Origin of the sequence: Methylocystis sp. L43 (genome assembly GCF_015709525.1) — a bacterium.
Classification (GTDB): domain Bacteria; phylum Pseudomonadota; class Alphaproteobacteria; order Rhizobiales; family Beijerinckiaceae; genus Methylocystis.
The window spans coordinates 225,501-280,590 of the sequence record NZ_JADNRA010000035.1; the positions used below are offsets into that span (position 1 = coordinate 225,501).

Genomic DNA, 55,090 nt, shown 5'->3' on the forward strand with positions numbered 1-55,090 from the left:
TGCCGATCGACGCCACGGTCGCGCAAAAATTCGAGGCGCATGCGCCGTCGCATATCGTCTCGGTCGATCATGTCGGCGAAAACGACATGATCCTCGACGTCGGGCCGAAATCGATCGCCCATGTCGAATCGCTGCTCGCCAAGTGCAAGACGCTGGTGTGGAACGGCCCGTTCGGAGCGTTCGAACTTCCGCCCTTCGACGAAGGCACCAACGCCGTCGCGCAGACGGCGGCGCGGCTTACCGTCGAGGGCAAGCTGCTGTCGATCGCCGGCGGCGGCGACACCGTGGCGGCGCTCAACCAGGCGCATGTCGCGCAGGAATTTTCGTATGTGTCGACGGCCGGCGGCGCCTTTCTCGAATGGCTCGAAGGAAAGACGCTGCCGGGCGTCGCGGCGCTGACGCAATCTTCACAGCGCTAGAACGGCGACCGCTTGGTCCGCGTTTCTTAAGAGGGAACGCCTAGAGATGGGCGAGCGTGGCTTCGGCCGTCGAGACCGTCGCTTCGCTCGAATTCTCCTCGACATTGATCCATTTGACGACGCCGTCGTCGACGAGCGCCGAATAGCGCTTGCCGCGCACGCCAAGCCCCGCGTCGGTCAGATCTAGTTCGACGCCGAGCGCTTTGGCGAAAGTCGCCGAACCGTCGGCGAGCGCGTCGATCTTGTCGCCGCCGCCCGACTCCTTCACCCAGGCGTCGAGCGCGAAAATGTCATTGACCGCCGTGACCGCCACGGCGTCCACGCCCTTGGATTTGATTTCATCCGCCTTGGCGATGAAGCCCGGCAGATGCTTCTTGTGGCAGGTCGGCGTATAGGCGCCGGGAACGCTGAAGAGCGCCACCCTGCGTCCCGCAAAATAGTCCTTCGTGGCGACCGGCTCCGGTCCATTCTTGCCCATGACGGTCAGCTTCACGTCGGGGAGTCGGTCTCCAGCTTTAATGGTCATGCACGATCTCGCTCTGATTTAGGTTAAGGCCCAGACTAGATAGCGCGCTTCCCGGCTTTGTGTCGCGTGCGCGGCGCAACTTGCTTGCAGCGCACTTGTGAGCTTCGCCGAGGCGAGGCAACATGCGCAAGTCGCCAGCGCAGACGATTCGTCTCTGGAGGACGGGCTAATGTCGGATTCTTCGAATGGAGGCGGCGGCGAGACCCCGCCTTCAGCATGGGTGTGGAGCCAGTATCGCGCCGTGTCTCCTGAGTCGTCTGGTTCACCTGCTCGACGCGCGCCGGTCCTCACAAAGAGGAGCGTGCAGACGCCGCCGCCGCGACCCGCATCCGATCCGCCGCCGCCACGACGCTCCGGCGCGGGTGGGGGAGGAGGCGGAGGGATCGCCTTCCTGGTGGCGCTCGCGATTTTAACGCTCGCCGCCGCGACGTGGTGGTTCGCCGCCTCGCGGTCGCAGCCTCCGGCAGCTCCCGATGCGCAGCCCGTCGAAGAGAGCGGCGCGCCGAGCGCGCCGCCGCCCGAACCCGAGGCCGCCGCGCCGCCGCCTGAATCCGCTGCGCCGTCTTCACCCCAGGAGGCCGCCCCATCGGCGCCGCCGCCAGCGCCAGTTGCGACGCCGGTTGAGCAGAGGGCGACGCCGAGCGCAACGACGGCCCCCGGCGCGAAGCGGAAAAAGCCGAAGAAAAAGCCTCGCTAGGAGCGCTTCCCGATCACATGGAATCATGTGATCGATAAGGAATCGCTCAATCAAAGTATTGGAGCAGGTTCTCATCGAAAAAGTCTGTCAACTTTTTCGGAATCTGCTCTAGGCGCCCGGCTCAGGTCCGCCAGGGATGCTCGGGGAGGTCGCAAACGCCGAGCGTCTCGACGCCCGCCTGCGCGACCGCATGATCATTCTCCACGGCCGAACCGCTGACGCCGATGGCGCCGATCATCACGCCGTCAGCGTCGACGATGGGAAGTCCCCCGGGAAAAGTGATGAGCCCGTCATTCGAGTGCTCGATGCCATAGAGCGGTCCGCCCGGTTGCGACAGCTTGCCGATCTGTCCGGTCGGCATGCCGAAGAAGACGGCGGTCTTCGCCTTTTTCATCGCAATGTCGATGCTGCCGACCCAGGCGTCGTCCATCCGCTCGAACGCCTTTAGAACGCCCCCCGAGTCGACGACGGCGATGCACATCTGAGTGCCGAGCTCGATGGCCTTGCGGCGCGCCGCGGCAATCGCTTTGTCCGCCTGTTCAATCGAAACATGCATTCGCCGATCTCCTTTTTTTAAAAAAACAGGCCCACGGCGCCCGATCGCCAAACCAAGCGGTCGTAGCCCGAGCCACCCGACTGCGCGATCAGTTCGAAGGCGTCTCGAGCGCGCGGGAGATCAGCGCCTTGGCGTCCGCGCTGTCCCAGGCGGCGGGACCGTTCATCAGCCCGATCTGGCAGCCGTCAGGGCCGATCAACGCCGTGGTGGGGAGGCCCAGCGCTTTGCCCGACTGCTTCATCTCGTAGAAGATGTTGGCCTTTGGATCACCATAATAGGTCAGCGACTTGACGCCGGTCTCAGCGAGAAACGCCTTCGCTCTTTCAAGACGGGTCGTATCAACATTGACGGCGACGACCTGGAAATTCTGCCCGGCGAAGGCCTCTTGCAGCCTGTCGAGCGCCGGCATCTCGGCGCGGCAGGGCACGCACCAGGTCGCCCAAATATTGAGGAGCGTCGTCTTGCCCTTGAAAGAGGCGAGCGAAACCGGGGCGCCGTCGGGTCCGTCAAAGGCGTAGTCCGGCATCGGCTCCGGCTTCGGCGCGACGATCATCGCCGCGACTTCGCCTTTCGCGAGATCCTTCACATTGGCGGCGATTTTTGCCGAGGCGGCGCATGCGGCGTCGCCCTCAGCCGGGGCGGCCGCGCTCTGCTGAGCCTCGCCGCCGGGGCCGACGCCTTCATCCACCGCGCGTTCAGGCGGTTTCTTGCCGCCCATGCTGCCGATCACGTATAGAAACGCCACGCTTGCCGCGATTGTTATCGAGGCCGCCTTCACGACAAGTAGGAAAGATCGCGGGGGCGGCGGCGGTTTGGCCATGAGGCGTGGGCTCCGAGGTTAAAAATGACGAGCAAGATATGGGGCGGGCGCTTCAAAAGCGCAACCGACGCGGTTCTGGAGGCGATCAATGTCTCGATCGAATTCGACAAGCGCCTCGGCCTGCAGGACGTCCGCGGCTCGCTCGCCCATGTCGCCATGCTCGGCGAAACGGGGATCGTGTCGCGCGACGACGCGGCGAAGATCGCCGATGGATTGGAGCGAGTCAAAGCGGAAATCGAGAACGAGCGCTTCGATTTTTCGCGCGCGCTCGAAGACATTCACATGAACGTCGAGTCGCGCCTTGCCGAGCTGATCGGCCCGACGGCGGGGCGCCTGCATACCGCACGCTCGCGCAACGACCAGGTGGCGACCGATTTTCGCCTTTACATCCGCGATCAGATCGACGCGCTCGACGCCGAACTCGCCGATCTGCAGCTGGCGCTTGCGACCCGCGCGCGGGAAGAGGCGGCAAGCGTCATGCCCGGCTTCACGCATCTGCAATCGGCGCAGCCGGTGACGCTCGGCCACCATCTGCTCGCCTATGTCGAAATGATCGCCCGTGATCGCGGTCGCCTTCGCGACGCCCGCGCGCGCCTGAACGAATGTCCGCTCGGCGCAGCGGCGCTGGCGGGGACGAGCTTTCCGATCGACCGCGCGATGACGGCGGGCGCGCTCGGCTTCGATCGGCCGACGGCGAATTCGCTCGATAGCGTCTCCGATCGCGACTTCGTTCTGGAGACGCTGAGCGCGGCGGCGATCTGCGCCACGCATCTGTCGCGCTTCGCCGAAGAGATCGTGCTTTGGACGACGCCGCAATTCGGCTTCATCGCGCTGTCCGATAAATTCACCACCGGCTCGTCTATCATGCCGCAAAAGCGCAATCCCGACGCCGCCGAACTCGCGCGCGGCAAATCGGGCCGCGTCATCGGCGCGCTGGTCGCGCTGCTCGTCGTCATGAAGGGCCTGCCGCTCGCCTATTCGAAGGACATGCAGGAGGATAAGGAAGGCGCCTTCGACGCGCTCGATACCTTATCGCTCTGCATCGCCGCCATCGCCGGCATGGTGCGCGACATGCGCATCGACCGGGCGCGGATGAAGACCGCGGCCGGCGCGGGCTATGCGACCGCGACCGATCTTGCCGATTGGCTGGTGCGGGCGCTGTCATTGCCGTTTCGTGAAGCGCACCATGTCACCGGCCGCATCGTCGCGCTCGCCGAAGCGCGCGGCGTGGGTCTTGAGGATTTGACGCTCGAGGAGATGCAGAGCGTCGAACCGCGGATCAACGCCGATGTTTGCGACGTGCTCGGCGTCGAGAAGTCGGTGCAGAGCCGCAAGAGCTTCGGCGGCACGGCGCCCGACAATGTGCGCGCCGCCGCGCAAGTCTGGCTCGACAGGTTGAAGGACAAATGAACGATATTACCGCACGACTCTACCTCGCGACCCCGCCGCTTGCCGACGCGGCGGCTTTCGCGCCTGCGCTCAATGAGGCGCTCGCGGCAGGCGACGTCGCGAGCCTGCTCATTCGTTTCGCCGATGCCGACGAACGCGGCCAGGAAGCGATCGTGCGCGCTCTGGCGCCCGGCGCGCAGGATAAAGGCGTCGCGGTCCTTGTCCAGGCGGCGCCCAATGTCGCGCTGCGCGCCGGCGCCGACGGCGTCCATGTCTCGGGCTGCAGCGAGGATCTTGCCGACGCCATCAAGAAACTGTCGCCCCGCTATATCGTCGGCGCCGGAGATATCGAGACGCGCGACGACGCCATGCGCGCGGGCGAGTTGAGCGCCGACTATGTGATGTTTTCGGATCTTGACCGCGACGCGCTCGTTGAGCGCGTCGGCTGGTGGGCGGAGCTTTTCAACACGCCCTGCGTCGCTCGCGCGGAATCGCTCGACGACGTCGCGCCGCTGGTTCAGGCGGGCGCCGATTTTGTGCGGCTCGACGACGCCGTCTGGAGCGACGCGCGCGGTCCGGCGGCGGCGGTGGCGGAGGCGCAGGCGAGGCTTAAGGGAGCAGGCGCATGACTCAAAGCCGTCCTCGTCCCTCAGGGAGGACCGCGTCATTGCGAGGCGCACCGCGCCGAAGCAATCCAGGAGCCGAACGATGCCTGCTTGATTGCTTCGCTTCGCTCGCAATGACGGCGTTTATCGCAAGTTGCATGCTCTTTCTCGCGCCCGCCGCCCGCGCCGCCAATGATGCGCCGCCCGCGCCAGACTTGGCCTTCGGCGCCTATCAGCGCGGAGATTATCTGGTCGCGATGAAGGAGGCCAAGAAGCGCATCGCCGCCAATCCGAAGGATGCGGCCGCGCTCACTCTCGTCGGCCAGCTTTACCTCGAAGGCGCGGGCGTGGGTCGCGACCTGTCCACCGCAATGGGATGGTTCAAGCGGGGCGCCGACGCCGGCGATAAAGAAGCGGCGTATCTCTATGGCGCTGCGGCGCTAAATGGCGCCGGCGCGCCAAAGAACCGCGCCGTCGCCCGCGCCTATCTGGAAAAGGCCGCGGCGCAGGATCATCCCGCCGCCCTCCATCTGATCGGGGAACTCGCCCTCGAAAATGAGGGCGCGCCGTCCGACTTCGGCAGAGCGTTTGACTATTTCCGCCGCGCCGCGGCGAAGGGGGACGCGGATTCGCTCTACGCGCTTGGCGTGCTCTACAAGACCGGCAGAGGCGTTCCGAAGGACGAGCGGGAAGCCGCGGAATGGTTCAGGCGCGGCGCCGAGCTGGACTTCGCGCCGGCGATGGTCGAGTTCGCCGTTCTCCAGTTCAATGGCGTCGGCGTGCCGCGCGACCGCGCCGCCGCCGTGCAATGGTTTCGCAAAGCGGCGGCGAAAGGCAACGCCGTGGCGCAAAACCGTCTCGCGCATATCCTCGCCGAAGGCCTCGGGGTCGAGGCCAATCTCGCCGAGGCGCGCGAGTGGCGCGACAAGTCGCGCGAAGCCGGGTTGAACGATCCCTCGCTCGATTATCTCTCGAGCACGTCCGCGCCGGCGAAGCCGACCGCCGTAAAATGAGCGCCGGCGGCGCGAGCGCGGCGACGCGGCGGACCGTCGCCTTCCTTCGCCGTTTCGTTAAGCCGCGCATCTTGGCGTCGACGGCGCCTTTGCGCGGCCTCCAGCGGCTCGTCGAAACTCTGTCTCCCGAACGGCGCGCGCCTTTCGCGGCACAGATTCCTGGCGATTGGACTCCTGCTTCAGGCAGCGCGATTGCAACGCTGTTCTATCTTCACGGCGGCGCTTTTCTCATCGGGTCGCCGCGGCTTTTTCGCTACGCTTCGCGCCTATTCGCGCGCGCGGACTTCGACGTCTTCGCGCCAGCCTATCGGCTCGCGCCGGAGCATGTCTTTCCCGCCGCGCTCGAAGATGTCTTGCGCGCCTATCGGACCTTCACCGAGGCGCGGCCGGGCCCCTTCGTCATCGTCGGCGATTCGGCTGGCGGCGGGCTTGCGGTCTCGCTCTTGCTGCGCATCCGCGATGAGGGCTTACGGCCGCCCGTCGCCGCGGCGCTGTCCTCGCCCTGGGTCGATCTCGCCGCGACCGGCGCCTCGATGCGCGAGAATGAAGAACGTGACCCCCTGTTCACGCGCAAGGACATTCTGCTCGGCGCCCGCGCCGTGCTGGGACGCCAAAGCGGCAGAAATCCACTTGCTTCGCCGATCTACGCCGATCTTTCCGGGCTGCCGCCGCTGCTCGTTCATGTCGGCGCGGACGAAGTGCTGAGAGACGATTCGACGCGGCTCGTCGCGCGCGCGCGGCAGGCGGGAGTCGACGCGCAGCTCGAGATCTGGCCTTGCGTGCCGCACGCCTGGCAGCTGATGAGCTTTCTCCCCGAAGCGCGCGACTCGCGGGCGAAAGCGATCGAATTTTTGAAGGCGCGGGTCGCTCAGGCGCCCTCCAATGCGGCCGGCTGATCAAACGTGGCGCCGGCGCAATCCCCTCATTCGGCGGCCAGAGGCAGATCCTCCGGCATGCCCCGACCCGAACGCGTGAGAAAGCGGCGGCACTGCTGCTCGCGATCGTAGCCGAGCAGCGTGCCAAGCATGAAGTCTTCCTCCGCCGTGAGCGCGTTGAGCGGACGCGTGACGATGGAACGCGCCACGGCGACGTAGGCGGGCCGGCCAAAGAAGAGGTTCACCTTGAACTGATTGAGCTCCTGGACGAAGTGATGGATGCCTTGCCTTTCCAACTTGCCGAGCGTCACTTCCAGTTCCCGACGGCTGAGGGTCATCAGAAACAGGCCGCGAACGCCCCTTCCGTATTCATAGATGTTGTGATGAAAGAGCCGCAGCACCGGCGCAGCATCGGCACAGCGACAGCGCGTCGACAGGGGCTGAACGCTCTCGTCCATCAAAGTAACTGGCTCAGCCATGCGGTCACTCTTTTTTCAGTCATGCCGGACTGGGTGTCCTGGTCGAGGGCGAGGCCCACGAACTTGCCATCCCGATCGGCGGTGGAGCCGACATAGTCATAGCCGGACGTCTCGGTGAAGCCGATCACCTGCGCCCCGAGCGCCGAGACCTCATCATAGAGGATGCCCATCGCGTCCACGAAGGAGAGTGGATAGGTCTGCTGGTCGCCAGTGCCGAACAAGGCGACTTTTTTGCCCTTCAGGTCGGCGCTGCGCAGCTTGTCGATGTTCTCTTCCCAGTCCGTTTGTAAGGTGCCGTCGCCATAGGTCGGAGAACCCAGGATCAGCAAATGACAATTTTCGAAGTCGTCGGTCGTAGCGTCCTTGATATCCACAGACCGCCCCTGGCATTTCCTTGAAATTTTTGAAGCAACCCCCTTCGTCGCGCCGCCGTCGGAACCGAAGATGACCGTGATGCTCATGCCCGCGCCTCTTCCGCGAATTGGACGATGAAGTCAGCGGTTAAGCCAAGAAAAGCCCAAAGAGCCGCTCTAAGTAAGCACACGCTGCTGATGACCCGTGTATAGCGGAAATCTATTGATCATAAAATAAATATATATTGGAATGTGTGTAATTATATATAGTCTTACTTTGTATTTATTGTAATTACGAAGCACAGTCTCATGGCTGACGATCGAAGATCGGCGTCGCCGAAGAGACGGCGCTCATGAAGCTTCGATCGTCGAGGCGCGCGCTGATCAGCGCCTGGCGCTGCCCCACGGACCACGCGGCCAGAGCGGATGGCGTCCGTCCTTGGGCAGGAAGGCGGCCTCGTCCTCGCGCGGCGCATCGATCGCCTCGCGTTCTTCTCCTAACGCGGCGACCGACACGTCCCGGCCGCCGCCGAATTCGACGAGGGCCGCAACGCGCGCGTCGACGCTCGGATGGGTCGCAAGCCAGCCGAACTCCGGATGCAGCGCTGGCGATTCGATGAAGAAATACTGCATGCGCGAGGGCATGTTCGGAATCGCCGCATGCGCTTCGATCTTGCGCAGCGCCGAGATCATCGCGTCTGGGTTCTTCGTCAGTTCGACGCTGCCGGCGTCGGCGAGGAATTCGCGCGAGCGTGACAGCGCGAAGCGGATCAGCACGGAGGCGCCCCAGCTCAGCGCGATGATGAACAGGGCGATGAGAATGGCGAGCGCCGCGCCGCCATTGCCTCTTCGGCCATTGTCGCTTTCGGGGCGATGCGGCGAGAAGCCGAAAGGAAAATCCCAGCGGCGGATCGTCAGATCGGCGACGAAGGCGAAAATGCCGGCGAAAATCACGGCGACAACGAGAAGCTGAACGTCACGGTTGCGAATATGGGTCAATTCATGCGCGAGGACCGCCTCGAGCTCGGCGTCGGTCAAATACCGCGTCAGACCGCGGGTCACCGCGATCTTGTACTGTCCCTCTTTGAGCCCGGATGCGTAGGCATTGAGCGCGTCGCTCTCGATGAGCTGCAGGGCGGGAATCGGGACGCCGCGGGAGATGCAGAGATTTTCGAGCAGATTGTAGACGCGCGGCGATTCGGCGCGCGACAGGTTCGCGGCCCCGGTGGCGAAGTCGATCATCTTCTGATGGAAGAGATAGGCGATGACGAACCAGACGCCCGCCGCGACGACGCCGATCGGCCAGCCGCGTTTCAGATCATCGACGGCGAGCGCCAGGATGTAATCGAAAGGCGCGCCGGGCCTCGCGCTCATCGCCTCGATCAGCAGCGCGAAGGAGAACATCAGCGCAAGAAGCAGAACGACGAAGCCCGCGAGCAGAAAGGCCGAGCGCAGTTCGTTGGCGCGAATGTGGGAGTAAAGGCCGTAGGCTTTGAACATTGCTACCTTCTCCCCCCGTTAGAGGGTCAAGCGTCAAGCTTGCCAATAATATAAGGAAAAAATTCGTGATCTGATTAATAAAATCAAGCTAACGTCTGATACAACAGATATTCCATTAGACAGAAATAAAATGAAGCATTTGGAGCACTGGTCGTCGATGCGGCTGATATCGTCGGCAGGGTCGAAAAGAAGCTTCGGGTTAAGCTAAAACAATTCCGCGCAGACGGGCTGCGGTGAACCCAATCCGGCGCCAGCGCGGCGGCTTCGGCTTTCGGCTTCGCTCCCAGAGGCGCCTCGCACCTCGCAGCGTCCCTCATAGCGATTGTTCCGCCAAAGCCGCTATAATCCACAGAACCCTGGCCTACTGAGCCGATTCACCCATGTCTATTCGCCGTCTCGATCCCATCCTCGTCGATCGCATCGCCGCCGGCGAAGTGGTCGAGCGGCCGGCGTCCGCCGTCAAGGAGCTCGTCGAGAATGCGCTCGACGCCGGCGCGACGCGCATCGACGTCGCGGTCGAACACGGCGGCAAGGGACTCATCCGCGTCATCGACGACGGAAGCGGCATGGACGAGCGCGACCTGGCGCTCGCCGTCGAGCGCCATGCGACGTCCAAGATCCCCGATGGCGATCTGACCAATATCGCCACGCTCGGCTTTCGCGGCGAGGCGCTGCCCTCGATCGCCGCGGTCGCGGACCTGACGATCGACACGCGGGCGATGGGCGCCCCGCACGGCTTTTCGATCCGGGTCGACGCCGGCGAGAAGCGCGGACTCTCCGCCTCGAATTGGCCGCGCGGGACCAAGATCGAAGCGCGCGCGCTGTTCGCCGCGACGCCTGCGCGTCTTAAATTCTTGAAGACCGAGCGCACCGAGACCGCGGCGATCGTCGATGTCGTCAAGCGACTCGCCATGGCCCATCCGCAGGCGCGGTTCTCGCTTTCCGCCGACAGCGGCGCGCTCTTCGATTATGCCGCCTGCGGCGACGATCAGGCGCGGCGCATTTTCCAGATTCTTGGCGAAGAGTTCGCCGCCAACGCCTTTGAACTCGACGCCGAGCGCGAAGGCGTGCGCCTTTCGGGCCTTGCCGGCCTGCCGACCTACAGTCGCGGCAACGCCCAGATGCAATATGTCTACGTCAATGGGAGGCCGGTGCGCGACAAGCTCTTCGCCGGCGCCATTCGCGCCGCCTATCTCGATTTCTTGAGTTCCGACCGCCATCCCGTCGCCGCGCTCTTCATCGACTGCGACCCACGCAGCGTCGACGTCAATGTGCATCCGGCCAAGGCGGAAGTGCGCTTCGCCGATCCGGGGCTCGTGCGCGGCCTCGTCGTCGGCGCGTTGAAGCAGGCGCTTGCCGCGAAGAGCCATCGCAGCGCCGATACAAACGCGCGCGCGGCGATCGACGCTTTGACGCGTGGCGATGGCGTCCAATATCGCGCGCCGGCGCCGGCGAACTGGAGCCTGCCGCGCTCGCCTTACGCGCCCGCCGGCTTCGAAGATCAGCCGCAGGCCGCTTTCGAAGCCGGCGCGCCGATGGCCGATTCGCGCGCGCATGATACGCCGGCGCAGGAGCACGAGTCGCCGCTCGGCGCCGCGCGGGCGCAGCTGCACGAAACCTACATCATCGCCCAGACGCAGGACGGTCTCGTCATCGTCGACCAGCACGCAGCGCATGAACGCATCGTCTACGAGAAGCTCAAACGCCAGCGCGAGCAGGCCGGCGTCGCGCGACAGATGCTGCTGATCCCCGCCGTTGTCGACCTCGATGAGTCGCGCATGAACGCGCTTGCGCCGGCGCTGGACGAACTTGCGGCATTCGGTCTGGCGCTTGAGCGGTTCGGCCCCGGCGCCATGCTGGTGCGCGAGACCCCGGCGCTGCTCGGCGAGGTGGACTGCAAGCGTCTCGTGGAGGACATCGCCGACATCTTGGCGGAGGAAGGCGACGCGCGCGGACTTTCGCGCCGGCTCGATCACGTGCTCGCGACCTGCGCCTGCCATCATTCGGTCAGGGCGGGCAGGCGGCTTTCGGCGCCCGAGATGAATGCGCTGCTGCGCGAGATGGAAACGACGCCCGGGGCCGCTCAATGCAATCACGGCCGGCCTACCTATATTGAGCTTAAGCTCGCCGACATCGAAAAGCTCTTCGGACGCCGGTAAAAGAGAAATTTCTTTGCGGCGCCGTAACGTTTTCCGGCTCGCGGGCGAATAGGAGAGCGAGACCGCAGGAGCCGATCTTGAACCGTCGCAGCCTTCTCTCAAGCGCCGTCTTTCTGGCCTTCACTCGGAAGGCGCATGCCGCCGCCGAAATGGTCGAGATCGAAACATTCGACCCGAACGGCAGGAGCCTCGGTCTTTCGCGCGTCGAAAAAATCGTCAAGACCGATGCGCAATGGCGCGCGCAACTAACGCCGCTCGCCTTCGAGGTCACGCGCAAGGACGGCACGGAGCGCGCGTTCACTGGACCCAACTGGGACAATCACGCCGACGGCCTCTATCGCTGCGTCTGCTGCGATACGGCGCTGTTCGACTCAAAAACAAAGTATGAGTCGGGCACTGGCTGGCCGAGCTTCTTTGCGCCGATTTCCAAGGCCAATGTTATGGAAAGCGCCGACATGTCGTTCGGCATGAGGCGCGTCGCCGTTTCCTGCAAGCGTTGCGATGCGCATCTCGGCCATGTCTTCACCGACGGACCCAAGCCGACGGGGCTGCGCTACTGCATGAACGGCGTCGCGCTGCGTTTCATCGGGCGCGGACAAGCGTAGGAGAGATCGCCATGAGATTCACCGCCGCTGTTCTCGTCGCCGCGCTGATCATTTTCGCTTCCTTGCGCGGGGAAGCCGCTGAGCGCGCAATTGTTCTGCCTGCGCCCACTTACGATCCGCCGGCCACGAGCAGCCAGGAACAGAAGCTTGTCGTCGCCGGCGGCTGCTTTTGGGGCATGCAAGGCGTGTTTCAGCGCGTCAAGGGCGTCTCGCGCGCCGTATCCGGCTACGCCGGCGGCGCCAAGGAGACGGCGCGCTACGAAAAAGTTTCGCGGGGCGACTCCGGCCACGCGGAGTCAGTCGAAGTCACTTACGATCCGAAGATCGTGAGTCTTGGAGAACTGCTGCGCGTCTATTTTTCCGTCGCGCATGATCCGACGCAGCTTAACCGCCAGGGTCCTGACGCAGGCGCGCAATATCGTTCGACGATTTTCGTGGCGAACGCCGACCAGGAAAAGGCTGCGCGCAATTATATTGCGCAGCTGTCTGAATCGAAGGCCTTCTCGGCGCCGATCGTCACGACGCTCGAACCGCTCAGGGCGTTCTACCCGGCGGAGCCCTATCATCAAGATTATCTCGTCCGCCATCCTGCGCAGCCTTACATCGTCTACAATGACCTGCCGAAGATCGACGATCTCAAGCGTCTTTTTCCGACGCTCTATCGCGAACGTCCGGCGCTGACCAACTGATCCGCCAAAGATGCGCGGCGGGCGCGCTCAGGCGGCCGTCGGAAAGAGAGGGATCTCTCGTAGAAATTCGCTGAGGTCGACGCCCTATAGAGGTAGCCGGGCATGCTGACTGTGTCGGCCGCTGCGATGTCGCTCTCCTTATCGCCGATCAGAAAGCTTCTCGAGCGATCCACGCGCCATTTGTCGAGAAGATCAAGCAGCATCCAGGCGAAGGTTTGCGCATGATCGATTCACGACGATAGGCCGGGACTGTCGCATCAACGTGGTAGGGGCGCGGCGATGCGCTGCGCGTCGCCGGCGGCTCAAGCGAGCCTTATCCTAGATATACCATATTTTTGACTCCTTTGACGACTAACACTATGAGATCATTTCTTTATTTTTGAGGAAGAATGTCCCTCACGCCCCATCTTCGCCGGCTCGAAGCCGAGGCGGTTTTCATTTTACGAGAAGCGGTGGCCGAGTTCCGGCGTCCGGTGATGCTCTATTCGATCGGCAAGGATTCGAGCGTGATGTTGCATCTCGCGCTCAAAGCCTTCTATCCGGCCAAGCCGCCATTCCCGTTGTTGCATGTCGACACCACGTGGAAATTTCGCGAAATGATTACGTTCCGCGACCAAACCGCGGCGCACCTCGAAATGGAATTGATCGTTCATACGAATGAAGACGGGCGAAAGCGCGGCGTCTCGCCTTTCACATGCTCCTCATCCGCATACACGCAAGCAATGAAAACCGAGGCGCTCAGACAGGCGCTGAACGAAGGCGGATTCGACGCGGCTTTCGGCGGCGCGCGTCGCGACGAGGAGAAAAGTCGTGCGAAGGAGCGCATCTTCTCGCATCGAACTGCTTCCCACGGTTGGGACCCCAAGACTCAGCGCCCCGAACTTTGGCGGATTTTCAACACTCGTTTGGGAGCCGGCGAGACCATGCGGATCTTTCCGCTGTCGAATTGGACCGAGACCGACGTCTGGGACTACATCGCTGCGGAAAACATCCCGGTCGTGCCTCTTTATCTCGCAAAGGAACGGCCAGTCGTTCGACGCAACGGCGCTTACATCATGGTCGACGATGAAAGGTTTCCACTGGCGCCAGATGAAGTGGTCGAATCGCGGCGCGTGCGCTTTCGAACGCTGGGTTGCTACCCGCTGACGGGAGCGATCGAATCCGAGGCGGATACGCTGGAGGCGATCATCGCGGAAATGCGACAGGCCTCGACCTCTGAACGTCAGGGCAGGCTGATCGATTTCGATGAGTCTGCGTCCATGGAGCGAAAGAAGCGCGAGGGCTATTTCTGATGACCGCCCCCTTTATCGCCGATGCGGAAATCCTCGCAAAAGCCCAGCCCAGCCGGCCGCGGCCCACATTGCGGGTGTTGACCTGCGGATCGGTCGACGACGGCAAGTCGACGCTCGTCGGGCGTCTGCTCTATGAACGTCAGCTGATCTTCGACGATCAACTTGCCGCTCTGCGCAGCGACTCGCTGCGGCACGGCACTTTGGGCGAGGAGATCGATTTCGCCTTGCTTGTCGACGGACTTGAGGCCGAACGCGAGCAAGGCATCACGATCGATGTCGCTTACCGCTATTTCTCCACCCCGGCGCGATCGTTCATCTTGGCCGACGCGCCTGGTCATGAGCAATATACGCGCAACATGGCGACGGGAGCCTCGAACGCCGAGTTAGCCATACTGCTCGTCGACGCCCGGAAGGGTCTGCTGACGCAGACGCGGCGACATGCGACGATCGCCTCTCTCCTTGGCGTCCGGCACATCGTGCTCGCCGTCAATAAAATGGATCTTGTTGATTACAATCAAGCCGTGTTCGAAAGAATCGTTGGCGAATTTGAAAGCGTCGCCGCCTCGCTCGCCTTTCGCTCCGTCGAAGCAATTCCCATCTCCGCCCGCTATGGGGAAAATGTCGTCGCCGGCTCGGCGAATATGCCGTGGCGTGACGGCCCCAGTCTCTTGACCTATCTCGAAAACGCCGACGTCGAGACGGATGGCGGCGATGCGCCGCTGCGGCTGCCGGTGCAATGGGTCAATCGCCGAAGCGACGCCTTCCGCGGCTTCGCCGGCGCAATCGCTTCCGGCCGAATTCAGGTCGGCGATGAAATCGTGGCGGCGGCCTCCGGACGGAAAACCAAGATCGCGCGCATTGTCGCCATGGGCGGAGACCTGTTCAGCGCCGCTGCGCCGGACTCGGTCATGGTGACCTTCGCCGACGAAATCGACGCGTCTCGCGGCGACGTTCTCTGCCATCCGACGAACCGCCCGAACGTCGCCGACCAATTCGCCGCGCATCTTATTTGGATGAGCGACGACAGCCTTCTGCCTGGTCGTTCCTACCTGATGAAGATCAACGGCCGGTCTCTTGCCGCGAGCGTAACAGAGATCAAGCACAAGCTCGATGTCGACACTGGCGCAAAGAGCGCCGCCAAGACGCTGAGCCTCAATGAGATCGGCTTTTGCAACATCGCCGCCGCCGCGCCCGTGGCGTTCGACTCCTACGATGAAAACCGCACGACAGGCGCGTTCATCCTGATCGACCGCTTCAGCAATGCGACGGCCGCCGCAGGGATCATCGCCTTTCCTCTGCGCCGCGCGACGAACATTCATCTACAGGAGCAATCCGTCTCAAAGGCGACGCGCGCGCGTCTCAAACATCAGACGCCTGCTGTCCTATGGTTTACCGGGCTTTCCGGCGCGGGAAAATCGACGATCGCCAATCTCGTCGAATCAAAGCTTGTCGAACGTCACGCCCATACGCTGATGCTCGACGGCGACAATGTGCGGCACGGCCTCAACAAGGACCTCGGCTTTACCGAAGCGGACCGGGTCGAAAACATCCGTCGGGTGGGAGAAGTCGCGAAACTGATGGTCGACGCGGGCCTGATCGTGCTTTGCGCCTTCATCTCCCCCTTCCGCGCTGAACGGCGCATGGTGCGCTCGCTCGTCGGAGAACAGGAATTCATCGAGATCTTCATCGACGCGCCGCTCGATGTGTGCAAGGAGCGGGATCCCAAGGGCTTGTATAAGCGCGCGCTCGCCGGCGAGATCAAAAATTTTACCGGCGTCGATCAGCCGTATGAAACTCCGGAATCTCCCGAACTGAAGCTCAGTTCGGCGGAGCGCTCCGCCGAAGCTATTGCTGACCAGATTATCGCTTATCTCGAGGCAAATGGAATGCTGAGCGTATAGCGCGTCGCAAGGCGTCGCTCAGGTCGGCGTCTTTATTCCGCCTAGCTCCTCTGTCTTTTGTCCTTCGCTGCGCACGTGAGAGCAAAAATAATGAAGCTAGTTCTCGACTCGCTCGTTCGGGATCGCTGGATGAATGTCGTCAAGAAGATCGCGGAATTTCGCCGGATCATTGGCGCGGTTCTAATTCAAGATATGCGCTCGCGCTACGGGCACAGCCATATCGGTTATTTGATCGCGATCGCGTGGCCCCTGACGCACATCGGCGCGGTTACGGTCGCCTACATACTCAGAATTGGGATTGCGCCGGTTGGCGATAGCCCAACGACATTTGTTGGCACTGGCATCGTCCCATATATTCTGTGCCTTTATCCGGCGCGCTTGCTCGCGATGGCGATTCCGCAGAACCGACAATTACTGAATATCCCCCTCATAACCCCGCTCCATCTCATCTTCAGTCGCAGCATCCTTGAGACGCTCAACGCCGTGATCGTACTCGCGCTGTTTATGGCAGTCGTCACCCTGTTCGATATTGATATATTGCCCACAGATACCGCCGAGGCCTCGAAAGCAATTGGCGCCGCGGTATTTCTGGGGATCGGGCTTGGTTTTTTCAACGTCGTCATGTGCGCGCTCGTGGGGAATTACTTTTTGGTGTTCTTCATTCTCACTATGCTCGTCCTCTATCTGTTTTCAGGGGTCTATATGCCGCGGACGGCGATGCCCGAAAGCATTCGGGAATACATGGTGTATAATCCTCTGCTACATCTCGTGGAATGGCTGCGCTCCGCTTACTATGCGAGCTACGATGCCGAGCTAATCAACAAGTCCATGATTTTGTGGGTCGGCGGCATTAGCCTCACGCTCGGGCTCATCGGCGAGCGGTTCCTGCGGGGCAAATTCTTTTCCTGACTCGTTTTGCGGCGCCGCCTCAACTTCGGCCTGCTCGGCGTCGCTCGGCGATGCTTCGATTCGCTCCAGCGCGAGAGCCTCTTCGTCGCACATGAGGCGCATCGCGGCGGCGATAGGATCTTCGGCCGAGGCCGTGCGCGCCGGGGCGAACGCGCGCAGCGCGCCGCGCAAGGCTTCGCCGGCAGGGTTACGCTTGATGAAGTGCCGTTCAAACACGCGCATGACATGCGCCACGCCTTCCGGCGTGACGCTGCGCCTGTCTGGTGCGAAATAATCGGTCGGCGCGTAGCCGCCAGCGACAATTTCATAAGAAGGAAAATAGGCGACCTGACCGAGCGTGCGCGAAAGCATATCGCACGCGACGCGCAGCGCCGATTTCGAATACATCGTCGACATCAGGACATGACGCTGCTCGGCGGTGGCGACGAGCGGCACGGGCGAGACGGTCAAAATGACTCTTGCGCCGGGATTGACCGCGCGCAGACGCGCGATGAAGGCGGCCATGTCGGCGACGACGTCGTCGACGCCAAGGTTAACGAATTCGTGGCGCGCGGGAGAGTAATCGCCGCCGGCGACGCCTGGGCAGAGCGGAAAGGCTGCGCCATCTTCGCGCGAACGCCAGAGCTCCGTCAGCCCCAATGTGAACACGAAGACGTCGAGAGTCTCGAACGCCTTGCGCACCGCTTCGAAATGACGTTCCCGATCATAGTCGAGTTCGCGGATCGAGTTGAATCCGCCCGGCTGGATTTGCGGCCGAAACGGATCGATCACATGCGCGGCGCCTTCCGGCCAGTAGTTCTCCTTTGGCGTGAACCGCCCATAGGCCCGATCGAAGAGCTGCAGCAGCTGCCGGCTCGTGTAGATATTGCCGTAGCGCGCCGTATAGAGTCCGTAATTAAGGGCGTCGGCAGCCTGCTGACCGATGAAACAATGCGGCGACTCGGTAATGAGATAATTGCAGCCGCTCGACTTCAAATAACGGCCGATGTGCTGCGCGAAGCAGCTCCCGGCAGTCGCGATTTTTTCGCGAAGGCCGAGCCGGAAAGGCGCCTCCACGACGGGATCGAGTTCGCCGGGGGCGACATCGGCGACCGCGCGGCGCCACAGGGCGTAGTCGGGACGTTTCGAATAGGGATGCGTCGTCATTGGCGTCCATCACTCAGCCGCGACTCGATCAGCTCTGCGGCCCTTTGGATCATCCGTCGACCAAAGAGCGCATTCGCGTGAGAGGCGTCGGCGCCCCAAACAACCTCCGCCAACACGCCCGACGGCGCAATGAACTCCGCCGGAACGGCTGCAAAGAGAATATCTGCTCGCGCGCAGACTTCGCGATAGAGCACAGACTGCGTACGCCACATCTTATAGCGAAAGATTTCGCCCGACAGTTTTCGCGGATCGAATGCTTTACGAAAAAACTCCTGCGGACATTCGATGATGCGCGAATTGGGAAGAGGCGGCGGCGGCTCGAGGCAAACCATCGGCGCCGTCGTCTCGTCTCGGATCGCTTCGATGGTCGCAAGGGTCGGCGCCATTTTTTCCCGCAACGTTTCGCGAATGGCGGCTTCGGGCAGCACGACGGCGCCAGGTTCAAGATCGAGTTCGGGCTCCGCGCCGAGGATAAAGTCGAAGCGCTCTTTGGGCTGCGTCACCGAAAGAGCGATATGCTCGTTGCCGCCGACCGACAACACGACGCCAGCCGGCCGCTCCTCATCGAGGATTTGGCGAAGACGAAGATTGAGGCGCGAAGCGTCGCCCTCCTGGGCCAAGATCGGCGTGATCTCGGGATCGTAGAGATAGAGGAATCGCGAAGCGAGCGGCGCGCCGCCAAATCGAAATGCTTCGTGCTGCAGCTCGTAACATCCTTTGGCGATCGCCACGATGTGACTGTGGCCAAGTCCCAGAATCTTGCTCATTCTTCAGCCCGAAGACGTTTCACTTGCGTCGCTGGCGCGCAGCTCGACGCCAAGAGGTTCGCCTGGATGAATCGGCCCGGAGATCTGGCGCGCTATCGAGACGACGACATATCGGCGCGCGCCTGCTGCGATGGCGCGCCCGATGATTTCCGCGCCGTCCGCGCCCATCGCAAAGGGGGCGCGAATAGCAAGCATCGAACGACCTTTGTAGCCGTAGCGATAGAACGCCTCGACCGCGATTGGCGCTTCGCCCGCGTTGGCGATCTCACCCTGACCAGATTGCATGTCGATATCCGAAACTTTTTTGATCAAATCATCGCCCCTACTTCGCCACGGAGCTTTGTCGATTGAAAAGCAGATCGCGTGTTTTCCTGTACTGCCGTTTGTGCTAACCATCCGAGGGGGGTGGCTATTGAATAGCATTTCGCCGTCAGCATGAATAATCCCTTTCAGTCGGCGGCGCTGCAAGAGACGCCGACGCCGCAAACCTTCGACGAAAAGGCCTATCTCGCCGTCAACCCCGACGTCGCCGAGGCCGTTCGCCTCGGCAAAATCGGCTCGGGCTGGAGGCATTTCAAAAAATTCGGCCATATTGAGGGCCGCCGGCAGAAGGTCGCTGATGACGAGCCCGCGACGCCGGAGAATTTCGACGAGGAGCGCTATCTGGCGGCGAACCCGGACGTGCGAAAGTCGGTCGAGCTTGGTCAGTTTGTCTCGGGCCGCGCGCATTTCGATCAGCTTGGTCGCGCCCAGGCAAGACGCCAGCAGCGCATGAGCGACATCCCTGCCATTCGCGCACGAAAGCTCAGCGCGGTGCGACCGCTACTGCTCGAGCCCGAAACGCCGCTATCGGGTTCGGGCAAATTCGTGTTTTCGGATGAACCCTCGCGTCAGGGGCAAGACGCCACCGAGGATATGCCGATCAGCGAAAACGGCTATGACGATGAAACAGTCGAACTGATCGAGCGCCACGCCGACGGCTTGATCCTCGACGTCGGCGCGGGCTACCGTCCGGTGTATTATAGCAATGTCGTCAACTTCGAAATGATGGATTATGCAACGACCGATGTGGTCGGCCTTGCGCATCGACTGCCCTTTAAGAATGACGCCTTCGACGGCGTCATCTCGATCGCGGTTTTGGAGCATGTGAAGGATCCGTTTCGCTGCGCCGCCGAAATCGCGCGCGTGCTCAAGCCGGGCGGATGGCTGAAGTGCTGCGTGCCGTTTCTGCAGCCTCTGCATGGCTATCCGCATCACTATTTCAATATGACGCATGAAGGACTGCGTACGCTTTTCGAGGGGCATTTGACCATTGAACGGCAGGAGGTCACCAATCCGACGCACCCGATCTGGGCGATCGCCTGGCAGCTGCGCTCCTGGTCGCAAGGTCTTTCGCCCCGCGCGCGCAAACAATTCTTGCGCACGCGCGTTGAAGATCTGATCGCCTATCCCGGACCGCTGCTCGAAAAGCCGTGGGCGCGGGAATTGTCCCGCGAGAAGCTGTTCGAACTCGCCGCCGCGACCATCCTTTACGCGCGCAAGCCCGCGCCGGACTCCACGGCGAGCCCCACCACGACGGCCGCACCGTGACCGAACTCATCGTTCATGAAGGTCACGACGGCTGGCTGTTCCTCACGGGCGGAACGAATTTCGTCACGACGCTCTATGAGCGCGACGGCGGCCATCTGCCGGACGTCAACCTGCGCCGGTGGCGAGACGCCATCAGAGAGCGGAAGCAACGTTGCCAGGCGCTCGGCGTCGCCTACGCCCATCTCGTCGCGCCGGAAAAGCTGACGATCTACGGGCACAAACAAGCGACGCCGCTCGTCGATGTCGATCTCGCGCCAGCGATCCGCCTGCAACAGCTCTTCGAAGGCGGCGCGCGCGCAGCCGGATGGGTCGATCTCGTTTGGCCCATGCGCGAGCGGCGCGACGAGATTGAACTCTACTGGCGCAGCGACACGCATTGGACGCCGGACGGCAGCCTGCTCGCCTATCAACTCTTATGCGACGCGCTGCAGCTGACGCCGAATGCGGACCTTGTGAACCGGCCCTGCAACACGATTCATAAAATCATGGATCTCGGCGGCAAATTCGATCCTCCGCGCTGGGAGCAGATTCGTGAAATCAATTGGATCGCCGGCGCGCAACGCGTTTACGCCAATGCCGTCGTGCGCATCCTCGAAGATCCTGTTCACGGCGGCGACATCCATGTCGGCGCGCATGCGATCTACAGGAACGAGGCGGCGCCCAATAACGTGCGGATTTTGCTGTTTGGCGATTCTTTCGCCGGCGTCGGGCCTGACCGTCTGACGGCGCAGCTCGCCGAAACGGCGCGCGAACTTGTCTTTGTCTGGTCAGCCAATGTCGATTGGCGGCTCGTCAAGCGCGTGAAGCCCGATATCGTCATCACCGAAATCGCCGAGCGCTACATGGCGCTTGCGCCGAACGACCGCTTCAATCTGCGGCGCATAGAGCTTGCGCAGCTCTTCAAGGCGCGGCGCCGCGAAGCCGCAGCCTGGTGGCGCCGCCTTCGCGCGCAATGGGGTCAACGCGCAAAGAAGGGCGCATAGGCGTCGAGCGCTCTGCGCCAGTCGTCGGGGTCGCGGATCAAATCGGCCAGGGCCGCGCCGCGTCGCGTCAGGCGGCGAAACAACCAGTCGCGCTCACGATAGACGCCGGGACCTTCGATGAAATTCAAGTCGGCGAGCGAATCGAGCGCGGCGATGATCTCTGGCCGCGACCTGTGCAGGATCTGCGCGAGTTCGCCGACGGCGACGAAGATCGGCTCTGGCGGCGAGCGCTGGACATCGTCCAGCGCCAGCAGCAGCGCCCTTAGTGCTTCAAACTCGCCGCCATCGATTCGAGTCATTTCAGATGCCCGGCAAGAGCAGTCGAGCGAAGCTACAGTTTCTTAGCTGTCAGGTCGAGTGGAGGTTAGTTCTAAGTCTCGGCACTCTTCTTCGCTTGCTATCCAAGGCGAACATCCAACATATTGGACTCCCCCCCAAGCGCGTCTGGATCAACGCCTGTTTCACGGCTGCAGCGAATCTCGATCACGGGCGTCAGCTACGAGAGCGGTCTTTCAGTCTGTTCCGGGAGCAACTTGCAAAAAAGCGCCTGTAACGAGGAATATCGAATGAGAAAGATTGTCGTCTTCACATGCTGCGCGTTCGCCGCGATGTCGTCGCCTGCGATCGGAAAGCCGGCGACTATTTCCGCCGTAGACGCAGTTCTTTCGCGGCGGACTCCAGCTGCGCGTAAAGCAGAAATCAACCGTCAAATCGCAAGAGCGTGCAATATTTCGCTCTCGAAGTCCGATCTCCGCCGCGCGTCCGCCTTGATTGAAAGGAACAGAAAAAAGGGCTCCGCATGGATTGCCCGTCGGATCAACAATAGCCAGTTGAGCGACGTGTGCGGCTGATAGGGGTATATGTACAAGGCGCCGCCAAGACAGATATCCATGTGAGTCGGCTGCGCGCTATTGATTGACACCACGCCTGGGCGTGGTGTGGAGGGACATCTCGTTGGGGCCGAGCACAGGCCTGAAGCTAGACTGACAACCGCCGCAATTCGAAAACCAATCGGGACGTCGATTATGCCGGCTATCTTCAGCTGCGCCGGTTAGTCTGAATTTTCAACTATTATCGGTGTGAATGGCGGAGAGGGAGGGATTTGAACCCCCGATACGGTTGCCCGTATGCCGCATTTCGAGTGCGGTGCTTTCAACCACTCAGCCACCTCTCCGCGGCTCATGCGTGGCGTGTCGCAGATAGCACGCGCTCGCCCGAGGGATCAAGCGCGAGCTGTCTGCACGCATGCAACTAAATTTCCTCGGCCATGCGCAAAGAGGATGTATGCGTTTGCGTGTGCTCGAAATCGATCGCCACGCGCTGCGCCTCCAGGCGCGCGATTGGGCCCTGGCGGGCGGGTCAAATGGCTGGCTTTCGGCCTCGCCCCTTCTCAACGGTGAGACGGGACTGTCCGGCTTTCGAGGCCGGTCCTAAAAGTATATACAAAGATTGACAGAATGCGGCCGCCTTGGCAGACTGATGACATGAGCTCCACGCGCATTTTCAAATCGGGCAACAGCCTCGCGGTGAGGCTGCCGCGCGGAATCGCCTTTGATGAAGGCGCCGAAGTCGTCGTGCGGCGGCAAGGCGGAAGTCTCGTGGTGACGCCGGCGCGGCTCGATATGGCCGAACTCGTCGCGCGGCTCAAGGCCGCGCCGCCGCCGGCACCGATCGGGCGCCCCGAGTTCAAGCCGCCCAAGCGGCTGTTCGACGCCCGCTAGCGCATGGCGCGCTACCTCCTCGACACCAATATCGTCATCGCCGCTGCGCTCGGCCTTCCCGGCGTGCTCGATCGGCTCTCTGCGCTCGAGATCGGCGACGTGGCGGTCTCGGCGATCAGTCTCGCCGAAACGCGCGCCGCCGCAGCCGCCGCCGAACATAACGGGCGGCTCGCGGAAAATATCGCGCTGCTCGCCGAAAATCTGGACGTGCTGCCCTTCGACCGCGGCGCCGCCGACGCCTATGAGGCGCTGCTCCGCAAAGTAGACCCGAAGCGCCGCCGCACGCTGGATCGAATGATCGCCGCGCAGGCGCTTGATCTCCGCCTCACGCTGATCGCGGCGAACACTGAGGATTTCGATGATATCCCCGGCCTTACGGTCGAGAAATGGGCGTGAGCGCAGCTATCAGCTACTCGACGTCCTCGACGCTCTCTGGACCGCCGTATATTCGCTGGGCGAGAGAGGCTTGCATGAAGTCGTCGAGCTCGCCGTCGAGAACGTCGGAAGGCGTCCCCGACGTGAAGCCGGAGCGCAGATCCTTCACCAGCTGATAGGGCTGCAGCACATAGCTGCGGATCTGATGGCCCCACCCGATCTCGGTCTTTGAGGCCGCCACCTTATTGGCTTCGGCCTCGCGCATCTCGAGTTCGCGTTCATAGAGCCTTGCGCGCAGCATGTTCCAGGCGGTGGCGCGGTTCTTGTGCTGCGAGCGCTCTGCCTGACAGGCGACGACGATGCCGGTCGGAATATGGGTGATGCGGATCGCCGAGTCGGTCGTATTGACGTGCTGGCCGCCGGCGCCTGACGATCTATATGTATCTATACGACAATCGGATTCATTGACGTTCACCTCGATCCGGTCGTCGACCACCGGATAGACCCACACCGAGGCGAAGCTGGTATGGCGGCGGGCGTTGGAGTCGAACGGCGAAATCCGCACCAGGCGATGCACGCCGGACTCGGTCTTCGCCCAGCCATGGGCGTTATGGCCCTTGACGAGCAGCGTGCCCGACTTGATGCCCGCCTCTTCGCCCGGCGTCTCCTCGATCACCTCGACCTTGAATTTGTGCCGCTCGCCCCAGCGGGCGTACATGCGAAACAGCATGCGCGCCCAGTCCTGGCTCTCGGTGCCCCCGGCGCCGGAATGAACCTCGATGAAGGTGTCATTGGCGTCGGCCTCGCCGGAAAACAGCGCCTCGGTCTGGCGGGCGCGCACCATCTTGAGGATGGTTTTCAGCGCCTCGACGCCCTCTTTTTCGGTCTCCGCGTCGCCCTCGGACTCGCCAAGCTCGACAAGCGTCAGCGCGTCTTCGAGCTCACGCTCGAGGCTTGAGAGCGCTCCCATCTGCTCTTCGAGCTGGGTGCGCTCGCGCATCAATTTTTGCGCGGCTTCGGGATCGTTCCAGAGTTCCGGATCTTCCGCCCGGACGTTCAGTTCGGCGAGGCGCCGTTGCGAGGCGTCGACGTCAAAGATGCCTCCTCAGCAGTCCGATGGACTGCTCGATGTCGGCTTTCAGCGCAAGCGGTTCGGCGCGCATGGTTTTCCCAGGTTGCACTCGGCGGGCGGTCTCGCCCCTGTCGGCGCGGAAACTAGGGGGCGCGCGCACGCCTGTAAACCCCCGCAACTCTCGAAACGAGCGTCAAAAACTCCTGTCCGCCGGCCGGTCGTCCCGACGCTCCGGCGCGGCCGGGCGCTGGTCCTCGCTCTCCGGCGCGCCGGCAAGTCCCCAGCGGCGCATAAGGAAAAGCGCCGTCGCTGAGGCGAGCACGCAGAGAATCGTCGCGTAAAACGTGCCGTTCTCGTCCTCCGCGAACAGCAGATTCTTGGTGTTCATGCCAAAATAGCCGGTGACGAAGGTCGCCGGCAGCAGCAGCATCGTCGTCACCGTCAAAGCATAGAGCCGATCGTTGGTCTCCAGGCTGAGGATGGCGTTGAGCTCGTCCTGCAGGAGACGGGCGCGCTCCTGAAGGCTCGTGACGTCCTGAGTCAGCGCGCCGGCGTGTTGAATGAGCCTTGCCGCGGCGTCGCGCAGATCATTGTCCCGCTGTTCGTCGGCCTCCTCCTCGATCGTTTCGAGGCGCGCCACCGTCGACGACAGGCCGCTGATCTGGCGCGCCAGACGCACGGCGTCGCGCCGCGCGGCGCTGAGCGCCGGCCGCGCCTGGCGGCCGCGCTGATCGATGATGCGGTCCTCGACGCGATCGAAGGCCGCGCCGAGTTCGGCGGCTTTGCGCGCCAGCCCGTCGATCAGCGCATCCGTCAGCATTTCGAACAGATCGATCGGCGAGGTGAGACGCGCGCCGCGATTGATGGCGATGTGCGCCGCCTCGACGCTGTCCATCGGCAGCCGTCGCGCGCTGATGAAAAAGCTTGCGCCAGCGGCGAAGCGCACAAAGTCGGTGCGCGAGGTAGGCCCGCCGAGATCGCGCTCATAGTCGAGCAGCGCGCCGCTGACCATCCCTTCCGAATATTCGAGATGCTGGTGGTCGACGGGATCGCACAGCGAATCGCGCGCATCTTCGGAAAGCGCCGCGATGCGCGCCAGCAGCGGGCGTGTGCGCACGTCGGCGAGATCCATGTGCAGCCACACGAATCCCTCGCGCGGCGCGCCGATACTTTCGAAGTCTTCGGCCGTTCCGGGCTCGGCCTCGCCCGCGTGGTTGAACCGCACGAACCAAAGACATCCGGGAATGTCGGCGCGCGGCGCTTGTGCGAGGAGGTCTATGCTCATGGCGGCGCTCATGGGAAGGCGCAAAGAAAGAACAGGTCGATTGATAACAGCCTTACGACGCTTGTGGGTCAATCCTCCGAGAGCCGGGTCTTCCCCGGCCCGTGCGGTTCGATCAGCGCGGCGAAATCATGCGGCTCCTTGCGGGCGCGCCGAAGCGCGGCGTCGAGAAACTCGGTGAAGGCGTCGATATCGCGCGCTTCGGTCCGGTGGTTGATGATCGCGGCGCGGATCGCCGGGACCCCGTCGAGGATCGTCAGCGACGGCGCCGCCTCGCCGCGCTCATGCAGCTCCATGACGATTTCGCGCGCCAGCGAACCGTCCGCATCGTCCTTGACGCCGAAGCAGACGATGTTGAGCGTCACCGGCGCGCGCAGCGCGAAAGCGTCCGATTGCGCGATCCACGCCTCGAGCCGCTTCGCCATGCGGCAGGTCTGCTCGATACATTGGCCCAAACGCTTGGCGCCGAAGGTTTCGATGGTGAACCAGGTCTTGAGCGCACGAAAGCTGCGCGACAGGTCGGGGCCGAGATCGCAAGGCCAGGTGTCGCCCGCCGCGAGGCCGCGCGGCGCGCGGGTCAAATAGGCGGCGTTGGCCGCGAAGGCGCGCTTATGGGCCGCCTTGTCGCGCACCAGGAAGAAGCCGGCGTCATAGGGGACGTGCAGCCATTTATGGAAGTCGAAGGCGACGCTGTCGGCGCGCTCCAGCCCCTTGACCAACGGCTTGAGCGCCGGCGAGAGCGCCGCCAGCGCGCCGAACGCCCCATCGACATGGAACCACAAATCCTCGGTGTGCGCGACGTCGGCGAGCCGGTCGAGCGGATCGATCGCGCCGGTGTCGACCGTGCCCGCGGTGCCGACGATCAGAAACGGCCTGAAGCCCGCCGCGCGGTCGGCGGCGATGGCGCGGCGAAGATCGCGCACTTTCATTGCGCGCCGCTCGTCCGAAGGAATGAGGCGCAGATGCCGCGCCCCAAGCCCGGCAAGCTCCATCGCCTGGCGCACGCAATTATGCGCTTCGCGCGACGCATAGGCGATGAGCTGGCCCGGAAGCGCGCAGAGCCCGTTAAGCCGCACGTCCTTATCGCCATAGGCCTGGTCGCGCGCGACGAGCAGGCACAGGAAGTTGGCGATCGAGGTTCCGGTGACGAAAACGCCGCTCGCGTCGGACGGAAAGCCGAAAGCCTGCGCCATCCAGGCGGCGATCTGGCGCTCGACATCGATGGCGATGTGATTGCGACCGCCGCAGTTCGAGTTCATGCCGGCGGCGAGCATTTCGGCGATCATGCCAGCCGGCGTGCCCGCGCCCTGGGCCCAGCCCATGAACATCGGATGGGTGTTGCCGGTCGCGAATGGCTTGATATAGCGGTCGAAATCCTCGAGCACGGCGGAGAACTCGCGGCCTTCTTGCGGAAGGTCGCGTTTGAAGCGGGCCCGGGCCTCTTCGCTTGGCTCGATCCAGACCGGGCGCTCGCGCAGATCGCGCAGATTGTCGAGCATCATATCGAGCGCGCGATGGCTCTCGGCGCGAAATTCGTCCCAGTTTTCGGGGTCGAGATTTACCGGCATGTCTAGAGCCTCGCGCGCCGGCGGCTCGGTGGAGGCGCAACCACGGTTGCGAAAGATCGCGCGAAGGCGTTTCACCCTTCTGCAAATAGCCGGGTTTCACTGCCCGGCGCAACCTCGCTTATTTTCCGATGCTTACGGCCACAGAGCCGACATGTTCGACCTCGCCGTCGACGATGTCGCCGGGAAGGAGCGGTCCAACGCCCGAGGGCGTGCCGGTGAAGATGAGATCGCCGGGCGCAAGCGCGACATTTCGCGACAGCGCCGCGATGATTTCCGGAACGCTCCAGATAAGATCGCTAAGGTCGCCCGCCTGTCGCAGCACGCCATTGACGGAGAGCGCGATGCGCCCCCGCGTCGGATGGCCGATGGCGGCGACGGGGCTGATCGCGCCGATGGGCGCTGAATGGTCGAAGCCTTTTGACATGTCCCACGGCCAGCCGGCGCTGCGCGCCGCCGCTTGCAGGTCGCGCCGGGTCAGGTCGACGCCGGCGGCATAGCCGAAGACGCAGTCGAGCGCCCGCGCCGCCGGAATATCGGCGCCCCCCGCGCTCAGCGCCGCGACCAGCTCGATCTCGTGGTGAAGATTATGCGTCAGCGTCGGATAGGGAATGGTCGCGCCGCTCTCGACCACCGCGTCGGCGGGCTTGGAGAAGAACACCGGCGGCTCCGCGTCCCCGCCCTTGGCGGGGTCCTTTCCCATTTCGCGGGCGTGGGCGGCGTAGTTCAGCGCGATGCAGAAGATCCGCCGCACGGGAAATCGGCGCGCGTCTTGCGCGATAGCGACGCTTGGAAAGGGCGGCGGCGGAAAGATGAACTCAGCGGACATTCTGTTGGCTTCGCGCTTGGCGGCGGATCAGTCGAAATCGGCAGGGTCGAAGCTGCGCAGCGTGCCGCAGAATTCGCAAGTGACGCCGATGCGGCCGTCGTCGCCGATCATATCGCTGCGCTCTTGCGGCGAGAAGCTCCTCAAGAGCTTGTCGATGCGCTCGCTCGAACAGCGGCAGAATTCCTCGAGGGCGCGTTCAGTGAAAACCTTGACGCCGCGCTCATGGAAAAGGCGATAGAGCAGGCGCTCGCTCGAAAGCGCCGGATCGACCAGTTCGTGGTCTTCGAGAGTCGCGGCGAGCGCCTGGCCTTCGGTCCAATGGTCGCTGTCGTCCTCGGAAGGCTCCTCCGCCCCGTCCGGCGCGTCGCCGGGCGGAAGATCGCGGGCGCGCGCGCCGCCGGGCGGCAAATATTGCAGCAGCAGTCCGCCGGCGCGCCAACTGGCGCCCTGCGGCGTGACGATTTCGGCGACGGCGAGTCTGACGAAGGACGGGATCTGCTCCGATTGCCGGAAATAGATATGCGCGGCTTCGGCGAGGCTCTCGCCCTCGAGCGGCACGACGCCCTGGTAGCGCGCCGCGTCTTCCTCGCGTTCAATGGTGAGCGCCAGATGACCGCGTCCGAACAGCGCCGCCGGCGAAGCGTCGCGTATTTGGGCGACGCGCTCGGCGTCGAAACGGGCGAAGCCGCGCAGCTTCCCCGGCGCATCATAGTCGACGACGAGCATATCGACGGGCCCGTCGCTGCGCGTCTGCAGCTGAAAGCGTCCATGCGATTCGAGAATCGAGCCGAGCAGCGCGGCGAGCGCCACCGCTTCGCCGAGCAGGCGCGCGACCTGCGGCGGATAGGCGTAATGGCTCAGGATGGAATCGACCGTGGGGCCGAGACGCACGACGCGGCCGCGCAGGTCGAGCGCTTCGACCGCGAAGGGCAGGACCCGGTCATCCTCGGAATGGAGCGCGACTGGCCGGCTCGGCGCCGAGCCCCCGCCTTGCGGCATCAGAACTGCCCCGGCGCGAGACACCAGCACAGCACGCCTTTCTGCGCGTGAAGGCGGTTCTCGGCTTCGTCGAAGACCACCGACTGCGGTCCGTCGATCACTTCCGCGGTGACTTCCTCGCCGCGATGCGCCGGCAGACAATGCATGAAGACGGCATGCTTGGCGGCCGCGCGCATCAGTTTCGAGTCGACCTGATAGGGCGCGAGCGCGGCGCGGCGCTGGTCCTCGTCCGCGTCGCCCATCGACACCCAGCAGTCAGTGATGACGGCGTCGGCGCCGTCCACCGCCTCATAGGCGTCGCGCGTCAGATTCATCTTCGCGCCATTGGCTTTCGCCCAGCTGACCAGATCTTCCGAGGGCGCAAAGTCCGCCGGCGTCGCCACATTGATCGTGAAGCCCAGGCGGCCGGCGGCATGCACCCAGCTTGCAAGCACATTATTGGCGTCGCCGCTCCAGGCCACCGTGCGCCCTTCAATCGGACCGAGATGCTCCTCGAAGGTCAGCACGTCCGCCATCACCTGGCAGGGATGCGACTGTTTGGTGAGCCCATTGATGACCGGCAGATTGCCAAAACGCGCCAGCTCCATGAGATCGGGATGCGACAGAATGCGCACCATGATCGCGTCGAGAAAGCGCGCGAGCACGCGCGCCGTATCGGCGATGGTTTCGCCGCGGCCAAGCTGCATTTCGGCGCCGGTCAACATGATCGTCTGGCCGCCGAGTTCGCGCATCGCGATGTCGAAGGACACGCGCGTGCGGGTCGACGGCTTGTCGAACACCATGCCGAGATATTTGCCGACGAGCGGTCGTTCGGTCGCCTCGACGCCTTTGACGCGGCGCGCCTTGAGCGACTTGGCGAGATTAAGAATGCGGCGCAGCTCTTCGCCGGAGTGATCGGAAAGATCGAGAAAGCTGCGCGGCCGCGTCAACGAATGGGCGGTCATCACGCAGCTCCGAGCTTTTCAATGGGCGCGGCGAGCCGGGCGCATGCGGCGAAAAGGCGCGCCACCGCCGCCGCGACGTCGCTCTCGTCAATGATGAGCGGCGGCAAAAGGCGCACGACATTGTCGCCGGCGAGCACCGTCAACAGGCCTTCGGCGCGAGCGGCGGCGGCGAAGTCGCCATTCGGAATTCGCGTCTTGAGGCCGAACATCAGCCCTTCGCCGCGGATCTCTTCGATGAGCGACGGATAGCGGTCCTCGAGCTCCGCCAGCCGCTGGCGCAACAGCCCGCCAAGCCGCGCGACTTGCGCCATGAAGCCCTCCGCGAGCACGACGTCGAGAACGGCGCCGCCCACCGCCGTCGCCAGCGGATTGCCGCCAAAGGTGGAGCCGTGTGCGCCGAGCGTCATGCCTTTGGCGGCCTCGCGCGTCGCGAGGCACGCGCCGAGCGGAAATCCGCCGCCCAGCCCCTTGGCGAGCGCCGCAATATCGGGCGCGACGTCGGCATGTTCGCAGGCGAGGAATTTTCCGGTGCGGCCGACGCCGCATTGCACTTCATCGAACACCAGCAGCAGCCCGCGCGCGTCGCAAAGCTCCCGTAGCCGCGCCAGAAACGACGGCGAAAAGACTCTTAGACCGCCTTCTCCCTGAATCGGTTCGAGCAGGACGCCCGCGGTTTCCTGCGTGATCGCCGCCTCGACGGCGCCAAAATCGCCAAAGGGAACCTGATCGAAGCCCTCGACGGGCGGCCCGAACCCATCAAGATATTTTGCATTGCCGCCCGCGGCGATCGTCGCGAGCGTGCGGCCATGGAAGGCGCCTTCGAACGTGATCAGTCGATAGCGTTCCGGCTGTCCGTTGACCGCGTGGAATTTGCGCGCCGTCTTGATCGCGCACTCCACCGCTTCCGCGCCGGAATTGGTGAAAAAGACCAGATCGGCGAATGTGGCGTCGCAGAGCCGCTCCGCGAGCCGCTCTGCCTGCGGGATGCGAAAGAGATTGGAGACATGCCACGGTTCTTCCGCCGCGCGCTTTAAGGTCTCGACGAGGTGCGGATGATTGTGGCCGAGCGACAGTACGGCGACGCCCGCGCTAAAATCGAGATAGCGGTCGCCGTTTTCCGCAATCAGCCACGCGCCTTCGCCATGCTTGAATGCAAGATCGGCGCGCGGATAGGTCGGATAAAGCGCTGACGTCAAAAGCCCTGCTCCATGCTCCCGTCGCTGGCTCCGGCCAGAGGAGGCTTAAAAAAACAAAGCGCCGCCCTATTAGGGCGGCAGTTCAGAACGGATTTTATGCGCGCCGCCCGACGCGGTCAAATCCATGGCGCGGTTCGATATTGGCGATCAAAGCCGCCGGGCGCGGCCGCGCAAGGGTGAGTTCTGCGGGCAACAGTCTCGCCGAAAGCCTGTTGAGAACGCCAGCGCGCGCTTGCCAGCGCGACTCGCGCATGATTCAAAGTAAACAGAAAGTTTCTAGTCAGCGCCCGCGTAATTCGTTTGGGCGTGTTCTCTCGAGTGTTGATGCGCATCACATCGCCGCAGGGCTTCAGGCCTGCGCAGCGGTCGGAAGAAAATCCGATCCGCGCTCGACCCGAAAGAATGGAGAAGCCTAATGTCATGGACCGACGAACGCGTCGAACTGCTCCGCAAGCTTTGGAGCGATGGTCTCAGCGCCAGCCAAGTGGCGGCTGAACTTGGACCGGGCATCACCCGCAACGCTGTGATCGGAAAGATCCATCGTCTGGGACTCGCCGAACGCGCCAAGACGGCGAGCGCGCAGCGGCCGCGCGTCGCCAAGGCTCCTCGCCCGACGCACCCGCGCATGAACGGCGTCTCCTCGCATGGCAATCTGGCGCTCGCTTTCGCGCCGCATGCGCTGGCGGCGCCCCGGCGTGCGCCTGAAGAAGAGGTGGTGATCCCGATCTCGGAGCGCGTCACGCTCATGGAGCTCCGCGAATCCATGTGTCGCTGGCCGATGGGCGACCCGACGTCGGCGGATTTCCGCTTCTGCGGCGGCAAGTCGACGATCGGCGGCGGCCCCTACTGCGGCTATCACGCGCGCGTCGCCTATCAGCCTGCGCAGGATCGCCGCCGCGCGCGCGATCAGTTCAGAGCGCAGCGTTACGCGTGAACCGCGTCGGACACGTCACTCGTGTCCGAATGTTTCGTCGAAAGAATAGCCCGCGCCGCGCACCGTGCGGATCGGATCCTTCTCACGGCCGCGGATCAGGGCCTTGCGAAGCCGTCCGACATGGACGTCGACCGTGCGCTCGTCGATCTCCGCCGACATGCCCCAGACGCTGTCGAGCAGCTGCGCCCGCGTGAACACGCGTCCGGGCTTCTCCATAAAATATTCGAGCAGCCGGAATTCGGTCGGACCGAGGTGGATTTCGCGGCCGGATCGCCGCACGCGACGGGTGTCGCGGTCGAGGTCAATATCGCCGAGCGTAAGCCGTGAGGCGACGCGCTCGGGCCGCGCCCGGCGCAGCAGCGCGCGCACCCGCGCCATCAGTTCCGGAGTCGAAAACGGCTTGACGACATAATCATCGGCGCCGACCGAAAGGCCGCGCACGCGCTCGCCTTCCTCGCCGCGCGCGGTCAGCATGATCACCGGCATGTCTCGGGCGCTGTCGCGGGCGCGCAGGCGTCGGCAGATTTCAAGTCCAGAAACGCCCGGCAGCATCCAGTCGAGAATGACAAGATCGGGCGGCGACTCGGCGAGCCGCAGCTCGGCTTCATCGCCATTGTCGACATGCTCGACCTGATAGCCTTCGGCTTCAAGGTTATACACGAGCAGCGTCGCGAGCGACGTCTCGTCCTCGACGACGAGGATTCGCGGCGCCCGATCGCTTTTCCCGCTCCGCTGCAGGACGGCGGACGACACGTCGCTCATTGCGCCGCCTCATCCTTTACGCCGAAGTCGGGGGCGCGCGTTTTTGGCCGCTCCGTGGGCATCGCTTCGCCGGTGACCAGATAAACGACCGTCTCCGAGATGTTGGTCGTGTGATCGCCGATCCGCTCCAGATTCTTTGAGCAGAACAGGAGATGCGTGCAGAAGGATATGTTGCGCGGATCCTCCATCATGAAGGTGAGGAGATCGCGGAACACCGAATCCTCCAGCGCGTCGAGATCGGAATCGTTCTGCCAGACCGCGCGCGCCCGCTCGGTGTCGCGCAAGGCGTAGGCGTCCAGCGCGTCCTTAAGCTGCATCGCGGCGATTTCATGCATCGACTTCAGACCGACGATCGCACGCGGCACGCGCGCCTCCGACACGATCTTGAGCGTTCGCTTGGCGATGTTCTTGGCCAGATCGCCGACCCGCTCGATGTCGCCGGAAATGCGGATCGCGGCGATGCATTCACGCAGATCGACCGCAAGCGGCTGCCGGCGCGCGATGGTGAGAATGGCGTTCTCCTCGATTTCGCGCTGCAACGCGTCGAGCCGCGGATCGCTGGAGACGACGCGGTGGGCGAGGTCGACGTCGAAGGCCGACAAAGCGTCCATCGCCTCCGCCAGCATTTTCTCCGCGACGCCGCCCATTTCAGCGATGCGACGTCCCAGGGCTTCAAGGTCCCGGTCGTAGGATTTAACAATATGATCGCTCATGAGCGCCGTCCTTGAATCGCTGGTTTAGCCAAAACGGCCGGTGATGTAGTCGAGCGTGCGCTTCGCTTGGGGCTTGTTGAACACGTCGTCCGTCTCGCCGAATTCGACGAGTTCGCCGAGATACATGAACGCCGTGTAATCAGAGACGCGCACCGCCTGCTGCATGTTGTGGGTGACGATCGCTATGGTGTAGCGGCTCGCCAGTTCGTCGATCAGCTCCTCGACCTTCGCCGTCGAAATCGGATCGAGCGCCGAACACGGTTCGTCAAACAGAATGATCTCCGGCTGCACCGCGACGCTGCGCGCGATGCAGAGGCGTTGCTGCTGGCCGCCGGAAAGGCCAAGTCCGCTCGTCTGCAGCTTGTCCTTCACCTCGTCCCACAGAGCGGCGCCGCGCAGCGCGCCTTCGACGCGCGCGTCCATGTCGGCGCGCGGCAGTTTCTCGTATAGCCGAATGCCGAACGCGATGTTCTCATAGATCGACATTGGAAAGGGCGTCGGCTTTTGGAACACCATGCCGATGCGCGAGCGCAAGGCGTTAATGTCGACCGCCGGATCGAGAATATTCTCGCCGTCGAGCAGCACCTCTCCTTCGGCGCGCTGGCCGGGATAGAGATCATACATGCGGTTCAAGACGCGCAGCAGCGTGGACTTGCCGCAGCCCGAGGGGCCGATGAAGGATGTCACCTTATTGGCGTATAAGGGCATGGTGACGTCTTTGAGCGAACGCGACTCGCCGTAAAAGAAGTCAAGATTCCGCATTGAAACCTTGGTCAGCGGCGCCTTTACTTGAGCAATTTGAGCAGCGGCGTTCATTTCGAGTTCCTCCGCCCGGCGCTGAGCGCGCGAGCCGCGATCGAGAGAGCGAGAACAGCGACAGTGATAAGCAGCGCGCCGGTCCAGGCGAGCTGCTGCCAATCCTTGTAGGGCGACAGGGCGAACTGGAAGATGACGACCGGCAGGCTCGCCATCGGCGCGGTGAGGTCGCTGCTCCAGAACTGATTGTTGAGCGCGGTGAAGAGCAGTGGCGCCGTCTCTCCAGAGACGCGCGCCACAGCGAGCAACACGCCGGTGATCAGTCCGGCCTTGGCGGCGCGATAGGCGACCTTGGCAACGACATGCGCACGGGGCGCGCCGAGCGCCGAAGCCGCCTCGCGCATCGAACCGGGCACAAGCAGCAGCATGTCCTCGGTGGTTCGCACGACGACAGGGACGACCAACAACGCCAGCGCCACGGCGCCGGAAATCCCCGAGAAGTGGCCCATCGGATGCACCAAGACGGTGTAGACGAAGAGGCCGATGACGATCGACGGGGCGCTGAGCAGGATATCGTTGATGAAGCGCACGATCATCGTGAGCTTCGAATAGCGTCCATATTCGGCCATATAAGTGCCGGCCAGCATGCCCAGCGGCGTGCCGATGGCGACGCCGATGATCGTCATGACAAGCGATCCGGCGATGGCGTTGAGAAGGCCGCCCTTGCTGCCGGGCGGCGGCGTCATCTCGGTGAAGACCGCTGGCGACAGGCCGCGCACGCCCTCATAAACGAGAGAGCCGAGGATCAAGGCCAGCCAGGAAAGGCCGAACACAGCGGCCACCCAGCACAGCGTGGTGGCGGCTGAGTTGGCGCCGCGGCGTGAAGCATAAAGCGACATGAGCTCGTTCTTTCTTACGCCGACTTCTGCTCGATGCGCATCAGCATGTAACGCGCCAGAGCGAGAACGAAGAAGGTGATGACGAAGAGGATGAGGCCAAGTTCGATCAGCGCCGAAGTGTAAAGATCGCCGACCGCTTCGGTGAACTCATTTGCGATGGTCGCAGAGATCGTCGTGCCGGGCGCGAGCAGCGATCCGGAAATCTTGTGCGCGTTGCCGATGACGAAAGTGACGGCCATTGTCTCGCCGAGCGCGCGGCCCAGGCCCAGCATCATGCCGCCGATCACGCCGACGCGCGTGTAAGGGACGACGACATAGCGCATCACTTCCCATGTCGTGGCGCCGATGCCCCAGGCCGCTTCTTTCAGCACCGGCGGCACGGTCTCGAAGACGTCGCGCGAGATCGAGGCGATGAAGGGCAGCACCATGATCGCGAGAATGAAGCCCGCGGTCAGCATGCCGATGCCGTAAGGCGGACCGGCGAAGAGCGTCGAGAAAAACGGAATGTCGCCAAAGGCCGATATAAGCGCCGGCTGCACATGCGACTGCAGAAACGGCGCCAGCACGAAGAGGCCCCAGATTCCGTAGATGATCGACGGGATGCCGGCGAGAAGCTCGATCGCGACGCCGATCGGCCGGCGTAACGCATGCGGACAAAGCTCGGTAAGGAAGGTGGCGACGCCGAGGCCGACCGGCACCGCGATCACCATGGCGATGATCGATGTGACGAGCGTGCCATATATCGCCGCCGCTGCGCCGAAGTTCTCGGTGACCGGGTTCCAGGCCTGCGACGTGAGGAAGCCAAACCCAAATGCCTGCATCGCTGGCCAGGAGCCGTGGACCAGCGAGACGATGACGCCGCCCAGGATGATAAGCACGACGACAGCCGCCGCGCGCGTCACCTGATAAAACACGCGATCGATCAGCGCGATGCGCGCCAGCACGCGCGTGCGCTCTACGATCACAGACTGCGAGGCTTGTTGCTCCAAAGCTATATCCGACACGTCGCCCGCTCCATTCAATTCACGCCGACTCGGCTCGATCGACAGCATTTCACCCGCTCCCGGCGCCGCTCCTCGGCGTCATGATCTTCCCGACGACAGTATGAACGGCCGTCGGGATCTATTCGCGATCAGCGCCGTCCGGCTAATGCGACAGGGGTTTGCCGTCCGCGCTCTTTACATTCGCCCAGCTCTTCTTGATGAGCTCGACCACCGGCTTCGGCATGGGAATATAGTCGAGTTCCTCCGCCATCTTGCCGCCATTGGCGAAAGCCCAGGAGAAGAATTTGAGCGCCTCAGCCGCATCGGCTTCGGACTTAGGCTCCTTGGGCAGCAAGATGAAGGTCGCCGCCGTTATCGGCCACGCCTTGGCGCCCGGCTCATTCGTCAGAATTTCGTAGAAACCTTCGGCATGCGACCAGTCGGCGCCGGCGGCCGCCGCCTGGAACGTCTCCATGCTGGGCGGGACGACCTTGCCGTCCTTATTGACCATCTTGGTATAGGTCAGCTTGTTCTGCTTGGCGTAGGCATATTCGACATAGCCGATTGCGCCTTTGGTGTTGGCGACGTTGTTGGCGACGCCCTCATTGCCCTTGGCGCCGATGCCGACCGGCCATTCGACCGACGTGTTCTCGCCGACCTTCGACTTCCAGTCGGGCGAAACCTTCGAGAGATAGTTCGTGAAATTGAAAGTCGTTCCAGATCCGTCGGAGCGATGAACGACGACGATCGGCTGCGACGGCAGCTTCGCCTTCGGATTGAGTTTCTTGATCGCCGCATCGTCCCATTTGGCGATTTCGCCGAGGAAAATTTTCGCGACGGTCGCGCCATCGAGCGTGAGGTCGCCGCCGGCGACGCCTGCGAGATTGATCACCGGCACGATGCCGCCAATCACTTGCGGCCACTGAACAAGACCCGCCGCCTGAAGCTCCTCGGCCTTGAGCGGCTGGTCCGACGCGCCAAACGTGACGGTGCGCGCCTTAACCTGCTTGATGCCGCCGCCCGACCCGATGGACTGATAGTTAAGCCCATTGCCGGTATCCTTCCGATACGCCTCGGCCCATTTGGCGTAGATCGGATAGGGGAAGGTTGCGCCGGCGCCGGAAATGTCTATGGCGGCAGCCCCGCCGCACATGACGGCGAGCGCCAGCGCCGCGCCAGCGCCGCGCCTGAAAATCGTCGAGATCATTTGAAGGTCTCTTTTGCTCGAGAACGGACTTGCGATGCGCCCCGCGTCATCGCGCGGGAGAAACTACTGGCCCGACAACAGCTTTTTGTGACGAAAAGATTACAGTATGATGACAGTAAATATGCTTGTAATTTATATACTTATCATATTTACGCTGAATCGCTCGCCGGCAGAATGACGCGAAACAGCGTTCCCTCGCCCAGCGCAGACTCGATCCCGAGCCGGCCGCGGTGGCGCAGCACGATATGTTTGACGATGGCGAGGCCCAATCCAGTGCCGCCTTTCGCGCGGCTCTTGCCGGCGTCGACCCGGTAGAAACGTTCCGTCAGACGCGGAATATGCTCCGGCGCGACGCCGGGACCATAATCGCGCACCGAGAGAACGACGAGCGCCCCCTTGCGGGCCAGCGAGATGTCGATGGGCTTGCAGCCGCCATCGTCGCCACACCCGTATTTCAGGGCGTTCTCGACGAGATTCTCAATCACCCGGGCAAGCTCGTCCCGATCTCCCGGCGCGACGACGTTCGGCTGCAGATCGAGATTGATGGCGACGCCCCTGTCTTCGGCCATCTGCGACAGCGTGTCGACGATATGCGCGACGAGCAGCGTGAGATCGACGGGCGTCGCGGGCCGCAGATGCATGTGCTGCTCGATGCGCGAGAGCGACAGCAGATCGTCGACGAGGCGCGCCATCCGCTGTGCCTGTTCGCGCATGATGCCGAGGAATTTGTTGCGGGTCACGGCGTCCTCGCGCGCCGGACCTTGCAAGGTTTCGACAAAACCCAGCAGCGAAGCGAGCGGCGTGCGCAGCTCGTGACTGGCGTTGGCGACGAAGTCGACGCGCATGCGCTCGACGCGCCGGGATTCGGTCAGATCGCGCAGGCTGACGACGGCGGCCGGCTCGAAGCCTTCGATTTGCATCGGCGCGACATGCGCTTCAAACCAGCATTCCACCGGCAGGCGTTCGACCCAGACGGTCTTCTCCGCCTCGCCGCCGGCGAGCACGCGCGCCACGGCGTCGAGCATGTCGGGCGAGCGAAGGCTGCGGGAGAGCGGTTCGCCAGGCCGAATGGCCGGGGAGAGCGCCTGCGCCGCGGCATTGACGGCGGCGACATGGGTTTCGGAGTCGATGACGAAGATCGGCTCCGGGAGCGCGTTGATGACTGGCGCGAGGAGATCGATCGCCTGATCGCGCCATTTGCGCCGCTGGGTCGACAGACTCATGGCGACTGGTCCGGCGCCGTTCAATTCGAGCGCTCCTCCAAAATGCGCGCAATCGCATCCCGCAATGTCGTCCAGCGGCGCGCGCCCTCGTCGGCGCCAAGAAGCGCAAGCGCGACGACGAATGGAAGAAAGTAATAGATCATGCGAAACAGAAGCAGCGACGCCAGAATGCTTTCATGCGACGACGCCGGGATGGCGTGCAGCATCGTCGCCTCGAAGACGCCGATGCCGCCGGGCGCATGGCTGATCACGCCCAGGATGCAGGCGACGACATAGACCGCGACGAAGGGCACAAAGTCCAGCGGGACGCCCTCGGGAAGCAGCACATAGAGCGCGCCTGCGGCGCAGCACAGGTCGGCGACCCCAAGCGCGAACTGCGCCAAAGTCGGGATGAAACCCGGCAGCTCGAGAGCATGGCCGCGAAGCCGAATGCTGCGGCGATCAACCGTCACCCAGGCGAAATAAAAGAGCACGCCGGCAAGTATGAGCACGCCGGGAATGATGTGAAGGAAGGCCGGCAAGCCATCGAGCCCCGCAAGCGCGTCCGCGCCATAGATGAAGCCTATGCCCATCACCAGCGTCATCCCGAGCCAGAACGTGACGCCGGCGAAGACGGTGATGTTGGCGACCTGCAGCGCGTTCAATGCGACGCGCGAGTAGATCCAGTAGCGCACGGCCGCACTGGTGATGATAGGAAATCCGAGGTTGAAGGAAATGGCGTAGCTTGCGAAGGACGCGAGCGCAGCGACCCTGTAGGGCGCACGCGTTCTCATATGATAGAGCGCGACGACGTCATAACCCGTCAGAAAAAGATAGGAGAGCGTAGAGAGGGCCAAGGACGCGAGAATCTGCGCGCCGCTGGTCGCGCGAAAAGCGTTCAGCAGATCGGCGTAGCTGAGGCTTGAGAGCGTTCGGCCCAGAATATAAGCGGCCAGCGCAAAGACGGCGAGACTGGCCGCCACGCCCAGCGCGCCGAGCGCGCCTCTCGGCAGCCGTTCACGCAGCGACTCAAAAAATCTGCCGCTTGCTTGTGGCCTCACGACGGGCAGTCCCGGCGTTGTGGCTTCGAACACATCGTTATCGCGCGGGGTCAAGCCGCCCTCGCATCCAGCGCCCGGATCTCGGAGCCTTCAATGAACAACCCTCGTACTCGTCATCTCGCTCGAAGCTTGCCTTTGTTTTCTCGCAAGCGTCATCCGGTTCAATCCCTCGATCATGTCATGGCGATGACTGGCATGGCGATGACTGGCATGGCGATGACTGGCACGACGATGACTAGCACGATCTGCGTCGCGCGCGCCTCTCAAAAGGTTGGCGCTCGGCGATTGGACGTCAAGCCTGCGCCTGTTTCTCAGAGGCTGAAGCGTGACCGACCGTCCTGCGCCTTAGGCGCAGGTTCCGAAAAAGTGACAGACTTTTTCGATGAGAACCTGCTCCAATGTTTTGATTTTGAGCGATTCCTTATCGATCACATGATTCCATGTGATCGGGAAGCGCTCTAAGCGCAAATCTTGACCTGCCGGGCCGGTGAACTAGCTGCCTGCGGGGCGGCGGGAGGCGGAAAGCCTGTAAGAGGAACGATCCATCATGCGCATGATCCCGAAGGAAATGCAGGCCTGCATTGACGCCTGCTTGAACTGCTATCAGATGTGCTTCGGCATGGCGATGACCCATTGCCTCGAGGAAGGCGGCGAGCATGTGAAGCCCAAACATTTCCGGGCGATGATCGCCTGCGCCGATATGTGCCGCAACAGCACGCAAATGATGCTGATGAATTCGCCGCTGGCCAATCAGATGTGCGCGCTTTGCGCCGAGGCTTGCGAAACCTGCGCCAAGGAGTGCGATCCTATTCCGGACATGAAGGAATGCGCCGACGAATGCCGTCGCTGCGCCGAGGAATGCCGCAGAATGTCCAAACAGAAATTGGCCGCATAATTTACTGCGCGAATACCATGCGACCGGCTTGGCGGCTATTTGCCGCCAAGCCCCAAAATATAGCTCGCCAGCGAGTCGATCTCTTCGCGGGCAAGAATGATGTTGGGCATGTTCTTGTGCGAAGAGCGCAGGAAAACTTTCAGCGACAGTTCCGTCGTCGAAGGCATGTTGGCGACGTCGATAAAGCGCGGGGCCTTGGGATCCGCGCTCTTGGCCTCTGCGTCGGCGCCAACCGCGTGGCATGAGGCGCATTCGGCTTTGGCGATTTGCGCGCCGGTCGTCGAATCCGCGCTCGCGGCCATCGCCGGCGCCGCAATGAAGGCCAAGCCCACAGACAGCGCTATCCTCATCGCCTTACTCCTCGCCGTTGAGATCCTCGGGACGCGGCTGCAACATGATATTATAGCCGGCGTCGACAAGATGAACTTCGCCCGTCACGCCGCCCGACAGCTCCGACAGCAAATAAAGCGCCGAGCCGCCGATTTCATCAAGCGTGATCATCCGGCGCAATGGACAATGCTTTTTTTGAAAGGCGCCCATCGCCCGCGCGCCTGTGATGCCGGCGCCCGCCATCGTGCGCACCGGGCCGGGCGACAGCGCATTGACGCGAATGCCGCGATCGCCGAAGTCGGCGGCAAGATAGCGCACCGATGAATCGAGCGCCGCCTTCGCCACGCCCATGACGTTATAATTCGGCATGACATGGGTGCCGCCGCCGAAGCTCACCGTCAGCAGCGATCCGCCGTTCTTCATCAGCGTGGCGGCGCGGCGCGCGGCTTCGGTGAAGGAAAAACAGGATATGACAAGCGTGCGAATGAAATTCTCGCGCGAGGTGTCGGCGTAGAGTCCCTTCAATTCGCTTTTGTCGGAATAGGCGATGGAGTGGACGAGAAAATCCATATCGCCCCAGTCGTATTCGAGACGGGCGAACACCTGATCCACCGTCGATATATCCTCGGCGTCGCACGGCAGCACAAGGTTCGACCCGAGCTCCTGCGCGAGCGGCTTGACGCGCTTGCCGAGCGCCTCGCCCTGATAGGTGAATGCGAGCGTCGCGCCGTGGCGCGCAAGAACGCGCGCGATGCCGTAGGCGATCGAATGATCATTGGCGACGCCCATGATGAGGCCGCGCTTACCCTGCATGAGACCGGTTGAAACTGTCATATGGCGATTGTCATCGTAGGAGAGATCGAAAGATCGGGCCTAAGCCCTGCGGAGACGCAAACAGCAAAGAAGAACGGACGTTATGGACCGGCCGCAGCGGCGATACCTCTATCCACGAGCGCCGCTCGTTCGCAATCCATCCATTGGAAGAATCGCCTTCTCCTAAACTCCGGCGGGATTGTCTCGACGTGGATGGCCGGGACAAGCCCGGTCAAGACGCTCGCCGCTGCGGACCTATGCGTCTGGATGCTTGAACACCAATGTCGCATTGGTGCCGCCAAAACCGAAGGAGTTGGACAGCACCGCGCCGAGCTTCACATTGTCGCGCCGCTCGCGCAGGATCGGCATATCAGCGAAATCCGGATCGAGTTCCTCGATATGGGCGCTTTCGCAGATGAAGCCGTTCTGCATCATCAACAGGGAATAGATCGCCTCCTGCACGCCCGTCGCGCCGAGCGAATGGCCGGTCAGCGATTTCGTCGCGGCGATCGGCGGGCACTTGTCGCCGACGCCGAACACTTCGCGCAGCGCCTCGATTTCCTTGGCGTCGCCGACCGGGGTCGCCGTGGCGTGGGGGTTGATATAGTCGATCGGGCATTTCACCGTCGCGAGCGCCTGCTGCATGCAGCGCACCGCGCCCTCGCCCGAGGGCGCCACCATGTCATGGCCGTCCGAGGTCGCGCCATAGCCGGCGACTTCGGCGTAGATCTTCGCGCCGCGCGCCTTGGCGTGTTCGAGTTCTTCGAGCACCAGCACGCCGGCGCCGCCGGCGATGACGAATCCGTCGCGATTCTTGTCATAGGCGCGCGAAGCCGTCGCCGGACGATCATTGTAGGAGGAGGACATCGCGCCCATGGCGTCGAAAAGGACCGAGAGCTCCCACTCCAACTCCTCGCAGCCGCCCGCGAAGATCATGTCCTGCTTGCCGTATTGAATCAGTTCGTAGGCGTTGCCGATGCAGTGATTGGACGTGGCGCAGGCGGATGAGATCGAATAGTTGACGCCCTTGATCTTGAACCAGACCGCAAGCGTCGCCGAAGCTGTCGAAGACATGCTTTTGGGCACGGCGAAGGGACCGACGCGCTTGGGTCCCTTGGTGCGTGTGATATCGGCAGATTCGACAAGCGTGTGGGTCGAGGGTCCGCCGGACCCCATGATGATTCCCGTGCGCTCGTTGGAGATTTCCGCTTCGGTCAGGCCGGCGTCGGCGATCGCCTGATCCATGGCGACATGGTTCCACGCCGTGCCGGTCGCATGGAAGCGCATGGCGCGGCGATCGACGAGCGTCGATGGGTCGAGCGTCGGCATTCCGTAGACCTGCGAGCGGAAGCCGAGTTCGGCGTATTTATCCGCGCGCGAGATGCCCGACTTCGCCTCGCGCAGCGAAGCGATCACTTCCTGGGTGGTGTTGCCGATCGACGACACAATTCCCATGCCGGTGACGACGACTCGTCTCATTGTCCAACTCCTTGGTCCAACTCCTTGGCGGCGCTTTCCCGCGCCTTGCTGAGCGCTTCAGGCGGCGGCCGGCGCCTCGGCCTTGGCGAGCCCGACCTTCAAATCTTTCGCCTCATAGATTCGCTCTCCGTCGGCGGCGACCCAGCCATCGGCGATGCCGAGCACAAGCTTGCCCTTGAAGACGCGCTTAAAGTCGATGCCGTAGGTCACCTTTTTCACGGTCGGGCGAACTTGCCCGCTGAATTTCACCTCGCCGACGCCGAGCGCCATGCCGCGTCCCGGATTGTCGAGCCAGGCGAGATAGAAGCCGACCATCTGCCACAGCGCATCGAGGCCAAGGCAGCCGGGCATCACCGGATTGCCCTTGAAATGGCAGTCGAAAAACCAGAGGCTCGGCTTAATGTCGAGTTCGGCGCGCATGTAGCCTTTGCCGTGCTCGCCGCCGTCTTCGAAGATCTCGGTGATCCGGTCGAACATCAGCATCGGCGGCAGCGGCAGCTGCGCATTACCCGGGCCGAACAGCTTCTCCTCGCCGCACGCCAGTAAATCCTCGTAGCCGAATGAGGAGCGCCTTTCGCCCATCGTCCTGTGTTCCTCGCGTTGGAGCCTTTGAAGGCCCATCCTCCCCAAGCGCCCTCAAAAGGCGCCCTTATTTTTCTGCGCAGGCGGCGGCTCCGGTCTTAGCCGCTCCTGAGCGAAGCGATCCGTAACATAGCCTCGCCCGGGCCGGAAGCGCCGTCGCAAGCGGGGTCGCAACGCCCGAGCGGCGTTGAATTTCCCGCCATTCCCCCTATGATGCCATGGAGAAAACCGCGAGAGTAGAAAACCGCGAGCCGCTGCAATGGACGCCGAGCCAATTTCGACCGTTCCGCCAGACTCTGCGCCCCGCAAGCCGGTCGCAGAGTTGCTGGGCGACGCCGGGCTGCGGCCCACCCGCCAGCGGCTGGCGCTCGGCGAGCTGCTGTTTGGTCAAAGCGGCGATCGTCATGTGACGGCGGAGCGGCTCTATGAGGAAGCTCTCGCCGCCAATCTCTCCGTTTCGCTTGCGACCGTGTACAACGCGCTTCACCAGTTCACCCAGGCGGGCTTGCTGCGGGAGATCGCCGTCGACGGCGCCCGGGTGTATTTTGACACCAACACCGCCGACCACCATCATTTCCTCCTCGAAGACGACGGAGAGCTGTACGACATCGCCGGCGCGAATGTCTCGGTCTCCGATCTTCCCCAGCCGCCCGACGGTTTGCGGGTCGCACGCGTAGATGTCGTGGTGCGTCTTCGCCGCGCCTAAGCCCGCCCTATAATCTGAAGACGACAAATTTCGAAGCAGCTCGACGTCGCTCGCAGAGCCGTAGAGATCTCTTCGAAAACCAGGGTGGGGCGAGGAGCAATGTCGCAGCGAGCGACCGAAAAGGAATCCGAGATCACCTACGCGCAGTTCAAGGCGCTTGCCAATTCCATCCCGAATCTTGCTTGGATGGCGCGGCCGGATGGATGGGTGTTTTGGTACAATGACCGGTGGTACGAATATACCGGCACGACTCCTGAGGACATGGCGGGATGGGGTTGGCAATCCGTGCATCATCCGGACGTGCTGCCCAAAATGCTGGAACGCTGGACGCATGCAATTGAGCGTGGCGAGTTTTTCCAGATGATCTTTCCGCTCAAGGGCGCCGACGGGCTCTATCGACCTTTCCTGACGCGCATCGAACCGTTACGCGAAAACGGCGTCATCGTCGGGTGGTATGGCACCAACACCGACGTCACCGAACAGGAACGCGATCGCGAACGCTTGCAGCTTCTGATCCACGAACTCAATCACCGCGTCAAGAACACGCTGGCCACGGTTCACTCGATCGCCATGCATTCTTTGCGCGACCTGAAGCCGAATTCGGCCGAGATCTTCGAGAACCGTCTGCTGGCGCTCGCCGCCGTGCATGACGTGCTGACCCGTGAGAACTGGACGAAGGCGCAGGTCGACGAACTCGTGCGCACCGCCATCGCCCCAGCGGGCGCTGAGAACTTTGACGTTTCGGGACCACCCGTCGACGTCTGCCCGCGCATCGCGTCGGCGCTGGCGATGACGCTCCATGAGCTATGCACGAACGCCGTCAGACACGGATCGCTGTCGGCGCCCGGCGGACGAGTCGCGATCGACTGGAGCGTCGACTCCGCGCGGCGAACGCCGATGCTCCATCTCATCTGGCGCGAACAGGGCGGACCGCCGATTTCGCCGCCGTCCAGCAAAGGATTTGGCATGCGGCTGATCGAGCGGACGCTGGCGTCCGACGCGGGCGCTCAGGTCGCGGTCGAATTTCGGCCTGAAGGGTTGCGCTGCGCAATGGACATTCCCCTCACCCTGGAAATGCTCAAATGAGCGGACCCCGCATTCTTATCGTGGAAGACGAAGCCGTCATCGCCATGGCGCTTGAGATGTTTCTCGAGGAGCTCGGCGCCCAGGTCGTCGCGACCGCCGGCAATATCCAGGACGCACTGCACAAGGCGACGAGCGAAGATTTCGACATCGCCTTTCTCGACATCAACCTGAATGGACAGAAGGCTCATGTTCTCCCCGGCGTCCTGGAGCGCCGGCAAAAGCCCTTCGCTTTCGTGACGGGGTATGGCGAACAGGGCGTGCTCGAGGCGCATGCCGACGCGCCGGTCGTCGCCAAGCCCTTCAGTCGGGCCGCCATTTCGGCAGCGCTGGAAACGCTTAAAAGCCGCCTGCCGGCGGGGCCATCCGCGTGATTATTCGAATTTCTCGCCCGGATAGACGCCCCAGAGATTTTCCTGCTCCATGTAGCCGTCAAAGCCCTTGCCGGCGATGCGGCACCATTTGCCGTCGCAGCCGCGCAAATTGCCGATGACGCCCGGACCGAGCTTGGCCGTCGGCGTCGAATGATCGGCGGCGACGAGCAGCTGTGGCTCCTTTTTCCACGGCGCGACCAAGGCGGTGCGCCGTCCAGAGAGCAGCGAGTGCAACACCCAGCCTTCGGCGCCTTCGGAATCGCGGATCTTGCGCCAGGTTTCGAATTCGGCGGTGATCTCGACGGGGAGCGCCGCGCGTTCGTAGATCCAGACAGCCGGATGTTCCTTGCTCGGTCCCTCGCGAACATTGACCCGATCCGATTTGAGGCTGACGTAGCGGGGCAAGGGCAGGCCGCTCACCGGGCCCTTCTGCGACTCCTGAGCGCTGGCGTGCGCTGCGCAAAATACCGCGCATAGGAGGGCGGCGAAAAACGCGCGGCGACGCTTTTGGAAAAGTTCCTGAGCGTTTGAGAAAGCAGCCGAAACTGGCTCAGATTCTGCATTTATTCGCGACATGATGGACTGATCGCTCGCTTGTCTTTGGCCCGTCATCTGCTAGGAAGTCGAATGCGTCCGCCGAGGAGGCGTATTGGTTTTGTCGCTGACCGTCGTTAAGACCCGGTTGAAGCCGGCGAAACTCGCCGGCGTCTTTTCATCCGCCGCGGCGACGCGGCCAAGATCATAGCGCAATCGCAGAAGCGCTGCTGCAACACAACATAAACGCGGAGGCACGACCAGGGATATGCCGAAAAAGAAGCCGCTCGTTGTCGTGTCGCGCCGGCTGCCCGAGGTCATCGAAACCCGCATGTGCGAGTTGTTCGACACCCGCCTCAATGAAAGCGACAAGCCGCTCACTCATGACGAACTCGTCGAGGCCATGCGCACGGCCGACGTGCTGGTGCCGACCATCACCGACCGCATCGATTCCCATCTGATCGCCCAGGCCGGCGAGCAAATGAAGCTGATCGCCAATTTCGGCAATGGCGTCGACAATATCGACGTCGCCTCGGCGCTCGATCGCTCCATCACCGTCACCAACACGCCCGGCGTTTTGACCGAAGACACAGCCGACATGACGATGGCGCTGATTCTTTCGGTGTCGCGTCGTCTCGTCGAAGGCGCGAGCGCCATTCCCGACGGCGCTTGGGCGGGCTGGTCGCCGACCTGGATGCTCGGTCATCGGATCACCGGCAAGAGACTCGGCATCGTCGGCATGGGCCGGATCGGCCAAGCCTTGGCGCGGCGTGCGAAAAGCTTTGGGCTTTCAATTCATTACCATAACCGTCGGCGAGTCTCGGCCGATCTCGAAGAGCAATTGGAGGCGACTTATTGGGAGTCGCTTGATCAGATGCTGGCGCGGGTCGACGTCGTGTCGATCCACTGCCCGCACACGCCGGCGACCTATCACCTTCTCTCCGCCCGCAGACTGGCGCATCTGCGTCCCCACGCCATTCTGATCAACACCGCGCGCGGCGAAATCGTCGATGAGAACGCGCTGGTGCGGATGCTTGAAGCGGATGAGATGGCCGGCGCCGGCCTCGACGTCTTCGAGCATGAGCCCGCCGTCTCGCCCAAATTATTGAAGCTCGCCAAGGCCGGGAAAGTCACGCTGCTCCCGCATATGGGCTCGGCGACGATCGAAGGCCGCATCGATATGGGCGAGAAAGTGATCATCAACATCAAAACCTTCATGGACGGCCATCGGCCGCCTGACCGCGTCCTGCCGAGCATGTTATAAGGCGCTGCGCTGCGGCCTCGGCCGCCTGGCGCAGGTCGCTTTATGGGGAGGATGATTGACGCGATGAACAGGATTTTGCTCGCCTTAGCCGCCTCGCTCTGCGCCGTCGCGCTCGCCTCCGGGCCTACCGACGCCAAGAGCGCGAAGAGCGCCAAGCCGCCTCAGGGCGCGGAGCAGAAGCAGCCGGAAGACGAAAACAAAGAGACGGGCGGCCTTCCGCGGTATCAGCCGTTCCCGCACAATCAGAATTTCGTGCTCAAGGAGATCAACGGCAAAGCGCCGCCGGTGGAGATGTGGATCTCGATCGACTCAACGGGCCGCGCCAACGGCTTTTCGGGCTGCAAGAACTGGTCGGGCATCTTCATCATCGGCCCCAACCGGCTCGGACCGCGCACCATGCCGGCGGTCAACGAACGCAAATGTGAAGGCCCGCTCGCCGCCTTCGAGCGCGACTATTGGGCAGTCCTGCTCTCGGGCCCCTATTGGGACACCAAGGGCGACGACCTCTTCCTGAAGGGCGCGCAGGGCGGCGTGCTGCATTTCCAGCGTTCGCTCTAGGACCGGTCAGTCGCTCGCGACGAGCGAGATTCCTGAATAGACTCCCGGAGTTCCGATCGCGACGGGCATCCCGATCAGGCCTTCGGCCTCTCGGGAGGGGAGCGGCGATGCGCCGGCGATTATTTGACCGGCGACGCGAGCAGCGGACAGGGCGCCTCGTGCAGCACGCGCTGCGTCGTCGAGCCCCGCAGCGCCTCCAGCAGGCCCTTTCGGCCACGCGTCGGCATGGCGATCATGTCGGCCTTGATCTCCTTCGCGTAGGAGAGAATGGTTTCGACGACCGGCCCGCGGCGCAACTCGATGTGCGGCAGCAGCCCTTCAAAAAGCGGCAGATCTTCGCCGACGTGCAGCAACATGACGTCGGCGGCCGGGTTGAGACAATGCGCGAGCGCGGCGACGTGGCGGAAGGCGTCGAGCGGCGAGACCGTCGCCTCGACCGGCATCAGCACCGTATTGAGCGACACGGCGCCAGTCTCCCGGTCGACGAAGCCTTTCTGGTCCTCGCGCAGGAACAGCGCCGGCACATGCGTCTCGCGCGCCGTTTCCTCCGCGACTGAGCTGGCGAGCAGCCGCTCCAGAGCGCTGCGCGGCCGGGTCATCATCACAAGAAGATCGCACAGGTGCCGCTCGACATAGGCGGTGACGCCGACGACGGGCGATTCCGATTCGACCGACGCTTTGACGAATTTAACGCCGAGCTGCTCGGCGACGTCCTCTCGCGTCGCGGTGGGCGAGATCATCTTCCAGCGCGCCAACATCTCGCGCACCTGCGGAAAGCGGCTCCAATCGTCCTCGTCGGTCTCGGGCGCTTCGATGTGCAGAATATGAAACATGCTCTTGCAGGCCACGGCGATGCGCAGCGCATGCGCGAAGGCGTCCTGGCTCGCGAAGGAAAGATCGGTGGGATGCACGATTGATTTGGGCGTGTCGCCATTCATCTGCGTTTGCTCCTCTATCCCTTCGCAAAACTATACGCGCCGGCGCGCCTGGCAATGATCTGCTTCGCCGCAGGTTAAATTTGTTCCTTGAGCGCCTTTTGGACCTCTTCGACCAGTTCGGCTTCCGGCACGGCGTATTGGGCGGGGCGAAGCGCCTTCCATTGCTCGTTGGTGGCGATATTGGCGGCGGCCTTCGCGCCGGCGACGAGATCCTTGATCGTGACCTCGCCGCGCGCTTTTTCGTCGGAGCCCTGGATAATCGCAAGCGGGCTGTTGCGCCGGTCGGCGTATTTCATCTGCGCCTTCATGCCGGCCGCGCCGAGATAGATTTCCGCGGCGATCCCGGCGCCCCGCAGCTGCGCCGCCATCCGCTGATAGTCGGCGAGCCTGTCGCGATCGAGCACCAGCACCACCACCGGTCCGACATGCGGACGCGCCGAGACGATCGGGCTGCCGATCAGCTTCAAGGCCGCGAAGAGCCTCGAGACCCCGATCGAGAAGCCTGTCGCCGGCGCATTTTCCGATCTGAAACGCCCGACCAGCCCGTCGTAACGGCCCCCGCCGCCGACCGAGCCGAAGCGCACGGGATTTCCCTTCTCGTCGCGGGTCTCGAAGGTGAGGTCCGCCTCGAAAACGGGGCCGGTGTAATATTCAAGGCCGCGCACCACGGAAGGGTCGATGCGGATGCGATCCGGCCCAAAGCCCGCATCGCGCGCGAGATCCTCGATTTCCAGAAGCTCCTCGGCGCCCTGAGCGCCGACTTCGCTCTTGCCGAGCAGGCCGAAGAGATCGAAGGCCGGCGCGCCATCCCGATATTGCCCCCCGAGGCTGAAGGACAGAATCGTGTCGATCGCCGGCAGTGGGAGCCCCGCGCCCTTGGTGAAATCCCCGCTTTCGTCCTTGCGGCCCTCGCCAAGCAACTGCCGGACGCCATCGGGGCCCAGCCGATCAAGCTTGTCGATGGCGCGCAGCACGACGAGGCGGCGGCCCGCGTTCTCCTCGCCGGAAAGGCCGATCGACTGCATCACGCCATCGAGCACCTTGCGGCTGTTGATCTTGATGACGTAGTCGCCGCGCGCGATCCCTAAGCGCTCCATGGCGTCCGCGGCCATCATGCAGATCTCGGCGTCGGCGGCCGGCGAGGCGGAGCCGACCGTATCGGCGTCGAACTGCATGAACTGACGAAACCGCCCTGGCCCCGGCTTCTCGTTCCGGTAGACGTGGCCGACGCGATAGGACCGATAGGGCTTTGGCAGGCGATCGAAATTCTGCGCGACGAAGCGCGCCAGCGGCGCGGTCAGGTCATAGCGCAGCGACAGCCATTGCTCGTCGTCGTCCTGAAAGGAAAAGACGCCCTCATTGGGCCGATCCTGATCGGGCAGGAACTTGCCGAGCGCGTCGGTGTATTCGATCGCCGGCGTCTCGAGCGCTTCGAAGCCGTAGAGCTCATAGACCTCGCGGATGACGTTAAGCATCCGGCCCGTGGCGGCGAGTTCGCCCGCCTCGCGGTCGGCGAGCCCGCGCGGCGCGCGCGCCTCAACTTTGGTTTTGATTTCGTCTTTTGACATAAGCCTGATTGGCCGCGGGATCGGTCGCCCGCGCCTCTAGCGAGAGTTCGGCCGCTCTCTGCGACTCGCTCTTAGGTAAAACGTGCCGCCTTCCTAGCATTTTCCCACCGGGAAGGAAGGGCCGCGCCTTCCGGCCAGAATCGCAAATGCGTGGCGCAGCGGCGGCAATCCGAACTGCCGAAGCCGGCGACCGGGATTGGCAGATCGTCGAGCGCGGCGTTTAGGGCGCATTCGTCGCCCTGTTCCTCGACAAAGGCGCCGAGCAGACTTGCTACGGCGGTAAGCTGGTCGACATGCCAGTGGGCGCGCTTTTGCGGCCGCATGTGCCGCGCCAGTCGCGCCCGCAGTCCGCCCGGGCCTCGCGCCGAGCCGCAATAGAGATAGTCGCCGGCGGCAAGCAGGCCTTCCCACTTTCCAGCCCAAACAGCGAGCGGCGCGTCGAGACGCAAGGCCAGCGCATAGGCGCCGGGCGTCGCGGGCGCATCGGCGGCGGAGGCGATAAACAACATTACTCCGACAACTTCTTTTTTATGGCGGAGGTTCGCGATCGAGGCCGCGTTCGATTTCTAGATCTTCTCCAGCGAGGAAGCCAATGACGCCGTAGCTCAATCAGGAGCGGCGTTGCCGCTGCAAACGCGGCCGCGATTGCGTTGATCGTCTGGGAATCCAACACACAAGCCTCCATTGAGAGAAGCTGTGTGAAGCATTTTTTCCGGGGGCCATTTGTAGTGTTCGTCTTTCCGGCACCCTGTCAAATCAGCCGATTTTTTCGGTTTTATGCTTAGTCATAAGCTATTGATATCTCGCTACCCACACTTGTCTTCCTGACAAGTGTCGCAGTGAGCGCCGGCCAGGTGCTATATGATGCAGCATTGAATTCTAAAGCGAATCGATGCGCAACAAGCAACAGTTTTCGCAATTTGATGGGTTTGCATGGTCGCAAGAGCTCTGCGGCCCCTCGGTTCGATCTCAAAAAGCCAACAATGATCCAGGATATTGCGCAGCAATTGCTGCACAAAAACTTCCTCACGGCACAAATTGCTGCGCCTTTGCTGCGCGGTAAGCGCTTGAAACACCGTGCATAAATTTTTGGCGACGGCGCGACCCCTGAATTCCCAAGGCACGGGCGCTCGTAAGTCATGCGGGAGGCTCCGCGGACTCGCGGACTGCCTCTAAAGGTATAACCATTATTTGGGAGATCTGACCGGCGAGCGACCTGAGACGAGTTCAGCGCTGGCGGACGCGCCGCGTTGGCGCGCTACAGTGACAATCGGGGTGATTTGAGAACGCGCCTTAGGCGATCATCACTCGCGCCGCGGCCTTTTCGTCGCCCAGGAGCTCCAGCGCCTTGCCGACGATCGCCTTGCTGTCGAGCATCGCCTTGGCGATCATCAACTCATGCTTGTCATGGTCGATATAGGCGTCGGGCAGGGTCATGCTGCGGAATTTGAACGCGCCGCGCACGCCGTCCAGCATCCCATCTTCGGAGAGCGCCTGAAAGACCTGCGAGCCAAAACCGCCGATAGATCCTTCTTCGACGACGATAAGCGCCTCGTGATTGGCGGCGAGCCGACGCAGCAGGTCACGATCGATAGGCTTGGCGAAGCGGGCGTCGGCGACGGTGGTCGAGACGCCGTAGCTTTCAAGCTCCGCCGCCGCCGTCAGAGAATCCGCGAGCCGGGTGCCGAGCGAGAGGATCGCGACCTTGGAGCCTTCCCGCAGGATGCGGCCCTTGCCGATCTCGAGAACGTCGCCGCGTTCCGGCAGGTCGACGCCCAGGCCCTCGCCGCGCGGATAGCGGAACGCGCTCGGGCCCTCGTCATAGGCGGCCGCCGTCGCCACCATATGCATCAACTCGCCCTCGTCGGAAGGCGCCATGATGACGAATCCCGGCAGACAGCCGAGATAGGCGAGATCGAAGGCGCCGGCGTGGGTCGGACCGTCCGCGCCGACGAGCCCGGCGCGGTCGATGGCGAAGCGCACCGGCAGATTCTGGATCGCCACATCGTGAACGACCTGATCGTAGCCGCGCTGCAGGAAGGTCGAGTAGAGCGCGCAGAAGGGCTTGTAACCCTCGCAGGCGAGGCCGGCCGCGAAGGTGACGGCGTGCTGCTCGGCGATGGCCACGTCGAAGGTGCGATGCGGGAAAGCCTTGCCGAAAATGTCGAGGCCGGTGCCGGACGGCATCGCCGCGGTGATGGCGACGATCTTGTCGTCATGTTCGGCTTCGGCGATCAGCGCCTTGGCGAAAATATTCGTGTAGGTCGGCGCATTGGCCTTGGGCTTGATCTGGATGCCCGTCGCGACGTCGAATTTGTTGACGGCGTGGCATTTGTCGGCCGATTCCTCCGCCGGCCCAAATCCCTTGCCCTTCTGCGTGACGACGTGAACGAGGACGGGTCCGTCGTCCTTGTCGCGGACGTTCTTGAGCACGGGCAGCAGATGGTCGAGGTTGTGGCCGTCGATCGGCCCGACATAATAGAAGCCGAGCTCCTCGAACATCGTGCCGCCGGTAATGAAGCTGCGCGAGAACTCCTCGGCTTTGCGGGCCTTGTCGTAGATGAAGCGCGGCAAATGGCTGGCGAGCTGTTTGGCGGCCTCGCGGATCGAGCGGTAGGCGCCGCCCGAAACCAGGCGGGCGAGATAGGCGGACATGGCGCCCGTGGGCGGGGCGATCGACATGTCATTGTCGTTCAGAATGACGATCAGGCGAGAGTGCAGCGCCCCGGCGTTGTTCAACGCCTCATAGGCCATGCCGGCCGACATCGAGCTGTCGCCGATCACCGCGACGACGTGATTGTCGCCATCGGCGAGGTCCCGCGCCACGGCCATGCCGAGCCCCGCTGAGATCGACGTCGAGGAATGGCCGGCGCCGAAGGCGTCATATTCGCTTTCGGCGCGCTTGGTGAAACCCGACAGCCCGCCGCCCATGCGCAGCGTGCGGATGCGGTCGCGCCTGCCGGTGAGGATCTTGTGGGGATAGGTCTGGTGGCCGACGTCCCAGATCACCTTGTCCCGCGGCGTGTCGAAGACATAATGCAGAGCGACCGTCAGTTCGACGACGCCAAGGCCCGCGCCAAGATGGCCGCCGGTCACGGAGACAGCGTCGATCGTCTCGCGCCGCAAATCCTCCGCGACCTGCTTGAGCTCGTTGGGACGGAGCTTACGCAGATCTTCGGGGGAGGCGATGCGGTCGAGAAGGGGGGTTTTGGATGTCGTCAATGTCTCTACTCTGCTCGTCAACAACAAGCGCCAGAAATCCGAGCATTACCCGTTAATAAGAAGCCCCGCAAACGCGCCGCAGCTTCCATTACGATTCAATCCGAGAGTGTTGCTCAGATGCAACGGCGGGCGCTGCGGACCCGGCACGCCTAGTAAGGGGAGAAGCTCTCCATGCCGGAGCCGAAGTATGGCTCTTCGTAAGCAGGGCGCGGTCGCCGCGTCATGCGTGGGCGCTCGGCCGCTTGGCGCCCGCCCTCCTGGCGCTCCGCCTCCTGGCGGCCGGCCGCGCGGCGGGCGCCGCCGGTGATTTCGATCGTCGCCCCGTGCTTTTCAACCCAACCGAAGAGCTGCCGCGCGTTGGGAACCGCGAGCCGCACGCAGCCGTGGGAGAGCGGACGGCCCAAACCGCGCTCATAGCTCCCGTGAATGGCGAGGCCGCGCGGCGAAAAGAAGATCGCGTAGGGCATCGGCGCCTGATCATATTCGTCGGAATGATGATCGGCCTCCATGCGCATGACGCTGTAAGTCCCGGCCGGCGTTTCATATCCTCGGCGGCCGCTGGAGATGCTCCACCTGACCGTCTCGCCCTCCGGCGTGACCGCCTCGAGCCTTTGCGCGGCAAGGTCGATGCGGACGCGCACCGCGGCGCCTGCGGGGGCCACCGTCACGAAAACAGCCGCGGCAAGAGCCACGAATAGTCGCTGAAAACTGGCCATGCTCGACCTAAACACGCAGACGCCAAATCGTAAAGGCGCGCCAATGAATGGCCCGGCTTTTGGGCTTTCTCGGTTAATTTGGCTCTCTGGAGCGCCGCGTCCACCGCAGCCGAGTTGGGGGCCACTGGCGGCAGGCGTCCAACCGCTCTGTTTGTTCCCTTGGAACAGCAAAGCTTGGCGACTGGCGAGGTCCTGACGTAACCCGAGCGGCGCGCCTCACTGGGGCGGCGGCCGCCGGACTGTCCCGAAGCCCGC

General features: G+C 63.2%; 59 protein-coding genes and 1 tRNA gene (1 of these 60 running past the window's edge). 24 read left to right on the plus strand and 36 right to left on the minus strand.

Annotated elements, in window-relative coordinates:
- Positions 1-419: the 3' end of a phosphoglycerate kinase gene (locus tag IYX23_RS17295; protein ID WP_196394206.1), read on the plus strand. It extends 787 nt beyond the left edge of the window; the window shows 419 of its 1,206 coding nt (coding positions 788-1,206); the start codon falls outside the window, past its left edge; its stop codon occupies positions 417-419.
- Positions 420-459: 40 nt separating this feature from the next.
- On the opposite strand, the gene IYX23_RS17300 is transcribed toward IYX23_RS17295, so the two are convergent.
- The gene (locus tag IYX23_RS17300; RefSeq protein ID WP_196394207.1) at positions 460-945 is read right to left on the minus strand and encodes a peroxiredoxin; all 486 of its coding nucleotides are present in this window, start codon (positions 943-945) and stop codon (positions 460-462) included.
- 394 nt (positions 946-1,339) lie between these two features.
- Here IYX23_RS17300 and IYX23_RS17305 point away from each other — a divergent pair, with 394 nt between their 5' ends.
- Entirely contained in the window at positions 1,340-1,642 is a 303-nt protein-coding gene (locus tag IYX23_RS17305) for a hypothetical protein (protein WP_196394208.1), read from the plus strand.
- 121 nt (positions 1,643-1,763) lie between these two features.
- On the opposite strand, the gene IYX23_RS17310 is transcribed toward IYX23_RS17305, so the two are convergent.
- Positions 1,764-2,198 (minus strand): heme-binding protein, encoded by a 435-nt coding sequence (locus IYX23_RS17310; protein ID WP_196394209.1) that lies wholly within the window; start codon positions 2,196-2,198, stop codon positions 1,764-1,766.
- An 88-nt stretch (positions 2,199-2,286) separates the two neighbouring features.
- Positions 2,287-3,018 carry a TlpA disulfide reductase family protein gene (locus IYX23_RS17315; RefSeq protein WP_196394210.1) on the minus strand — a complete coding sequence of 244 codons (732 nt, stop codon included), beginning with the start codon at positions 3,016-3,018 and terminating at the stop codon, positions 2,287-2,289.
- A 24-nt stretch (positions 3,019-3,042) separates the two neighbouring features.
- On the opposite strand from IYX23_RS17315, the gene argH reads away from it, so the two are divergent.
- From argH to IYX23_RS17335, 4 genes are all read left to right on the plus strand, one after another.
- A complete protein-coding gene (gene argH / locus IYX23_RS17320; RefSeq protein WP_196394211.1) occupies positions 3,043-4,428 on the plus strand; it encodes an argininosuccinate lyase in 1,386 nt (461 codons plus the stop codon).
- Positions 4,425-5,036 carry a thiamine phosphate synthase gene (locus IYX23_RS17325; protein ID WP_196394212.1) on the plus strand — a complete coding sequence of 204 codons (612 nt, stop codon included), beginning with the start codon at positions 4,425-4,427 and terminating at the stop codon, positions 5,034-5,036. The genes argH and IYX23_RS17325 overlap by 4 nt, the downstream gene beginning before the upstream one ends.
- Before the next feature lie 110 nt (positions 5,037-5,146).
- Complete coding sequence (locus IYX23_RS17330) at positions 5,147-6,025, plus strand: tetratricopeptide repeat protein (RefSeq protein ID WP_196394213.1); 879 nt, start codon at positions 5,147-5,149, stop codon at positions 6,023-6,025.
- On the plus strand, positions 6,022-6,921 hold the full coding sequence (locus tag IYX23_RS17335; RefSeq protein WP_196394214.1) for an alpha/beta hydrolase: 900 nt from the start codon (positions 6,022-6,024) through the stop codon (positions 6,919-6,921). The genes IYX23_RS17330 and IYX23_RS17335 overlap by 4 nt, the downstream gene beginning before the upstream one ends.
- Positions 6,922-6,947: 26 nt before the next feature.
- On the opposite strand, the gene IYX23_RS17340 is transcribed toward IYX23_RS17335, so the two are convergent.
- From IYX23_RS17340 to IYX23_RS17350, 3 genes are all read right to left on the minus strand, one after another.
- On the minus strand, positions 6,948-7,379 hold the full coding sequence (locus IYX23_RS17340) for a DUF2023 family protein (RefSeq protein WP_246716916.1): 432 nt from the start codon (positions 7,377-7,379) through the stop codon (positions 6,948-6,950).
- Positions 7,358-7,840 (minus strand): flavodoxin FldA, encoded by a 483-nt coding sequence (gene fldA / locus IYX23_RS17345; protein WP_196394215.1) that lies wholly within the window; start codon positions 7,838-7,840, stop codon positions 7,358-7,360. Before fldA ends, IYX23_RS17340 begins: the two co-directional genes overlap by 22 nt.
- Positions 7,841-8,116: 276 nt before the next feature.
- On the minus strand, positions 8,117-9,232 hold the full coding sequence (locus IYX23_RS17350) for a M48 family metallopeptidase (protein ID WP_196394216.1): 1,116 nt from the start codon (positions 9,230-9,232) through the stop codon (positions 8,117-8,119).
- A gap of 380 nt (positions 9,233-9,612) precedes the next feature.
- Here IYX23_RS17350 and mutL point away from each other — a divergent pair, with 380 nt between their 5' ends.
- From mutL to IYX23_RS17385, 6 genes are all read left to right on the plus strand, one after another.
- Entirely contained in the window at positions 9,613-11,391 is a 1,779-nt protein-coding gene (gene mutL, locus IYX23_RS17355; protein ID WP_196394217.1) for a DNA mismatch repair endonuclease MutL, read from the plus strand.
- A 149-nt stretch (positions 11,392-11,540) separates the two neighbouring features.
- A complete protein-coding gene (msrB, locus tag IYX23_RS17360; protein WP_196394333.1) occupies positions 11,541-11,996 on the plus strand; it encodes a peptide-methionine (R)-S-oxide reductase MsrB in 456 nt (151 codons plus the stop codon).
- Positions 11,997-12,007: 11 nt separating this feature from the next.
- Positions 12,008-12,685, plus strand: coding sequence for a peptide-methionine (S)-S-oxide reductase MsrA (gene msrA, locus IYX23_RS17365; protein WP_196394218.1), 678 nt, complete (start codon positions 12,008-12,010; stop codon positions 12,683-12,685).
- Between the two features lie 389 nt (positions 12,686-13,074).
- Complete coding sequence (gene cysD / locus IYX23_RS17375; RefSeq protein ID WP_196394220.1) at positions 13,075-13,977, plus strand: sulfate adenylyltransferase subunit CysD; 903 nt, start codon at positions 13,075-13,077, stop codon at positions 13,975-13,977.
- A complete protein-coding gene (cysN, locus tag IYX23_RS17380; RefSeq protein ID WP_196394221.1) occupies positions 13,977-15,878 on the plus strand; it encodes a sulfate adenylyltransferase subunit CysN in 1,902 nt (633 codons plus the stop codon). The genes cysD and cysN overlap by 1 nt, the downstream gene beginning before the upstream one ends.
- A 90-nt stretch (positions 15,879-15,968) precedes the next feature.
- Positions 15,969-16,787, plus strand: coding sequence for an ABC transporter permease (locus IYX23_RS17385; protein ID WP_196394222.1), 819 nt, complete (start codon positions 15,969-15,971; stop codon positions 16,785-16,787).
- On the opposite strand, the gene IYX23_RS17390 is transcribed toward IYX23_RS17385, so the two are convergent.
- The 3 genes from IYX23_RS17390 to IYX23_RS20325 are packed head-to-tail and all read right to left on the minus strand — an operon-like array spanning position 16,692 to position 19,168.
- Positions 16,692-17,933 carry a GSCFA domain-containing protein gene (locus IYX23_RS17390; protein ID WP_196394223.1) on the minus strand — a complete coding sequence of 414 codons (1,242 nt, stop codon included), beginning with the start codon at positions 17,931-17,933 and terminating at the stop codon, positions 16,692-16,694. The genes IYX23_RS17385 and IYX23_RS17390 overlap by 96 nt on opposite strands.
- Positions 17,930-18,700 (minus strand): hypothetical protein, encoded by a 771-nt coding sequence (locus IYX23_RS17395; RefSeq protein ID WP_196394224.1) that lies wholly within the window; start codon positions 18,698-18,700, stop codon positions 17,930-17,932. The genes IYX23_RS17390 and IYX23_RS17395 overlap by 4 nt, the downstream gene beginning before the upstream one ends.
- 3 nt (positions 18,701-18,703) lie before the next feature.
- Complete coding sequence (locus IYX23_RS20325; protein WP_246716918.1) at positions 18,704-19,168, minus strand: hypothetical protein; 465 nt, start codon at positions 19,166-19,168, stop codon at positions 18,704-18,706.
- On the opposite strand from IYX23_RS20325, the gene IYX23_RS17405 reads away from it, so the two are divergent.
- A complete protein-coding gene (locus IYX23_RS17405) occupies positions 19,136-20,290 on the plus strand; it encodes a class I SAM-dependent methyltransferase (protein ID WP_196394225.1) in 1,155 nt (384 codons plus the stop codon). The genes IYX23_RS20325 and IYX23_RS17405 overlap by 33 nt on opposite strands.
- Entirely contained in the window at positions 20,287-21,273 is a 987-nt protein-coding gene (locus tag IYX23_RS17410; RefSeq protein ID WP_196394226.1) for a hypothetical protein, read from the plus strand. Before IYX23_RS17405 ends, IYX23_RS17410 begins: the two co-directional genes overlap by 4 nt.
- Here the strand turns inward: IYX23_RS17410 and IYX23_RS17415 are convergent.
- Both IYX23_RS17415 and IYX23_RS17420 read right to left on the minus strand, forming a co-directional pair.
- Positions 21,249-21,572, minus strand: coding sequence for a hypothetical protein (locus tag IYX23_RS17415; RefSeq protein ID WP_196394227.1), 324 nt, complete (start codon positions 21,570-21,572; stop codon positions 21,249-21,251). The genes IYX23_RS17410 and IYX23_RS17415 overlap by 25 nt on opposite strands.
- Before the next feature lie 785 nt (positions 21,573-22,357).
- Positions 22,358-22,447: transfer RNA gene (locus IYX23_RS17420), tRNA-Ser, on the minus strand.
- Between the two features lie 310 nt (positions 22,448-22,757).
- Between IYX23_RS17420 and IYX23_RS17425 the strand changes: the two genes are divergently transcribed.
- Both IYX23_RS17425 and IYX23_RS17430 read left to right on the plus strand, forming a co-directional pair.
- Positions 22,758-22,994: an AbrB/MazE/SpoVT family DNA-binding domain-containing protein gene (locus IYX23_RS17425; RefSeq protein ID WP_196394228.1), complete on the plus strand. Its 237-nt coding sequence runs from the start codon at positions 22,758-22,760 to the stop codon at positions 22,992-22,994.
- Between the two features lie 3 nt (positions 22,995-22,997).
- The gene (locus IYX23_RS17430; protein WP_196394229.1) at positions 22,998-23,390 is read left to right on the plus strand and encodes a PIN domain-containing protein; all 393 of its coding nucleotides are present in this window, start codon (positions 22,998-23,000) and stop codon (positions 23,388-23,390) included.
- Positions 23,391-23,403: 13 nt separating this feature from the next.
- Here the strand turns inward: IYX23_RS17430 and prfB are convergent.
- The 7 genes from prfB to IYX23_RS17465 all read right to left on the minus strand — a co-directional run bounded on the left by prfB (position 23,404) and on the right by IYX23_RS17465 (position 31,256).
- Positions 23,404-24,532 (minus strand): peptide chain release factor 2 gene (gene prfB, locus IYX23_RS17435; protein ID WP_196394230.1). Its coding sequence is split into 2 segments (ribosomal slippage): positions 23,404-24,462 and positions 24,464-24,532, totalling 1,128 coding nucleotides; the frame shifts between segments, so codons are not numbered across the junction.
- Positions 24,533-24,634: 102 nt separating this feature from the next.
- Complete coding sequence (locus IYX23_RS17440) at positions 24,635-25,726, minus strand: CorA family divalent cation transporter (RefSeq protein ID WP_196394231.1); 1,092 nt, start codon at positions 25,724-25,726, stop codon at positions 24,635-24,637.
- 68 nt (positions 25,727-25,794) lie between these two features.
- Positions 25,795-27,291 (minus strand): pyridoxal-dependent decarboxylase, encoded by a 1,497-nt coding sequence (locus IYX23_RS17445; protein WP_196394232.1) that lies wholly within the window; start codon positions 27,289-27,291, stop codon positions 25,795-25,797.
- A 118-nt stretch (positions 27,292-27,409) separates the two neighbouring features.
- Positions 27,410-28,117 (minus strand): fumarylacetoacetate hydrolase family protein, encoded by a 708-nt coding sequence (locus IYX23_RS17450; protein WP_196394233.1) that lies wholly within the window; start codon positions 28,115-28,117, stop codon positions 27,410-27,412.
- A gap of 27 nt (positions 28,118-28,144) precedes the next feature.
- Positions 28,145-29,116 (minus strand): Hsp33 family molecular chaperone, encoded by a 972-nt coding sequence (locus tag IYX23_RS17455; RefSeq protein ID WP_196394234.1) that lies wholly within the window; start codon positions 29,114-29,116, stop codon positions 28,145-28,147.
- The gene (argF, locus tag IYX23_RS17460; RefSeq protein ID WP_196394235.1) at positions 29,116-30,060 is read right to left on the minus strand and encodes an ornithine carbamoyltransferase; all 945 of its coding nucleotides are present in this window, start codon (positions 30,058-30,060) and stop codon (positions 29,116-29,118) included. Before argF ends, IYX23_RS17455 begins: the two co-directional genes overlap by 1 nt.
- The gene (locus IYX23_RS17465; protein ID WP_196394236.1) at positions 30,060-31,256 is read right to left on the minus strand and encodes an aspartate aminotransferase family protein; all 1,197 of its coding nucleotides are present in this window, start codon (positions 31,254-31,256) and stop codon (positions 30,060-30,062) included. The genes argF and IYX23_RS17465 overlap by 1 nt, the downstream gene beginning before the upstream one ends.
- Positions 31,257-31,671: 415 nt before the next feature.
- Between IYX23_RS17465 and IYX23_RS17470 the strand changes: the two genes are divergently transcribed.
- Positions 31,672-32,190: a GcrA family cell cycle regulator gene (locus tag IYX23_RS17470; protein WP_196394237.1), complete on the plus strand. Its 519-nt coding sequence runs from the start codon at positions 31,672-31,674 to the stop codon at positions 32,188-32,190.
- Between the two features lie 15 nt (positions 32,191-32,205).
- Here the strand turns inward: IYX23_RS17470 and phoB are convergent, their stop codons facing one another.
- The 8 genes from phoB to IYX23_RS17510 form a co-directional block, all read right to left on the minus strand.
- Complete coding sequence (gene phoB, locus IYX23_RS17475; RefSeq protein ID WP_018406263.1) at positions 32,206-32,952, minus strand: phosphate regulon transcriptional regulator PhoB; 747 nt, start codon at positions 32,950-32,952, stop codon at positions 32,206-32,208.
- Positions 32,949-33,665, minus strand: coding sequence for a phosphate signaling complex protein PhoU (gene phoU, locus IYX23_RS17480; RefSeq protein ID WP_196394238.1), 717 nt, complete (start codon positions 33,663-33,665; stop codon positions 32,949-32,951). Before phoU ends, phoB begins: the two co-directional genes overlap by 4 nt.
- 24 nt (positions 33,666-33,689) lie before the next feature.
- Complete coding sequence (gene pstB / locus IYX23_RS17485; RefSeq protein WP_196394239.1) at positions 33,690-34,481, minus strand: phosphate ABC transporter ATP-binding protein PstB; 792 nt, start codon at positions 34,479-34,481, stop codon at positions 33,690-33,692.
- Positions 34,478-35,320, minus strand: coding sequence for a phosphate ABC transporter permease PstA (pstA, locus tag IYX23_RS17490; RefSeq protein ID WP_196394240.1), 843 nt, complete (start codon positions 35,318-35,320; stop codon positions 34,478-34,480). The genes pstB and pstA overlap by 4 nt, the downstream gene beginning before the upstream one ends.
- Before the next feature lie 14 nt (positions 35,321-35,334).
- Positions 35,335-36,324, minus strand: coding sequence for a phosphate ABC transporter permease subunit PstC (gene pstC / locus IYX23_RS17495; RefSeq protein WP_348643684.1), 990 nt, complete (start codon positions 36,322-36,324; stop codon positions 35,335-35,337).
- Between the two features lie 142 nt (positions 36,325-36,466).
- Entirely contained in the window at positions 36,467-37,510 is a 1,044-nt protein-coding gene (gene pstS / locus IYX23_RS17500) for a phosphate ABC transporter substrate-binding protein PstS (RefSeq protein ID WP_196394242.1), read from the minus strand.
- 149 nt (positions 37,511-37,659) lie between these two features.
- Positions 37,660-38,757, minus strand: coding sequence for an ATP-binding protein (locus IYX23_RS17505; RefSeq protein WP_196394243.1), 1,098 nt, complete (start codon positions 38,755-38,757; stop codon positions 37,660-37,662).
- Positions 38,754-39,827, minus strand: a complete 1,074-nt coding sequence (locus IYX23_RS17510; protein ID WP_196394244.1) for a lysylphosphatidylglycerol synthase domain-containing protein — start codon at positions 39,825-39,827, stop codon at positions 38,754-38,756. Before IYX23_RS17510 ends, IYX23_RS17505 begins: the two co-directional genes overlap by 4 nt.
- A 39-nt stretch (positions 39,828-39,866) precedes the next feature.
- Between IYX23_RS17510 and IYX23_RS17515 the strand changes: the two genes are divergently transcribed.
- Together IYX23_RS17515 and IYX23_RS17520 are read left to right on the plus strand one after the other, a co-directional pair.
- Entirely contained in the window at positions 39,867-40,235 is a 369-nt protein-coding gene (locus IYX23_RS17515) for a hypothetical protein (protein WP_196394245.1), read from the plus strand.
- Between the two features lie 85 nt (positions 40,236-40,320).
- Positions 40,321-40,668: a four-helix bundle copper-binding protein gene (locus tag IYX23_RS17520; RefSeq protein ID WP_196394246.1), complete on the plus strand. Its 348-nt coding sequence runs from the start codon at positions 40,321-40,323 to the stop codon at positions 40,666-40,668.
- A gap of 35 nt (positions 40,669-40,703) precedes the next feature.
- Here the strand turns inward: IYX23_RS17520 and IYX23_RS17525 are convergent, their stop codons facing one another.
- From IYX23_RS17525 to fabA, 4 genes are all read right to left on the minus strand, one after another.
- Complete coding sequence (locus tag IYX23_RS17525) at positions 40,704-41,018, minus strand: cytochrome c (RefSeq protein ID WP_196394247.1); 315 nt, start codon at positions 41,016-41,018, stop codon at positions 40,704-40,706.
- A gap of 4 nt (positions 41,019-41,022) precedes the next feature.
- A complete protein-coding gene (gene fabI, locus IYX23_RS17530) occupies positions 41,023-41,832 on the minus strand; it encodes an enoyl-ACP reductase FabI (protein WP_029651296.1) in 810 nt (269 codons plus the stop codon).
- Positions 41,833-42,066: 234 nt separating this feature from the next.
- A complete protein-coding gene (gene fabB, locus IYX23_RS17535; protein ID WP_196394248.1) occupies positions 42,067-43,290 on the minus strand; it encodes a beta-ketoacyl-ACP synthase I in 1,224 nt (407 codons plus the stop codon).
- A 57-nt stretch (positions 43,291-43,347) separates the two neighbouring features.
- Positions 43,348-43,872, minus strand: a complete 525-nt coding sequence (gene fabA, locus IYX23_RS17540; RefSeq protein ID WP_014891799.1) for a 3-hydroxyacyl-[acyl-carrier-protein] dehydratase FabA — start codon at positions 43,870-43,872, stop codon at positions 43,348-43,350.
- Positions 43,873-44,131: 259 nt separating this feature from the next.
- On the opposite strand from fabA, the gene irrA reads away from it, so the two are divergent.
- The 3 genes from irrA (at position 44,132) to IYX23_RS17555 (ending at position 46,035) form a co-directional block, all read left to right on the plus strand.
- Positions 44,132-44,578, plus strand: coding sequence for an iron response transcriptional regulator IrrA (gene irrA / locus IYX23_RS17545; RefSeq protein WP_018406277.1), 447 nt, complete (start codon positions 44,132-44,134; stop codon positions 44,576-44,578).
- Positions 44,579-44,677: 99 nt separating this feature from the next.
- Entirely contained in the window at positions 44,678-45,664 is a 987-nt protein-coding gene (locus IYX23_RS17550; protein WP_196394249.1) for an HWE histidine kinase domain-containing protein, read from the plus strand.
- Positions 45,661-46,035 (plus strand): response regulator, encoded by a 375-nt coding sequence (locus IYX23_RS17555; RefSeq protein WP_196394250.1) that lies wholly within the window; start codon positions 45,661-45,663, stop codon positions 46,033-46,035. Before IYX23_RS17550 ends, IYX23_RS17555 begins: the two co-directional genes overlap by 4 nt.
- On the opposite strand, the gene IYX23_RS17560 is transcribed toward IYX23_RS17555, so the two are convergent.
- Entirely contained in the window at positions 46,036-46,647 is a 612-nt protein-coding gene (locus IYX23_RS17560; protein ID WP_196394251.1) for an SH3 domain-containing protein, read from the minus strand. It lies immediately after the preceding gene.
- Between the two features lie 190 nt (positions 46,648-46,837).
- Between IYX23_RS17560 and IYX23_RS17565 the strand changes: the two genes are divergently transcribed.
- Both IYX23_RS17565 and IYX23_RS17570 read left to right on the plus strand, forming a co-directional pair.
- Entirely contained in the window at positions 46,838-47,833 is a 996-nt protein-coding gene (locus IYX23_RS17565) for a D-glycerate dehydrogenase (RefSeq protein WP_196394252.1), read from the plus strand.
- Between the two features lie 63 nt (positions 47,834-47,896).
- On the plus strand, positions 47,897-48,391 hold the full coding sequence (locus tag IYX23_RS17570) for an META domain-containing protein (protein ID WP_246716920.1): 495 nt from the start codon (positions 47,897-47,899) through the stop codon (positions 48,389-48,391).
- Between the two features lie 119 nt (positions 48,392-48,510).
- On the opposite strand, the gene IYX23_RS17575 is transcribed toward IYX23_RS17570, so the two are convergent.
- The 5 genes from IYX23_RS17575 to IYX23_RS17595 all read right to left on the minus strand — a co-directional run bounded on the left by IYX23_RS17575 (position 48,511) and on the right by IYX23_RS17595 (position 54,787).
- A complete protein-coding gene (locus IYX23_RS17575; protein WP_196394254.1) occupies positions 48,511-49,329 on the minus strand; it encodes a universal stress protein in 819 nt (272 codons plus the stop codon).
- A gap of 74 nt (positions 49,330-49,403) precedes the next feature.
- Positions 49,404-50,897, minus strand: coding sequence for a histidine--tRNA ligase (gene hisS, locus IYX23_RS17580; RefSeq protein ID WP_196394255.1), 1,494 nt, complete (start codon positions 50,895-50,897; stop codon positions 49,404-49,406).
- Between the two features lie 71 nt (positions 50,898-50,968).
- The gene (locus tag IYX23_RS17585) at positions 50,969-51,406 is read right to left on the minus strand and encodes a GIY-YIG nuclease family protein (protein ID WP_196394256.1); all 438 of its coding nucleotides are present in this window, start codon (positions 51,404-51,406) and stop codon (positions 50,969-50,971) included.
- Between the two features lie 784 nt (positions 51,407-52,190).
- Positions 52,191-54,119 (minus strand): 1-deoxy-D-xylulose-5-phosphate synthase, encoded by a 1,929-nt coding sequence (gene dxs / locus IYX23_RS17590; RefSeq protein WP_196394257.1) that lies wholly within the window; start codon positions 54,117-54,119, stop codon positions 52,191-52,193.
- A 149-nt stretch (positions 54,120-54,268) separates the two neighbouring features.
- Positions 54,269-54,787 carry a L,D-transpeptidase gene (locus IYX23_RS17595; protein WP_348643685.1) on the minus strand — a complete coding sequence of 173 codons (519 nt, stop codon included), beginning with the start codon at positions 54,785-54,787 and terminating at the stop codon, positions 54,269-54,271.
- Positions 54,788-55,090: the final 303 nt, after the last annotated feature.

Coding starts and splice junctions, on each gene's coding strand:
- IYX23_RS17555 (WP_196394250.1), top strand. CDS start 45,661: ATGAGCGGACCCCGCATTCTTATCGTGGAAGACGAAGCCGTCATCGCC.
- IYX23_RS17430 (WP_196394229.1), top strand. CDS start 22,998: ATGGCGCGCTACCTCCTCGACACCAATATCGTCATCGCCGCTGCGCTC.
- argF (WP_196394235.1), bottom strand. CDS start 30,060: ATGACCGCCCATTCGTTGACGCGGCCGCGCAGCTTTCTCGATCTTTCC.
- IYX23_RS17550 (WP_196394249.1), top strand. CDS start 44,678: ATGTCGCAGCGAGCGACCGAAAAGGAATCCGAGATCACCTACGCGCAG.
- IYX23_RS17455 (WP_196394234.1), bottom strand. CDS start 29,116: ATGCCGCAAGGCGGGGGCTCGGCGCCGAGCCGGCCAGTCGCGCTCCAT.
- IYX23_RS17300 (WP_196394207.1), bottom strand. CDS start 945: ATGACCATTAAAGCTGGAGACCGACTCCCCGACGTGAAGCTGACCGTC.
- IYX23_RS17395 (WP_196394224.1), bottom strand. CDS start 18,700: ATGAGCAAGATTCTGGGACTTGGCCACAGTCACATCGTGGCGATCGCC.
- IYX23_RS17525 (WP_196394247.1), bottom strand. CDS start 41,018: ATGAGGATAGCGCTGTCTGTGGGCTTGGCCTTCATTGCGGCGCCGGCG.
- IYX23_RS17325 (WP_196394212.1), top strand. CDS start 4,425: ATGAACGATATTACCGCACGACTCTACCTCGCGACCCCGCCGCTTGCC.
- IYX23_RS17445 (WP_196394232.1), bottom strand. CDS start 27,291: ATGCCGGTAAATCTCGACCCCGAAAACTGGGACGAATTTCGCGCCGAG.
- IYX23_RS17385 (WP_196394222.1), top strand. CDS start 15,969: ATGAAGCTAGTTCTCGACTCGCTCGTTCGGGATCGCTGGATGAATGTC.
- IYX23_RS17515 (WP_196394245.1), top strand. CDS start 39,867: ATGAACAACCCTCGTACTCGTCATCTCGCTCGAAGCTTGCCTTTGTTT.
- phoU (WP_196394238.1), bottom strand. CDS start 33,665: ATGAGCGATCATATTGTTAAATCCTACGACCGGGACCTTGAAGCCCTG.
- IYX23_RS17470 (WP_196394237.1), top strand. CDS start 31,672: ATGTCATGGACCGACGAACGCGTCGAACTGCTCCGCAAGCTTTGGAGC.
- IYX23_RS17560 (WP_196394251.1), bottom strand. CDS start 46,647: ATGACGGGCCAAAGACAAGCGAGCGATCAGTCCATCATGTCGCGAATA.
- IYX23_RS17425 (WP_196394228.1), top strand. CDS start 22,758: ATGAGCTCCACGCGCATTTTCAAATCGGGCAACAGCCTCGCGGTGAGG.
- phoB (WP_018406263.1), bottom strand. CDS start 32,952: ATGAGCGACGTGTCGTCCGCCGTCCTGCAGCGGAGCGGGAAAAGCGAT.
- IYX23_RS17585 (WP_196394256.1), bottom strand. CDS start 51,406: ATGTTGTTTATCGCCTCCGCCGCCGATGCGCCCGCGACGCCCGGCGCC.
- msrA (WP_196394218.1), top strand. CDS start 12,008: ATGAGATTCACCGCCGCTGTTCTCGTCGCCGCGCTGATCATTTTCGCT.
- pstA (WP_196394240.1), bottom strand. CDS start 35,320: ATGTCGCTTTATGCTTCACGCCGCGGCGCCAACTCAGCCGCCACCACG.
- cysD (WP_196394220.1), top strand. CDS start 13,075: ATGTCCCTCACGCCCCATCTTCGCCGGCTCGAAGCCGAGGCGGTTTTC.
- mutL (WP_196394217.1), top strand. CDS start 9,613: ATGTCTATTCGCCGTCTCGATCCCATCCTCGTCGATCGCATCGCCGCC.
- IYX23_RS17315 (WP_196394210.1), bottom strand. CDS start 3,018: ATGGCCAAACCGCCGCCGCCCCCGCGATCTTTCCTACTTGTCGTGAAG.
- IYX23_RS17310 (WP_196394209.1), bottom strand. CDS start 2,198: ATGCATGTTTCGATTGAACAGGCGGACAAAGCGATTGCCGCGGCGCGC.
- irrA (WP_018406277.1), top strand. CDS start 44,132: ATGGACGCCGAGCCAATTTCGACCGTTCCGCCAGACTCTGCGCCCCGC.
- IYX23_RS17405 (WP_196394225.1), top strand. CDS start 19,136: ATGAATAATCCCTTTCAGTCGGCGGCGCTGCAAGAGACGCCGACGCCG.
- IYX23_RS17575 (WP_196394254.1), bottom strand. CDS start 49,329: ATGAATGGCGACACGCCCAAATCAATCGTGCATCCCACCGATCTTTCC.
- IYX23_RS17330 (WP_196394213.1), top strand. CDS start 5,147: ATGACGGCGTTTATCGCAAGTTGCATGCTCTTTCTCGCGCCCGCCGCC.
- IYX23_RS17335 (WP_196394214.1), top strand. CDS start 6,022: ATGAGCGCCGGCGGCGCGAGCGCGGCGACGCGGCGGACCGTCGCCTTC.
- IYX23_RS17350 (WP_196394216.1), bottom strand. CDS start 9,232: ATGTTCAAAGCCTACGGCCTTTACTCCCACATTCGCGCCAACGAACTG.
- IYX23_RS17570 (WP_246716920.1), top strand. CDS start 47,897: ATGAACAGGATTTTGCTCGCCTTAGCCGCCTCGCTCTGCGCCGTCGCG.
- pstB (WP_196394239.1), bottom strand. CDS start 34,481: ATGAACGCCGCTGCTCAAATTGCTCAAGTAAAGGCGCCGCTGACCAAG.
- fabB (WP_196394248.1), bottom strand. CDS start 43,290: ATGAGACGAGTCGTCGTCACCGGCATGGGAATTGTGTCGTCGATCGGC.
- IYX23_RS17565 (WP_196394252.1), top strand. CDS start 46,838: ATGCCGAAAAAGAAGCCGCTCGTTGTCGTGTCGCGCCGGCTGCCCGAG.
- IYX23_RS17520 (WP_196394246.1), top strand. CDS start 40,321: ATGCGCATGATCCCGAAGGAAATGCAGGCCTGCATTGACGCCTGCTTG.
- IYX23_RS17415 (WP_196394227.1), bottom strand. CDS start 21,572: ATGACTCGAATCGATGGCGGCGAGTTTGAAGCACTAAGGGCGCTGCTG.
- IYX23_RS17450 (WP_196394233.1), bottom strand. CDS start 28,117: ATGTCCGCTGAGTTCATCTTTCCGCCGCCGCCCTTTCCAAGCGTCGCT.
- IYX23_RS17340 (WP_246716916.1), bottom strand. CDS start 7,379: ATGGCTGAGCCAGTTACTTTGATGGACGAGAGCGTTCAGCCCCTGTCG.
- cysN (WP_196394221.1), top strand. CDS start 13,977: ATGACCGCCCCCTTTATCGCCGATGCGGAAATCCTCGCAAAAGCCCAG.
- fldA (WP_196394215.1), bottom strand. CDS start 7,840: ATGAGCATCACGGTCATCTTCGGTTCCGACGGCGGCGCGACGAAGGGG.
- fabI (WP_029651296.1), bottom strand. CDS start 41,832: ATGACAGTTTCAACCGGTCTCATGCAGGGTAAGCGCGGCCTCATCATG.
- IYX23_RS17390 (WP_196394223.1), bottom strand. CDS start 17,933: ATGACGACGCATCCCTATTCGAAACGTCCCGACTACGCCCTGTGGCGC.
- hisS (WP_196394255.1), bottom strand. CDS start 50,897: ATGTCAAAAGACGAAATCAAAACCAAAGTTGAGGCGCGCGCGCCGCGC.
- argH (WP_196394211.1), top strand. CDS start 3,043: ATGACGAGCAAGATATGGGGCGGGCGCTTCAAAAGCGCAACCGACGCG.
- fabA (WP_014891799.1), bottom strand. CDS start 43,872: ATGGGCGAAAGGCGCTCCTCATTCGGCTACGAGGATTTACTGGCGTGC.
- IYX23_RS17440 (WP_196394231.1), bottom strand. CDS start 25,726: ATGAGCATAGACCTCCTCGCACAAGCGCCGCGCGCCGACATTCCCGGA.
- pstS (WP_196394242.1), bottom strand. CDS start 37,510: ATGATCTCGACGATTTTCAGGCGCGGCGCTGGCGCGGCGCTGGCGCTC.
- msrB (WP_196394333.1), top strand. CDS start 11,541: ATGGTCGAGATCGAAACATTCGACCCGAACGGCAGGAGCCTCGGTCTT.